The organism is Streptosporangium jomthongense (genome assembly GCF_042650425.1).
In the GTDB taxonomy this organism is placed as follows: Bacteria; Actinomycetota; Actinomycetes; order Streptosporangiales; family Streptosporangiaceae; genus Streptosporangium.
Genome location: NZ_JBHSBC010000056.1, coordinates 416 through 51,209 on the forward strand (window position 1 = coordinate 416; position 50,794 = coordinate 51,209).

At 66.4% G+C, this 50,794-nt stretch carries 81 protein-coding genes (1 of these 81 only partly in view); 9 read left to right on the forward strand and 72 right to left on the reverse strand.

Translation table 11 applies throughout. From position 1 onward, the window contains the following. Window positions 1–229: 229 nt before the first annotated feature. The 6 genes from ACFOYY_RS40205 (at window position 230) to ACFOYY_RS40230 (ending at window position 2,933) form a co-directional block, all read left to right on the forward strand. Window positions 230–376 carry a hypothetical protein gene (locus ACFOYY_RS40205; RefSeq protein ID WP_386196618.1) on the forward strand — a complete coding sequence of 49 codons (147 nt, stop codon included), beginning with the start codon at window positions 230–232 and terminating at the stop codon, window positions 374–376. Then, complete coding sequence (locus tag ACFOYY_RS40210; protein WP_386196620.1) at window positions 373–837, forward strand: macro domain-containing protein; 465 nt, start codon at window positions 373–375, stop codon at window positions 835–837. Before ACFOYY_RS40205 ends, ACFOYY_RS40210 begins: the two co-directional genes overlap by 4 nt. A 239-nt stretch (window positions 838–1,076) precedes the next feature. Continuing rightward, on the forward strand, window positions 1,077–1,352 hold the full coding sequence (locus ACFOYY_RS40215) for an AbrB/MazE/SpoVT family DNA-binding domain-containing protein (protein ID WP_386196622.1): 276 nt from the start codon (window positions 1,077–1,079) through the stop codon (window positions 1,350–1,352). 4 nt (window positions 1,353–1,356) lie between these two features. Then, window positions 1,357–1,662: a hypothetical protein gene (locus ACFOYY_RS40220; protein WP_386196624.1), complete on the forward strand. Its 306-nt coding sequence runs from the start codon at window positions 1,357–1,359 to the stop codon at window positions 1,660–1,662. Window positions 1,663–1,885: 223 nt separating this feature from the next. After that, window positions 1,886–2,068: a hypothetical protein gene (locus ACFOYY_RS40225; protein WP_386196626.1), complete on the forward strand. Its 183-nt coding sequence runs from the start codon at window positions 1,886–1,888 to the stop codon at window positions 2,066–2,068. A gap of 313 nt (window positions 2,069–2,381) precedes the next feature. After that, window positions 2,382–2,933 carry a MucR family transcriptional regulator gene (locus tag ACFOYY_RS40230; protein ID WP_386196628.1) on the forward strand — a complete coding sequence of 184 codons (552 nt, stop codon included), beginning with the start codon at window positions 2,382–2,384 and terminating at the stop codon, window positions 2,931–2,933. Window positions 2,934–3,023: 90 nt separating this feature from the next. Here ACFOYY_RS40230 and ACFOYY_RS40235 read toward each other — a convergent pair whose 3' ends face one another. Beyond that, window positions 3,024–3,215 carry a hypothetical protein gene (locus tag ACFOYY_RS40235; protein ID WP_386196629.1) on the reverse strand — a complete coding sequence of 64 codons (192 nt, stop codon included), beginning with the start codon at window positions 3,213–3,215 and terminating at the stop codon, window positions 3,024–3,026. A gap of 195 nt (window positions 3,216–3,410) precedes the next feature. Here ACFOYY_RS40235 and ACFOYY_RS40240 point away from each other — a divergent pair, with 195 nt between their 5' ends. Continuing rightward, entirely contained in the window at window positions 3,411–4,034 is a 624-nt protein-coding gene (locus tag ACFOYY_RS40240; protein ID WP_386196631.1) for a hypothetical protein, read from the forward strand. Window positions 4,035–4,199: 165 nt separating this feature from the next. Here ACFOYY_RS40240 and ACFOYY_RS40245 read toward each other — a convergent pair whose 3' ends face one another. The 17 genes from ACFOYY_RS40245 to ACFOYY_RS40320 all read right to left on the reverse strand — a co-directional run bounded on the left by ACFOYY_RS40245 (window position 4,200) and on the right by ACFOYY_RS40320 (window position 13,676). After that, window positions 4,200–4,370: a hypothetical protein gene (locus tag ACFOYY_RS40245; protein WP_386196632.1), complete on the reverse strand. Its 171-nt coding sequence runs from the start codon at window positions 4,368–4,370 to the stop codon at window positions 4,200–4,202. 131 nt (window positions 4,371–4,501) lie between these two features. Beyond that, complete coding sequence (locus tag ACFOYY_RS40250) at window positions 4,502–4,708, reverse strand: hypothetical protein (RefSeq protein ID WP_386196635.1); 207 nt, start codon at window positions 4,706–4,708, stop codon at window positions 4,502–4,504. 319 nt (window positions 4,709–5,027) lie between these two features. Next, the gene (locus tag ACFOYY_RS40255) at window positions 5,028–5,390 is read right to left on the reverse strand and encodes a hypothetical protein (protein ID WP_386196636.1); all 363 of its coding nucleotides are present in this window, start codon (window positions 5,388–5,390) and stop codon (window positions 5,028–5,030) included. Continuing rightward, window positions 5,390–5,962: a hypothetical protein gene (locus ACFOYY_RS40260; protein WP_386196637.1), complete on the reverse strand. Its 573-nt coding sequence runs from the start codon at window positions 5,960–5,962 to the stop codon at window positions 5,390–5,392. Before ACFOYY_RS40260 ends, ACFOYY_RS40255 begins: the two co-directional genes overlap by 1 nt. Before the next feature lie 118 nt (window positions 5,963–6,080). Then, window positions 6,081–6,209, reverse strand: a complete 129-nt coding sequence (locus ACFOYY_RS40265) for a hypothetical protein (protein WP_386196640.1) — start codon at window positions 6,207–6,209, stop codon at window positions 6,081–6,083. After that, the gene (locus ACFOYY_RS40270) at window positions 6,206–6,577 is read right to left on the reverse strand and encodes a hypothetical protein (protein ID WP_386196642.1); all 372 of its coding nucleotides are present in this window, start codon (window positions 6,575–6,577) and stop codon (window positions 6,206–6,208) included. Before ACFOYY_RS40270 ends, ACFOYY_RS40265 begins: the two co-directional genes overlap by 4 nt. Continuing rightward, a complete protein-coding gene (locus tag ACFOYY_RS40275) occupies window positions 6,574–7,317 on the reverse strand; it encodes a CHAP domain-containing protein (RefSeq protein WP_386196644.1) in 744 nt (247 codons plus the stop codon). Before ACFOYY_RS40275 ends, ACFOYY_RS40270 begins: the two co-directional genes overlap by 4 nt. Continuing rightward, complete coding sequence (locus tag ACFOYY_RS40280; protein WP_386196647.1) at window positions 7,314–7,466, reverse strand: hypothetical protein; 153 nt, start codon at window positions 7,464–7,466, stop codon at window positions 7,314–7,316. Before ACFOYY_RS40280 ends, ACFOYY_RS40275 begins: the two co-directional genes overlap by 4 nt. Beyond that, window positions 7,447–7,788 (reverse strand): putative phage holin, encoded by a 342-nt coding sequence (locus tag ACFOYY_RS42525; protein WP_449343632.1) that lies wholly within the window; start codon window positions 7,786–7,788, stop codon window positions 7,447–7,449. The genes ACFOYY_RS40280 and ACFOYY_RS42525 overlap by 20 nt, the downstream gene beginning before the upstream one ends. Further along, window positions 7,775–7,981 (reverse strand): DUF7620 family protein, encoded by a 207-nt coding sequence (locus ACFOYY_RS42530; protein ID WP_449343633.1) that lies wholly within the window; start codon window positions 7,979–7,981, stop codon window positions 7,775–7,777. Before ACFOYY_RS42530 ends, ACFOYY_RS42525 begins: the two co-directional genes overlap by 14 nt. A gap of 2 nt (window positions 7,982–7,983) precedes the next feature. Then, window positions 7,984–8,349 carry a hypothetical protein gene (locus ACFOYY_RS40290; protein WP_352016107.1) on the reverse strand — a complete coding sequence of 122 codons (366 nt, stop codon included), beginning with the start codon at window positions 8,347–8,349 and terminating at the stop codon, window positions 7,984–7,986. A gap of 107 nt (window positions 8,350–8,456) precedes the next feature. Further along, a complete protein-coding gene (locus ACFOYY_RS40295; RefSeq protein WP_386196654.1) occupies window positions 8,457–8,594 on the reverse strand; it encodes a hypothetical protein in 138 nt (45 codons plus the stop codon). Window positions 8,595–8,874: 280 nt separating this feature from the next. Next, window positions 8,875–10,680 (reverse strand): hypothetical protein, encoded by a 1,806-nt coding sequence (locus tag ACFOYY_RS40300; protein WP_386196655.1) that lies wholly within the window; start codon window positions 10,678–10,680, stop codon window positions 8,875–8,877. Between the two features lie 15 nt (window positions 10,681–10,695). After that, window positions 10,696–12,519, reverse strand: coding sequence for a phage distal tail protein (locus ACFOYY_RS40305; RefSeq protein WP_386196657.1), 1,824 nt, complete (start codon window positions 12,517–12,519; stop codon window positions 10,696–10,698). A gap of 47 nt (window positions 12,520–12,566) precedes the next feature. Further along, a complete protein-coding gene (locus ACFOYY_RS40310; protein WP_386196659.1) occupies window positions 12,567–12,971 on the reverse strand; it encodes a hypothetical protein in 405 nt (134 codons plus the stop codon). A 28-nt stretch (window positions 12,972–12,999) separates the two neighbouring features. After that, window positions 13,000–13,419 carry a hypothetical protein gene (locus tag ACFOYY_RS40315; RefSeq protein WP_386196661.1) on the reverse strand — a complete coding sequence of 140 codons (420 nt, stop codon included), beginning with the start codon at window positions 13,417–13,419 and terminating at the stop codon, window positions 13,000–13,002. Beyond that, window positions 13,419–13,676 (reverse strand): hypothetical protein, encoded by a 258-nt coding sequence (locus ACFOYY_RS40320; RefSeq protein WP_386196663.1) that lies wholly within the window; start codon window positions 13,674–13,676, stop codon window positions 13,419–13,421. The genes ACFOYY_RS40315 and ACFOYY_RS40320 overlap by 1 nt, the downstream gene beginning before the upstream one ends. Window positions 13,677–13,843: 167 nt before the next feature. Here ACFOYY_RS40320 and ACFOYY_RS40325 point away from each other — a divergent pair, with 167 nt between their 5' ends. Then, window positions 13,844–14,419, forward strand: coding sequence for a DUF4352 domain-containing protein (locus ACFOYY_RS40325; protein WP_386196665.1), 576 nt, complete (start codon window positions 13,844–13,846; stop codon window positions 14,417–14,419). 13 nt (window positions 14,420–14,432) lie between these two features. Here the strand turns inward: ACFOYY_RS40325 and ACFOYY_RS40330 are convergent, their stop codons facing one another. From ACFOYY_RS40330 to ACFOYY_RS40590, 53 genes are all read right to left on the reverse strand, one after another. Further along, window positions 14,433–18,644, reverse strand: coding sequence for an NlpC/P60 family protein (locus tag ACFOYY_RS40330; RefSeq protein WP_386196667.1), 4,212 nt, complete (start codon window positions 18,642–18,644; stop codon window positions 14,433–14,435). Window positions 18,645–18,680: 36 nt separating this feature from the next. Continuing rightward, the gene (locus ACFOYY_RS40335; protein ID WP_386196669.1) at window positions 18,681–19,190 is read right to left on the reverse strand and encodes a hypothetical protein; all 510 of its coding nucleotides are present in this window, start codon (window positions 19,188–19,190) and stop codon (window positions 18,681–18,683) included. A gap of 11 nt (window positions 19,191–19,201) precedes the next feature. Then, window positions 19,202–19,543 carry a hypothetical protein gene (locus tag ACFOYY_RS40340; protein ID WP_386196671.1) on the reverse strand — a complete coding sequence of 114 codons (342 nt, stop codon included), beginning with the start codon at window positions 19,541–19,543 and terminating at the stop codon, window positions 19,202–19,204. Then, complete coding sequence (locus ACFOYY_RS40345; protein WP_386196673.1) at window positions 19,543–20,127, reverse strand: phage tail tube protein; 585 nt, start codon at window positions 20,125–20,127, stop codon at window positions 19,543–19,545. Before ACFOYY_RS40345 ends, ACFOYY_RS40340 begins: the two co-directional genes overlap by 1 nt. 63 nt (window positions 20,128–20,190) lie before the next feature. Beyond that, complete coding sequence (locus tag ACFOYY_RS40350) at window positions 20,191–20,568, reverse strand: hypothetical protein (RefSeq protein ID WP_386196675.1); 378 nt, start codon at window positions 20,566–20,568, stop codon at window positions 20,191–20,193. Then, on the reverse strand, window positions 20,565–20,894 hold the full coding sequence (locus ACFOYY_RS40355) for a hypothetical protein (protein WP_386196677.1): 330 nt from the start codon (window positions 20,892–20,894) through the stop codon (window positions 20,565–20,567). The genes ACFOYY_RS40350 and ACFOYY_RS40355 overlap by 4 nt, the downstream gene beginning before the upstream one ends. A gap of 16 nt (window positions 20,895–20,910) precedes the next feature. Next, window positions 20,911–21,252 (reverse strand): hypothetical protein, encoded by a 342-nt coding sequence (locus ACFOYY_RS40360; RefSeq protein ID WP_386196679.1) that lies wholly within the window; start codon window positions 21,250–21,252, stop codon window positions 20,911–20,913. Next, window positions 21,252–21,653: a hypothetical protein gene (locus tag ACFOYY_RS40365; RefSeq protein ID WP_386196681.1), complete on the reverse strand. Its 402-nt coding sequence runs from the start codon at window positions 21,651–21,653 to the stop codon at window positions 21,252–21,254. Before ACFOYY_RS40365 ends, ACFOYY_RS40360 begins: the two co-directional genes overlap by 1 nt. Before the next feature lie 9 nt (window positions 21,654–21,662). Beyond that, a complete protein-coding gene (locus tag ACFOYY_RS40370) occupies window positions 21,663–22,571 on the reverse strand; it encodes a glycosyltransferase family 4 protein (RefSeq protein ID WP_386196683.1) in 909 nt (302 codons plus the stop codon). Between the two features lie 215 nt (window positions 22,572–22,786). After that, entirely contained in the window at window positions 22,787–23,743 is a 957-nt protein-coding gene (locus ACFOYY_RS40375; protein ID WP_386196685.1) for a phage major capsid protein, read from the reverse strand. A 13-nt stretch (window positions 23,744–23,756) separates the two neighbouring features. Next, entirely contained in the window at window positions 23,757–24,350 is a 594-nt protein-coding gene (locus tag ACFOYY_RS40380; RefSeq protein ID WP_386196687.1) for a hypothetical protein, read from the reverse strand. 79 nt (window positions 24,351–24,429) lie between these two features. Further along, the gene (locus ACFOYY_RS40385) at window positions 24,430–25,194 is read right to left on the reverse strand and encodes a VG15 protein (RefSeq protein WP_386196688.1); all 765 of its coding nucleotides are present in this window, start codon (window positions 25,192–25,194) and stop codon (window positions 24,430–24,432) included. Further along, entirely contained in the window at window positions 25,169–26,611 is a 1,443-nt protein-coding gene (locus ACFOYY_RS40390; protein ID WP_386196690.1) for a phage portal protein, read from the reverse strand. The genes ACFOYY_RS40385 and ACFOYY_RS40390 overlap by 26 nt, the downstream gene beginning before the upstream one ends. Then, the gene (locus ACFOYY_RS40395) at window positions 26,608–28,206 is read right to left on the reverse strand and encodes a hypothetical protein (protein ID WP_386196692.1); all 1,599 of its coding nucleotides are present in this window, start codon (window positions 28,204–28,206) and stop codon (window positions 26,608–26,610) included. The genes ACFOYY_RS40390 and ACFOYY_RS40395 overlap by 4 nt, the downstream gene beginning before the upstream one ends. Before the next feature lie 65 nt (window positions 28,207–28,271). Beyond that, a complete protein-coding gene (locus tag ACFOYY_RS40400; RefSeq protein WP_386196694.1) occupies window positions 28,272–28,721 on the reverse strand; it encodes a phage terminase small subunit in 450 nt (149 codons plus the stop codon). 432 nt (window positions 28,722–29,153) lie between these two features. Next, entirely contained in the window at window positions 29,154–30,098 is a 945-nt protein-coding gene (locus tag ACFOYY_RS40405; protein ID WP_386196696.1) for a hypothetical protein, read from the reverse strand. A 403-nt stretch (window positions 30,099–30,501) separates the two neighbouring features. Continuing rightward, window positions 30,502–31,218, reverse strand: a complete 717-nt coding sequence (locus tag ACFOYY_RS40410) for a GIY-YIG nuclease family protein (protein ID WP_386196698.1) — start codon at window positions 31,216–31,218, stop codon at window positions 30,502–30,504. A gap of 98 nt (window positions 31,219–31,316) precedes the next feature. Next, entirely contained in the window at window positions 31,317–31,685 is a 369-nt protein-coding gene (locus tag ACFOYY_RS40415; RefSeq protein ID WP_386196700.1) for a hypothetical protein, read from the reverse strand. Further along, window positions 31,678–31,899 carry a hypothetical protein gene (locus ACFOYY_RS40420; protein WP_386196702.1) on the reverse strand — a complete coding sequence of 74 codons (222 nt, stop codon included), beginning with the start codon at window positions 31,897–31,899 and terminating at the stop codon, window positions 31,678–31,680. The genes ACFOYY_RS40415 and ACFOYY_RS40420 overlap by 8 nt, the downstream gene beginning before the upstream one ends. Continuing rightward, a complete protein-coding gene (locus ACFOYY_RS40425; RefSeq protein ID WP_386196704.1) occupies window positions 31,892–32,086 on the reverse strand; it encodes a hypothetical protein in 195 nt (64 codons plus the stop codon). Before ACFOYY_RS40425 ends, ACFOYY_RS40420 begins: the two co-directional genes overlap by 8 nt. Next, window positions 32,079–32,399, reverse strand: a complete 321-nt coding sequence (locus ACFOYY_RS40430) for a helix-turn-helix domain-containing protein (protein ID WP_386196705.1) — start codon at window positions 32,397–32,399, stop codon at window positions 32,079–32,081. Before ACFOYY_RS40430 ends, ACFOYY_RS40425 begins: the two co-directional genes overlap by 8 nt. A 95-nt stretch (window positions 32,400–32,494) precedes the next feature. Continuing rightward, window positions 32,495–32,797, reverse strand: a complete 303-nt coding sequence (locus ACFOYY_RS40435) for an HNH endonuclease (RefSeq protein WP_386196707.1) — start codon at window positions 32,795–32,797, stop codon at window positions 32,495–32,497. Beyond that, window positions 32,748–33,482, reverse strand: a complete 735-nt coding sequence (locus ACFOYY_RS40440; protein WP_386196709.1) for a hypothetical protein — start codon at window positions 33,480–33,482, stop codon at window positions 32,748–32,750. The genes ACFOYY_RS40435 and ACFOYY_RS40440 overlap by 50 nt, the downstream gene beginning before the upstream one ends. Continuing rightward, window positions 33,472–34,128 carry a hypothetical protein gene (locus ACFOYY_RS40445; RefSeq protein ID WP_386196711.1) on the reverse strand — a complete coding sequence of 219 codons (657 nt, stop codon included), beginning with the start codon at window positions 34,126–34,128 and terminating at the stop codon, window positions 33,472–33,474. The genes ACFOYY_RS40440 and ACFOYY_RS40445 overlap by 11 nt, the downstream gene beginning before the upstream one ends. After that, window positions 34,100–34,372, reverse strand: coding sequence for a hypothetical protein (locus ACFOYY_RS40450; protein ID WP_386196713.1), 273 nt, complete (start codon window positions 34,370–34,372; stop codon window positions 34,100–34,102). The genes ACFOYY_RS40445 and ACFOYY_RS40450 overlap by 29 nt, the downstream gene beginning before the upstream one ends. Next, window positions 34,360–35,268, reverse strand: a complete 909-nt coding sequence (locus ACFOYY_RS40455) for an NAD-dependent epimerase/dehydratase family protein (RefSeq protein ID WP_386196715.1) — start codon at window positions 35,266–35,268, stop codon at window positions 34,360–34,362. Before ACFOYY_RS40455 ends, ACFOYY_RS40450 begins: the two co-directional genes overlap by 13 nt. A gap of 11 nt (window positions 35,269–35,279) precedes the next feature. Then, the gene (locus tag ACFOYY_RS40460; RefSeq protein ID WP_386196717.1) at window positions 35,280–35,960 is read right to left on the reverse strand and encodes a hypothetical protein; all 681 of its coding nucleotides are present in this window, start codon (window positions 35,958–35,960) and stop codon (window positions 35,280–35,282) included. Then, window positions 35,957–36,637 carry a hypothetical protein gene (locus tag ACFOYY_RS40465; RefSeq protein WP_386196719.1) on the reverse strand — a complete coding sequence of 227 codons (681 nt, stop codon included), beginning with the start codon at window positions 36,635–36,637 and terminating at the stop codon, window positions 35,957–35,959. Before ACFOYY_RS40465 ends, ACFOYY_RS40460 begins: the two co-directional genes overlap by 4 nt. A gap of 10 nt (window positions 36,638–36,647) precedes the next feature. Beyond that, the gene (locus ACFOYY_RS40470; protein WP_386196721.1) at window positions 36,648–36,956 is read right to left on the reverse strand and encodes a hypothetical protein; all 309 of its coding nucleotides are present in this window, start codon (window positions 36,954–36,956) and stop codon (window positions 36,648–36,650) included. Window positions 36,957–36,974: 18 nt separating this feature from the next. Continuing rightward, window positions 36,975–38,015, reverse strand: a complete 1,041-nt coding sequence (locus ACFOYY_RS40475) for a hypothetical protein (protein WP_386196723.1) — start codon at window positions 38,013–38,015, stop codon at window positions 36,975–36,977. A 38-nt stretch (window positions 38,016–38,053) separates the two neighbouring features. Beyond that, complete coding sequence (locus ACFOYY_RS40480; RefSeq protein ID WP_386196724.1) at window positions 38,054–38,704, reverse strand: hypothetical protein; 651 nt, start codon at window positions 38,702–38,704, stop codon at window positions 38,054–38,056. Window positions 38,705–38,762: 58 nt separating this feature from the next. Then, window positions 38,763–39,026: a hypothetical protein gene (locus tag ACFOYY_RS40485; RefSeq protein WP_386196726.1), complete on the reverse strand. Its 264-nt coding sequence runs from the start codon at window positions 39,024–39,026 to the stop codon at window positions 38,763–38,765. A gap of 174 nt (window positions 39,027–39,200) precedes the next feature. Continuing rightward, window positions 39,201–39,380, reverse strand: a complete 180-nt coding sequence (locus tag ACFOYY_RS40490) for a hypothetical protein (RefSeq protein ID WP_386196727.1) — start codon at window positions 39,378–39,380, stop codon at window positions 39,201–39,203. A 106-nt stretch (window positions 39,381–39,486) separates the two neighbouring features. Beyond that, entirely contained in the window at window positions 39,487–39,678 is a 192-nt protein-coding gene (locus tag ACFOYY_RS40495) for a hypothetical protein (protein ID WP_386196728.1), read from the reverse strand. Window positions 39,679–39,813: 135 nt separating this feature from the next. Continuing rightward, window positions 39,814–40,731: a BRO family protein gene (locus tag ACFOYY_RS40500; RefSeq protein WP_386196730.1), complete on the reverse strand. Its 918-nt coding sequence runs from the start codon at window positions 40,729–40,731 to the stop codon at window positions 39,814–39,816. Between the two features lie 106 nt (window positions 40,732–40,837). After that, window positions 40,838–41,161 carry a hypothetical protein gene (locus ACFOYY_RS40505; protein WP_386196732.1) on the reverse strand — a complete coding sequence of 108 codons (324 nt, stop codon included), beginning with the start codon at window positions 41,159–41,161 and terminating at the stop codon, window positions 40,838–40,840. 27 nt (window positions 41,162–41,188) lie between these two features. After that, window positions 41,189–41,638, reverse strand: a complete 450-nt coding sequence (locus tag ACFOYY_RS40510; RefSeq protein ID WP_386196734.1) for a hypothetical protein — start codon at window positions 41,636–41,638, stop codon at window positions 41,189–41,191. A gap of 281 nt (window positions 41,639–41,919) precedes the next feature. Continuing rightward, a complete protein-coding gene (locus tag ACFOYY_RS40515) occupies window positions 41,920–42,141 on the reverse strand; it encodes a helix-turn-helix domain-containing protein (protein ID WP_386196736.1) in 222 nt (73 codons plus the stop codon). Between the two features lie 572 nt (window positions 42,142–42,713). After that, window positions 42,714–43,445: a DUF7873 family protein gene (locus tag ACFOYY_RS40520; RefSeq protein WP_386196738.1), complete on the reverse strand. Its 732-nt coding sequence runs from the start codon at window positions 43,443–43,445 to the stop codon at window positions 42,714–42,716. Between the two features lie 299 nt (window positions 43,446–43,744). Beyond that, window positions 43,745–44,512, reverse strand: coding sequence for a hypothetical protein (locus ACFOYY_RS40525; RefSeq protein WP_386196740.1), 768 nt, complete (start codon window positions 44,510–44,512; stop codon window positions 43,745–43,747). A 333-nt stretch (window positions 44,513–44,845) separates the two neighbouring features. Next, window positions 44,846–45,439, reverse strand: a complete 594-nt coding sequence (locus ACFOYY_RS40530) for a hypothetical protein (RefSeq protein WP_386196741.1) — start codon at window positions 45,437–45,439, stop codon at window positions 44,846–44,848. A gap of 208 nt (window positions 45,440–45,647) precedes the next feature. Next, window positions 45,648–45,917: a hypothetical protein gene (locus ACFOYY_RS40535; protein WP_386196743.1), complete on the reverse strand. Its 270-nt coding sequence runs from the start codon at window positions 45,915–45,917 to the stop codon at window positions 45,648–45,650. Between the two features lie 28 nt (window positions 45,918–45,945). Further along, the gene (locus tag ACFOYY_RS40540; protein ID WP_386196744.1) at window positions 45,946–46,407 is read right to left on the reverse strand and encodes a DUF6221 family protein; all 462 of its coding nucleotides are present in this window, start codon (window positions 46,405–46,407) and stop codon (window positions 45,946–45,948) included. After that, window positions 46,404–46,754, reverse strand: coding sequence for a hypothetical protein (locus ACFOYY_RS40545; RefSeq protein WP_386196746.1), 351 nt, complete (start codon window positions 46,752–46,754; stop codon window positions 46,404–46,406). The genes ACFOYY_RS40540 and ACFOYY_RS40545 overlap by 4 nt, the downstream gene beginning before the upstream one ends. Beyond that, window positions 46,751–47,032, reverse strand: a complete 282-nt coding sequence (locus ACFOYY_RS40550) for a hypothetical protein (protein WP_386196748.1) — start codon at window positions 47,030–47,032, stop codon at window positions 46,751–46,753. Before ACFOYY_RS40550 ends, ACFOYY_RS40545 begins: the two co-directional genes overlap by 4 nt. Beyond that, window positions 47,029–47,397, reverse strand: coding sequence for a hypothetical protein (locus tag ACFOYY_RS40555; protein ID WP_386196750.1), 369 nt, complete (start codon window positions 47,395–47,397; stop codon window positions 47,029–47,031). The genes ACFOYY_RS40550 and ACFOYY_RS40555 overlap by 4 nt, the downstream gene beginning before the upstream one ends. Window positions 47,398–47,483: 86 nt before the next feature. After that, the gene (locus tag ACFOYY_RS40560) at window positions 47,484–48,155 is read right to left on the reverse strand and encodes a hypothetical protein (RefSeq protein WP_386196752.1); all 672 of its coding nucleotides are present in this window, start codon (window positions 48,153–48,155) and stop codon (window positions 47,484–47,486) included. A 190-nt stretch (window positions 48,156–48,345) separates the two neighbouring features. Next, window positions 48,346–48,570: a hypothetical protein gene (locus tag ACFOYY_RS40565; protein WP_386196754.1), complete on the reverse strand. Its 225-nt coding sequence runs from the start codon at window positions 48,568–48,570 to the stop codon at window positions 48,346–48,348. A gap of 30 nt (window positions 48,571–48,600) precedes the next feature. Further along, window positions 48,601–48,900, reverse strand: coding sequence for a hypothetical protein (locus tag ACFOYY_RS40570; RefSeq protein ID WP_386196756.1), 300 nt, complete (start codon window positions 48,898–48,900; stop codon window positions 48,601–48,603). A 107-nt stretch (window positions 48,901–49,007) separates the two neighbouring features. Next, window positions 49,008–49,235 carry a hypothetical protein gene (locus ACFOYY_RS40575; protein WP_386196757.1) on the reverse strand — a complete coding sequence of 76 codons (228 nt, stop codon included), beginning with the start codon at window positions 49,233–49,235 and terminating at the stop codon, window positions 49,008–49,010. 88 nt (window positions 49,236–49,323) lie between these two features. Continuing rightward, window positions 49,324–49,788, reverse strand: a complete 465-nt coding sequence (locus ACFOYY_RS40580) for a hypothetical protein (protein ID WP_386196759.1) — start codon at window positions 49,786–49,788, stop codon at window positions 49,324–49,326. A 72-nt stretch (window positions 49,789–49,860) separates the two neighbouring features. Then, window positions 49,861–50,001, reverse strand: coding sequence for a hypothetical protein (locus tag ACFOYY_RS40585; protein ID WP_386196761.1), 141 nt, complete (start codon window positions 49,999–50,001; stop codon window positions 49,861–49,863). A gap of 60 nt (window positions 50,002–50,061) precedes the next feature. Then, window positions 50,062–50,277, reverse strand: a complete 216-nt coding sequence (locus tag ACFOYY_RS40590; protein WP_386196763.1) for a hypothetical protein — start codon at window positions 50,275–50,277, stop codon at window positions 50,062–50,064. 84 nt (window positions 50,278–50,361) lie between these two features. On the opposite strand from ACFOYY_RS40590, the gene ACFOYY_RS40595 reads away from it, so the two are divergent. Continuing rightward, on the forward strand, window positions 50,362–50,619 hold the full coding sequence (locus ACFOYY_RS40595; RefSeq protein WP_386196765.1) for a hypothetical protein: 258 nt from the start codon (window positions 50,362–50,364) through the stop codon (window positions 50,617–50,619). 3 nt (window positions 50,620–50,622) lie between these two features. Here the strand turns inward: ACFOYY_RS40595 and ACFOYY_RS40600 are convergent, their stop codons facing one another. Then, window positions 50,623–50,794 carry the 3' portion of a DUF6011 domain-containing protein gene (locus ACFOYY_RS40600; protein ID WP_386196767.1) on the reverse strand. Its footprint extends 71 nt past the window's final position, so only the last 172 of its 243 coding nucleotides appear in the window; its start codon lies beyond the right edge, outside the window; its stop codon occupies window positions 50,623–50,625.

Here is a 50,794-nt window from a genome sequence, read left to right on the forward strand (position 1 = left end):
GGGCGGCGGCGGCCGGGGCCGCCGCCAGCGGAACCGCGAGAACCACGGCGGTGGCGGTGACGGCGAGACGCTTGATCAGAGACATGGGGGTGCCCTTCCACGGAGGAGGCTGGCGAGACCGTTCGGGGGAGCGCCTCGAAGGTAACCCGGGAGAGCGGTCCCGCTCCCTGGCCAGAAGCGGACAGCAGGCGCCTGCGCACGATCACCCGGCCGGGCGACCATGGACGGCATGACGCCCCACGACGACCCGATGCCCGACAGCGTCTTGCAGAACGTCCTCGCCGTACTGGAGCCGCACCGCGATCGACTGGAGCCGTTGCTGCGCGCGGCGGCTGAGGCGGAGACCGACCAGGTGGGCCCTACCCTGGCCTCGTGATCTCCTACACGACCGGCGACGCGACCCGCCCTCATGGTCAAGGGCCGAAAATCGTCGCCCACGTGTGCAATGACCTCGGGGCATGGGGGCGCGGCTTCGTCACCGCGGTCTCCCGCCGCTGGCCTGAGCCGGAGGCCGCCTACCGGGCCTGGCACCGCACCGGCGACGGATTCGAACTCGGCGCACTCCGGCTGGTCCCCGTGAAGCCGGACCTGTGGGTGGCGAACATGATCGGCCAGCATGGCATCCGCCGGCCCGGCCACAGTGCCCCCATCCGGTACGACGCCCTAGAGAGCTGCCTGGCCGCCCTGCGCGACGAAGCCCTGCGCCTCCGTGCGAGCGTCCACATGCCGCGGATCGGCGCCGGCCTCGCAGGCGGATCATGGGACCGCATCGAGCCACTCATCCTCACCCAGCTGACCGGGCACGGTGTTGCGGTCACCGTCTACGACCTGTCGTAGGCGGACTGGAGCACCGCCTGCGCCCCGGTCTACCGCGCCGCCGCCGAAGAAGCATCAGAAGAGGCAGAGGCCACCATGCGGACCGCGCAACCCCTAGGTGAAGCGTGCCTAGTTAGCAAACCATGTCCGTTTTGAGTGGTCCCATTGGAACAACTTCCGTAGACAGGAACGTTGGAAAGTGTGACAGTAAGACAAGCAGACGCTCCTTCCCAAGCGTCCGCTAGCGGAGGTGTAACACCGTGAGTCGAACAACGCTACGGAGGAAGGGGCAGCTAACCCTGCCCTCCGAAGTCCGCTCAGCGCTGCACATCGACGATGGCGACGAAGTGGAGTTCGAAATCGTCGAGCCCGGCGTGGTCGTCATGCGGGGACTGAAGATGATCCCCGCTGACCAGGCGTGGTTCTGGTCAGAGTCCTGGCAGGCTGGAGAGCACGAAGCCAGCAACGAAATCTCCATCGGTCGCACCACGGTTCACAAGACCGCCGACGATATGTTCGACCACCTGGGCGGGTGAATTAGTGGCCACGTTCGAAACGACCGCGCGATTCGACAAGGATCACGCACTGCTCGACCCCTTCGACAAGGAGCGCTTCAAGCGCGTCGTGATCGAAGAGTTCGTTCCCGATCTGGACGTGGCGGTGGGCGGCGGCCGGTTTCGCCCTGGCCTGAGGGTCAAGGGAGTTCGGGGGGCTCCTGGCATCCTTGAGATGACGTGGGCCCCTGACGGCCGGGCCACGTTTCAGTTCGGTGAGCAGCTGAAGCTCGATGAGCCGCATGTGATCTGGCGGCGAGTTGGAACGCACGACGTGTTCCGCAGCCCCTGATCGGGCTTCTGGTTGCAGCCCCTGCCCTTCTAGGGCAGGGGCTTGCTGCTGTTCAGGCCCCGTTGATCACCCGACCTCGCCCCGGTACCGCAGGGTCCCCGCCTGGGAGGAAGGTTGGAGTCCCAGATCCATCTCGGGCGTCTTCCTGATTGAACCTCGCCTCATGATGAGGCATAGTTAAAGCATCACCCCGGAACATCAGGGCAACGGAGAAGGAGCCTCCATGAACACCACCGACCTCACTGCCGCCATCACTGCCACCCTTGGCGACGCCCCCACCGACTTCGACATCAACGCCATCGCCGACGAGATCACCGACACCTACGGCGCCGACCTCGCCAGCATCGACGCGATCCCCGGCGAGGAGTACTGGGCCATCGTGGAGCGGCACGACACCACGGCCTGACCCCCACACGCGAAGAGGCCCGCCCCTGAGCCACCAGGGGCGGGCCTCGGCACGGAAGGAGCCCGCACCATGTCCGACCCTACGCCCGACGAACACGGCCGCTGGACCACCACCCAAGTCGCAACGGCCATCGGCGCCGCCGACACTCATTCCGCCCGCCGCACTCTCTCCCGTTGGGGGGTGGCCGCCGTCGCCCGCCAACCGGGCCGGGGCGGCGAAAGCCTCTACGACGCCGACCAGGTCCGCGCTGCGAAAGCCGCCCGCCCGGGTCGTGGCGCCCGCACCGACCTCCATGGCCAAGAGGCGAAGTAGCGTGCCCGCCTACGGAGACCCCGACGGCCACGGCCTCTATGGGCAACTGACCTACACCGACGACGGCGAACACGTGATCTGCCACGAGTGCGGCCAGACCAAACGCGCCCTGGGCACCCATGCCTGGTACGCCCACCAAATCACCGCCGTCGAGTACCGGGAACGGCACGGCTTGTCTGTCGGACGTGGCCTGGCTGCCCCTGCGACCGCAGCGAAGTTCTCCGAGTTGGGCCACCAGGAGTACGCGCTGCAAGCCCTCGCCGAGCACCGCGACCCCGACCGGGCACGAGCCTCCAACCGGCACGGTCGCCAACGCTCCCAGACCCAGGCGGTCAGGCGTGAGACTGGCGCCCGTTCCCGCCTCGGCCGCCCCCTGACCGTCCCTGAGGTGGAGCGCCTGGCGGGGGCGCCATCAGTCGCGGAGTGGGCGGACATCGCCTGGCAGCTGGTCGCGTCCGGCGCCAGCAGTGGAAGTATCGCCCGAGCGACCGGTGTGAAGCGGGCGACCGTGCAGCAGCGGATGAGCCGCTTCCGGCCGAACGGTTCGACCTAGCCCGCTACCTCTGAGCTGCCTCCCGCAACGCCACCCACGCCGCGTGCCGGTTGTCCACCGTCTCCCACCAGGGGTGCCGGTTCTGCACCATCAGGGCCTCCATCCGAGCCGCGCGCACCCGGTCCAGTTCTTCGTGCTGTTCGGGTGAGATCTCCGCTTCCCCGGCGCGATCGCGAGGGAGGACGGCAGCCGGTCCGTGACCTCCCATACACGGGCGTCCGCTTCCCAGAAGGCCTTCTGCGCGGCGATGAGGTCGGGCGGGAAGTCGTAGGTCTCGGCCATAGGTCCCCCAGGTGGTGCGCGTGGTGCGAGGCGATCCTACGCACCGGCCCCAGACATGACGAAAGCGCCCCGCCGCCCTAACTGCATCGTGGGGGTCGCGGGGTGTCCATGCGGGCTTGGCAAGGGACTGGACACTCATTAGCCCTAGGGCTAATGTTCGAGGTGTTAGAGAAACGCCGCCCCAGGGAGCCCACCATGCCGCAGCTCACCACCACCGCCTACAGCGACATCACCGACCACCTCGCCGAGCACGCCCCCACAGCACGCCCCCTGGAAGCCATCGCCGCCGTCCTCGACGCCGATTACCACAGCGTCTGGCTCGACAGACTGACCATCTGGCACGCCTGGACCACCCCCGACGACGACACCTGGCACCTGGAGCACTACACCGCCGCCGAAGCCCTAGACGTGCTACACCAGCAGCTCGACGGCGCGGGCGTGTTCGACCGGACCGCCGCCCCCTCCCGCTACGCCGACCCCGCCGAAGCCCACTACCTGGAGCGCGACGAGGAGGTCATGGAGGAGTACTACGACATCGAGCTCGCCGCCGAGCATGACCGCCTCCCGGCCGACGCCACACCGCAGGAGGTAGACCGCCGCATCCAGGCCCGCATCACCCGAGCCCGCGCCGAAGCCGCACGACTGGCCAGCCTGCGCGCCCACCACGTCCGCGCCACCTATGGGGGAACCGGTGACCGCGGCTGGAAAGCCGCCGCCGCCCGCGGACTCGGCATCACCCCCGTGTCGCTGGGCGCGATCCTCGCTGACGACGAGGCCCGCGCCGTGAAGCGCAGAGAAGCCCGCACCAACGGCGACTGACCACCGCGACACCTCCAGCCCTAGACACGCCAAAAGCGCCCCGCCGTCCCGAAGGACAGCGGGGCGCCGCAGCGAGAGCGTGTCTTTGGCCGCACGCCCATAGCCGCACACAGGAGGCTACAGGGCGGCGGTTTGATTAGTTCGATTCGGTGGCGGCGAGGGTGCTCAAACTCCCTCGCCCAGCCGCCCTGGGTGGCAGGAGTACCCGCACTCATGGGGACCGCTGTAGAGCAGGCATTCGCCGTCGCACCCGTGGATGCAGTCCCGTAGGACGTCGGTCACCACGCCCAGCTCGCCCTCAGGCAGCAGGGACCGGGCGAACTCCCTCTGCTCCACCCGCTTCCTCCACCGGGTAGAGGAATCTCCCCCAGAACAATCAGGGCCCCCACGGCGGCGGGTTCGACGCCATCCTTCACGCGTTCCGGGGCAGCAGCCCGGCGTCTGAAACCGGCCAAGCATCCGAGCCATCACGCCTCCAGATCTCGGCACTCCTGGCACGGCTCCGTACGAAGCGGCCCTGGCCGCCAGAACACGATGAACGCCCCGAACGGGGGGATGATCGCGGCCACTGAAGGGTTGCAGTTCTCGTCGGCGCCGCGGAACACCCGTGGCAGCCACCAGCGGGTGAGGCGGGTCGGCGACCACCACATGAACCGGCCGAACAGGATGACCACGGCGGTGCACCTCCCAGCGTCGATCCCCGTTATGGCGAGTTATGAAGGCCTTGTTCGCCCAAGCAAAAGAGGGGCCGAGCGGCCCGAAGGCGACTCGACCCCGTAACCGTGCGCGTCAGGGACGCTTGTCCCCGCCGGAGCAGGGAGTCAGGCCAGCACGGTGGCCATCCCGCCTGGGTGCGTCACCGCCGGGGCGGAGGGTCTGACAGCAGACCAAGCAGGGTCCCAGCGCGGAAGCATGAACCATACAGAGTCAGGCCCCGTATGATCATGGCTAATAATATTAGTCATGATCATACATTTTTAGCCTTCTCGCTGGTCAGGCCGACAAAGCGTAGGCGCTCTTAGGCTTGCTGGTCTGTCGGATGAACACCGCCACCACCAAACCGATGAAGGTCATCAGGGTCGCGGTCTGCTCATTGCTCACATGCCAGCCGAACGTCACCGCGAGCGAGATGACCGCCTGCACAGCGCCGAGGATCGCAGCCTTGATCGACCCGCCGTTGTCGACGCTCCGGGTCGTGAACGCCACCCACACGCCAGCACCGGCCAGCACCACGGCGTTCATCGCCGCGACCTGAACCGTCGACCAGGGCAGCCAGAACGCCGCAGCAAGCTGGATACCGGACGCAATAAGACCCGCCCACAGGGCAGGCTCGCCAGTGAGTTCCCGCTGCTCCACTACTGCTCCTCACTCGGGGCCGGAGCCTCCGGGGTTTCGTCCTCAACCGGGCCGGCGACGAGCTTGATCGTGGCGGTGCCCGCCGGCACCACGTCGATCGCCTCGGTCACCTCCAGACCCAGCGACGGGATGGACGCCTTCAGGACGGCCGAACCCGGAGCGCCGGACACGACCTCACACGACCGGGTGTCCTCGCTGATGTTCAGGGTGACGACGGTCGGCTCGTTCGTCGACCACTCGACGGTCTCGACCGTGTCGTAGCCAGCCGCGTCCTCAGTGTCGGCCGTGTAGCGAACCTTCTGGCCGGTGTTGAGCTGCATGGTTTCTCCTTCAGTAGGGTCAGCTGGAACGCCTGTGGCCTCGTCAACGACGAGGCCTCGAATCAGGTGGATGCGGGTGGTGCCGAGCAGGTACGCCGCGAACACGTCTGCTGTCCGCCGCACGGCAAGCCGGGAAGCGGCCACCGTCGTCTCCCGGCCGACGCCCGGCAGAAGCCGCACCGGGCCATGAAGAGCCACCGCGGCGGTAAGAGCTGTCTGCCGCGCCTCGAACACGCGGTCGGCTGGGGGCAATGGGCACCTCCACGAAGTAGGCGGGCGCCCGAATGCGGGCATGAAAAAGCCCCGACCGTGCAGGTCAGGGCCATGTAAGAAAGCCGCTGATAATATCAGCGGCTCCACAACACCAAGATCAGTTCGCTTCGTCGACCAATCCCGGGATCCGCCCGTCGCGGTCCTGGGTGGGCTCGTCGAGGTCTTCATCAACGACGGGTGGCCGGTGGCGGCGCCACAGCCGCCACAGCAGGGCGCCCTCGATCACGCGGTCCAACTGAGGCTGAGCCCAAGCGCATGACGGACACCGCCGCCGTAGTGTTCGTTGGCGTCACTCGTACGCTGGATCTGGAAGTCGATCGGCAGGCCCGTACGCGCGCGCCCAAGCTCGGAAATCGCAGCGCAGACCAGCGCCCACCGGTTATCCAGACGACCGGGCCTAGGCGACTTGAACTGCGGAAACAGGGCGTCGAACTCGTCGTCCGGCAGCATCAGCCGCACATCCACATCCCGCCATACCTTGCCCCGCGCAGCCGACCCCACAAGGTACGGCAGGTGACCGAACGCCTGTTCGACCTCGCGAGCGAACGCATCCAGGTGCAGCAGCGCGGGCATGCCGACACCGGCAGCGTTCATGCGACCCTCAGCAAGACAGCCCAGGTATCCGGTCCAACGATTGAATCGACCTCGATTCCCGCCGCAGCCTGAAGCCCCCGAATGCCCTGCGCATGAACTTCGGTGAACACCGTGTCATCCACCTTCGGATCGAGCGCATAGTCCCGGGCGAGCAGCAGGTAGTGCATAGTCTTGACGTGCCACTTCAGCGGATCGCCGTCCTTGCGGCCATCGCCAAGCCGCAGAGTGGGCAGCTTCTTCACCAGGGCCTCCATCCAGTTCGTCTCCGTCGTTCCGTAAGGCGGGTTCCAGAAGCCCGCGACTACGTTCGCCGCTCTCACCCGGCGCTTGCATGAGTCGGCGGTGTTGCCCTCGATGGTCTGCACCCTGCCGTCGCCCAGGTTCCGCTCGACGATGCCGACGTGGTCAATCGGTGGGATACCGTCGCGGCCTGACCAGTCGAAGAACACGATCGCGCCGGGCTTGGCGTACTTCCTGATGTTCGCGGTAGTGCCCGCGTACCAGCGGCCCAGCCGTTCCCCGTCCTCCGCGTGCCAGATCGTGAACGCCCTGTCCCCCGAAGGTAGGACCGCGGCCTCGTTGCCGGACTCTCGCGCCCACCGGGTGATCGACATGTCGCACCACGGCGCCAGCAGGAAGGCGTCACCATGACGGCTGGCGTAGTCCCTCGTGATCCGGTTCGGCCTGCCGCACACCCCAAGGTCCTTACGGGCGGCGGCGAGCATTGCCTTCGCGGTCACTCGTCCTCGCCCTCCCCTTCGTAGATGCCGGTCGCAGAGTTGAGGACGTAGCCCAGGCTGGCAAGTACCTGCTCCTCATCCGACTCGGACGGCCCCCAGTCGAGGCGGTCCACCCCTTCCGCGACGAGCTCAGCCTCTGTCTTCTCCATGCGGCGCCTCCCGCCTCTGCCGGCGCCCGCGGCGCCAGGTGTAGATGATGATCTGCAGCCGCCACGCCAGCACGACGGGCACCAGGGCGAAAGCGGCCAGCCGTACGGCCTGGAACCAATCCCCTTCCGGCACCAGGAGCCGAAGCGCCCATAACCCCAGCGTCAGGGCAAGCACGCTCTGGAAGGCGAACACGTGACGGCCAGCCCCTGTACGCCACCACCGCGCTAATGCCGCCTGGGCTATCACGCACGCCCATGCCACCGCAGCGGACACGACTACCAGCACACTGCCGAGAAGCCTCAATCCCTCACCCACGGCCACCCCCGAAAGCGTCTTCCATCAGCGGGCCGAACCCGTTGTCCTCCCGCAACTTGCGCAGTCGACGAGCCAGCGACAACGCCCACCGGGCCCTCTCTCGCGCCTGCTCGCGTTCGGCCTCAGCTCGACGCCGGGATTCCTCAGCCAAGCGCGCAGCCTCGTCAAGGGTCAGCTTCTGCTCGTCTGGTGTGCTCATGGCTACGCCTCGATCTGCCGGGTGCGGATCTCCGTCAGCAGGGCTGCGGCGATCTGCGCGCCCTCGGTACTTGCCAGCAGAACGGCCCGAGTCTCCTCGGCGTAAGCCTGCCGGGTGGCTTCGTGTGCGGACCGCTCCTGCTCGAACAGGGACCTCCACTGCTCGGCGTCCTTCTCGGCCTCGGCGACCCGCTCATCGCGGTCCTTCTCCGCCTGAGCGATACGGGCGTCCCGGTCTGCGCGAACATCCTCAACGTGGGAGCGCGGGACCAGGTGGCCTTTGAACACCATCCAGAACCCTGAAACGATCACCGCTAGGGCGAGGGTGACAAGAGAACCCTGCACCCAGGGGATCGCTGCGAATTCCACACAGTCGCCTTTCTATGGTGCGGTTCGCACCGCATACGTAGGTGCCGCCCGCGTACCCCTTTGCGCATCCACACGGGCGGCACCGGCCCAAATGACCGGTCTTCTGGTCAAGCTGTGAAGAGCAGCCCGGCGGACTCCAGGCTGGTGATCAGCGTGATCACCGTGGCGCGGACGGCCGCGATGTCGTCCCGCAGGCTCTGTGAGTGAAGCGGGTTGTAGGAGGCAGGGGCGGAGAACGCCGTCATCGCTGGCGGATCTGAAACCGCGCTCCCCTTTGGGAAAGGCGGGATGGGCTCCAGCGGCACAGACGTACCTCCGGACGAGCGGGCCCACAGCTTGCCGCCGGAGGCGTAGATCCACACATCCCCTGACCCGAGGCCGCCGGTGTCAGGTGTGGACATGCCACGCAGAATCCACCCTTGTGACGCCACGGTCAGGGGCGCCCTCTGCCCAGAAGCTGCCTGAAGCTGCTGTACGGCACGTTGAAGGTCGCGGAACTCCTGAAGAAAGTCCGCTGGGAACACGTCAGGCATCAGACTCACGCCCTTCCAGGACGAGTTGGGCTTCCTCTTTGCCGGACTCCCTGGACACGGGAGTGATGCCAAGGCCGATCACACGACGTGTACGCCAATGAGGCAGGTGCCACTCGTTGTCAAAGAAGATCCGCGCGGCGTCGCCTAACAGGTTGGGTGTGAGCGATGGGTTAGCGCCGAACGTCACGCTCACCTGGTCGACGCGGACCGAGCCAGGGGCGGCGGCGGCCCACCAAGCGGCGTACGCCTCCAGCGTGTCCGGGTCAGACTCGTCGCTGTAGGAGACCGTGCGGTCGATCCGGGGCCACCCCGCGGCCAGATGCGCGGCGGCTTCGTGCACGTCCGACACCAGCGTGGTGGATCCGCTGGAGGCGTCGCCTCCAGTGCCGGAACCGCTGGCCCGCCACCGGGTGGCGCCGCGAAGCGCGTCGATCTGCTCTGACCACGACAGCACGTCACCGCCGTGCGGTGAGTCAACGAACAGGTGCGGCGGCGGATCCTGCACTCCAAGCTTGGGGTAGCCCCACACCCAACGTCGTTGCAGCACCCCGTCGACGACTTCGAGGTTGATCATCCATTCGAATCCGCCGTCTTGCTGCGCCAACTCCGCGAGCCGCTGCCCGTAGGTGACCTGCTCGGACGCCAGATACTCGCGGGACCTCAGCACTCCCGCGGTCCCTGTCTGAAGCACCAGGCCGAGGTTGGCGTGGGCCTGAGACTGCAAGTCCGTGAGGAGTGCTCTAGCGATCGCGACTTGATCCAGGTCAGCCCAGGAAAGGTCGTCCTGAATCTCGACCTGGCCCAGGTATGCGTCGAGTGTGCTGCCGCTCAGGCTGATCGACGGCGTCCCTCGCTCTGACCGGGAAGGGGTAGCGGATGTGATCCAGTACTCGCCCCAGCACTCGCCCTCTCGGTAGATCTCGCACGAGATGACGCCTGGCCCCCGGTCCAGGTAGGAGTCATCGCGCGGGATGATCTCGGCGACCTGGTCGCCGTCCTCGCGGGACGGGATCGGGATCGTCGCGCTGAAGCTCCCTGCTTGCCCGATCCGCTTGTCGAAGGAGACGTCCGTCAGATCCAGATGGCCCAGGTAGGACCGGTCGAGCATGCGCCGGAACACGTACTGGTAGGGCGCACTTCCACGAGAGGGCGCCCACGCTGGGTACGTCGGCGTCTCCGGCACCGTCGGCGCCGGAGTCGACGCCACCAGCACCGTCAAGCCGTGCGACACGTGCAAGCTGGTCGACGGCTCAAGCTCAACGGAAGGACGGTCAGCAGACGACGAGTACGTGCGGGTCGCCAAGCACGCGGACGTCCACACGGTGGACTGCCGCTGCGTAACGGTGTACCCGCCAGACGCCGACCAGGTGACGTCCGCACCGACGAAAGGCACACCGGCGCCGTACCGGAGATCTACCCCGCTGGCTGTCGCAGGAGTCGCCTCCGGAGTCGTGGCGTCCCCCGCCACGATCGTGATGTCGTTCAGGGTGGCGCCACGAATCGCAGCGATGATGACCACACCGTCGGCGTTGGCGTTCTGGCTGATGGTGTACTCGGCCGGTTCCGAAGAACCGGCTACCTTCCCCCATACCTTCGTGCCGGCCCAGGCGCCGCCCGGAAGCTGGTACAGCGGCTGCCAGGTGGTGCCGCCCTGTGGCCTGCCCATCCCACTGGAGCTACCGGCGTCGGAGCTGTGGAATGCCAGCAGTACGTCTCCGGCCTGCACCGCCGGTGCGTCCGCCGGGCCGGAGACGCCGTGTACTGACGTGCCTACGACACCACGGATCAGAGCGGGCATGGCACCCCCTCGTCTCTACAGGTGGGCGTCTCGCCACAGGAAGTCAGCGCCTCCGGCGCCGCCAGAGGTGGTGGTGTAGGTGATCGGGTTGGCTCCGACGCCGAGTACGAAGTCCTGCACCGGAACGCTGGATCCGCTCAGCGCGGACATCTTGTTCGTGTCGCCGACCGCGACCGTTCCGGCATCGGTGTCGATGTCCAACCGTTCGTCGGAGCCGAGCGTGATCGTGAACTGGATACTTCTGCCCATCAGCGCATTCGTCAGGATCGGGTTGACAGCGGGTCCTGGAATTCGGATAAGCGGATGGGTGGCGACGTTCCCGCCGTTGAAAAGGGACGTCTCTACCCCGACAGGGACTGTCACGCCGAGCCGTATCAGCCCGTATCGGCGTGGGTCCGAGCACGTCCACCGGACCTGCACCGGCGCCCACCCGGTGGCGTAGTCCTGGGTGGGGATCACGCGCGCATCAACTGCCGCCCAAGCGAGCAGAACCTCGTCTCGCCCCGAGACGACTAGCGGCACTTCCGTTTCGTCGTCCGGCGGCACAAGGACCTGCCGAAGGGCGGACAACGCGGACGTGAAGTCGCCGCTGGCGTCGATGCCTATCGTGGCGGACACCTGCCGGTCTTGGCTGAGGCGGCGGCCCGCCCAGCTTCCATGCCGGGAGGGCCGCAGCACATTACCGGAGTCCAAAGAGGGCAGGTCGTCCCAGCCTTCCACGCTGCCCGCGAGGACCTGGTACCGGTTGCCGTACCCGCCGAACAGCAGGCCTCCGAACTCGATCTGGAAGTCTCCAGTGATCTGGTCGCCCGGGAGGACGGGAACTGTCACGACGGGGTGCGGGATCGAGACAGCGATCGCGACCGGCCCCAGAATGACGTCGGCATCCACCCGGGCGCTCGGCGCCGGGACCACGGCTGAGGTCTCGACGGTGAGGAGGGGGGCCCCTGCTCCTGCGGACGCCGCCGGGGCAGGCACGTCCGCCGCCGCGGTTACCGGGTCCGTGTAGACGAGTTCAGTCGGCTGCGTGGAGACATTCGGCGTCGGCACGGCGGCGGTGACCGTGACCGGGTCCGGGTGGGCGCCCGCACCGGCCGATACGGACGGCGCTGGGACACCCGCAGCCGTGGTGACCGGGTCCGGGTGGGCGCCCGCACCGTACGACACGGTCGGGGCAGGCACGGAGGCGGTTGCGGTGACCGAGGCCGGGGTGACGGACGCGTCTACGGAGCCGGTGAGGACCTCAATGGCTGCCCACTGCCAGTCCGCCGTCCCGGATCCGGCTGCGTCGAGGTTGAACGTGACGCTGGTCCCAGCCGTTGGCGTGTTGGCGGCCTTGGCCGCGACGAGCCCCCAGAAGTGGCTGGAGTCGCCGAATGCCGTGAAATCATCCGTCGAAGTCGGGCTGCCCGTTGTGTATTCGACGGCGACCAGGAAGCCCCGGCTTCCTGCACCTGTTGAGGTGTAGGCGGCGACGTTCGAGTTGTTGACGGCCGTCGAGTTGTTTCCGGTCGCCCCCACCGGGGTGGCCAGGCTCGCCCCGGTGACGACGTAGACCTTGAGCGCGGCCCCGCTCCAGGACCCGGTAACGGACACAGTGATACCGGAGGCCCCGGCCGCGCAGGGAGCTGTCCAGATCTCGTGGTAGGCGCCGGAGTAGATGCGCTGGACTCGCCGCGTCCAGGTCAGCCCGCCACCGGACACGGTGGGGGCGGCGTTGAACGCGGCGACGCACGCCACCAGCAGTGTGCCCGCCGCCGGAGAGAAAGCGGCGGTGGTAAGGGTCCCAGAGGTCCACCGCTGCACCAGTGCGGGACTGGTGGCGATGCCTACTGCCATCCCCCACCTCCTTCACAAGGCCGAGGGATGGTCGAGGGACGGCGGGGTTACGGGGTCCAGTCGATCGTCATCAACCCGTTGCTGTGCGGGGTGATCAACAGGGTTCCGTCGTTGGTGTTGTAGCCAGTACCGAGATCGATGCCGATCATCAGGTTGTCGCCTGCTAGCGCGTCCGCGTACATGTCGACGTACCGGACGCCTGACAGGGTGGAGGACGCCCATTGGACCGCGTCAGTGCTGTACTTGCTGACGCCGGCGCCGGGCCGGGAGAAAGCCGTACCGGTGACGACCTGGCCGCCCGCGGTGTATCCCGTGCCGCTGATCTCGTTCGTCGACGAGTACGCCGTGTTGGCGTTGTAGTCAGGCGCTCTCGAAGAGGTGTAGAGCGCCCACTTGTGCGTCTCGGCATCCCAATTCAGCGCGAGCTGGGTGGTGTCGAGAATGTCCTCCATCGTCGGGAGGTAAACGCCACTCGCCATGTCAGGCCTCCACCCCAGTCAGCACAGCCAACTCCCGACGCACGACGGCTGCCTCTGCCTGCGCACGCTCCAGCTGCGCGCGTGCCTGTTCCAGAGCTGCTCCAAGCTCGGCCCGCCGGGCGTTGCCTCCCCCGCCCTGCTGGCTGAGGAGCCGTTCCAGTTCGGGAATCGTCGTCGCGCTGAGCTTCGCGATCTCCCGCTCCCTGCGCAGCCACTCCCGGGTCTCGTTCAACCGGTTCGAGGCGGCCTGCTTCCGCGCCTTCGCCGCCCTGATGGCCTCCGGGTCTCCGGAGGTGAGGGCGGCCTGGTAAGCCTCCTTCGCGTCGGCGTGCTCCTCGCTGATCGGCTCCAGCGCCTCAAGAAGTTCCAGTTCGCCACGCAGTTGCTGGCTGCTTCGGCTGCGGACAATGCGTTTCACCATCAGTCGCGCTCCTCAGTGATGCCCGTCCAGGGATTGAGCCGCAGGTGAGGGAGGGTGACGTGAGCGTCCTGACCCGCCCACCGCATCCGGACCCGGTTACCGAGCGGATCCTTGATGACCTTGATCCAGTGGCCGGTGACCTCATCCCGGTACTCAGTCACTTTCGGCCGGACCCGGTGCGACCACCCCTGGGGGCGGACCGCCACAGACCGGAGCCGCGCCAGGTCAGATGGGCTATAGCCCTGCAGGGCAGCCATACCTAAATCGCCTCCCGAGAGAAGAGAGAAGAAGCCCGCTGGCAAACCAGTCAGGCCACGTTTTGATTACTGATGGGCCCAAAGCGGCAACAGAAGGCACTTGGACCGTGGCAAACTGCCAAAACGTCGGGGGACGCCATCGTGAACGCCGTTAATTGGAGTGATCCGTGAGGTCTACACGCCTGCTCGCACTCACCCTCGGAACCGCTGCCGCCCTGACGGCCTGCGGGACACCAACCGTAACTACCAGCCCCGACACAGCAGCCCAGGAAGCAGCAATCAGCAAGCCTTCCGCCGCTGAATCCTCCGCGACCCCCGCCAAGAAGAAGGCCGGAGTCGGCGACATCATCACCCTCACTGGCTCCGAGGAAACCCTGAAGGTTTCGGTCAAGGTGGCCAAAGTCATCACCAAAGGCGCGCCCGCGAACGACATGGTCAAAGCCGACGCGGGCAAGCGCCTCTACGGCGTAGAGCTCGTGCTGAAAGTCACCGGCACCGCCACCTACGACGACTCTCCCAGCAACGGCGCCAAGGTGATCGACGACGAAGGCCAGGAATACGACGCTAGCCTCTTCGGAGAAATCGCTGGCACCCACAAACTGAACGCCACGACGATCGCACCAGGCGATGTCCGCAAAGGCACCCTCGTCTTCGAAGTGCCCACAAACGCCAAAATCACCCGATTCCAGTTTGCGCTGAACAGCGGCTTCGCCGACCAGAAGGGAGTGTGGGCGGTCAACTAAACCGCCCACACCCTCACCCTCTGGACCGCACTCCTTGCCCCATGATGAACCGGAGATCCTGGGCAATCGCATACGGCGACTGCTCAGGGGTGACATGCATCTCTCCGATGTTCACCAGTGACCCATCCCCGCCCTGAGTGCTACGGGAAATGTCTTGCCACTGCCGGTCGGTCAGCACTGGCTCCGGTCTGCCCGTCCCGTTGTGGACCAGGGATGTGCCCGGCATGAGGTAGCCGCCGGAGTCGTACTGGGGCCGCCCAATCAGCTGAGCCGATCGGGCGGCGACCTCACGAACGTTGGCGCCGGTGTAGGGCGCCTCAATGATCGAGTTCTTGGATGAGTACATCCACACGTGGCCGGGGTGCGGAAAGCCCAAGTCGCCCGGCGTAGGCGTCTGCACTGGCTTGACCCACTTCATCTGGGCCTGACTGACCCGCGGCACCCCACTCACACCGGCGGCCTGCAACGCGCGCATCACCAGGCCTGAACAGTCAAAGGCGTCGGGCCCCGTGCCGCCCCACAGGTATGGCTTGCCGAGCTGAGCACGGGCGAAAGCAATCGCCTTCGCAGCCTTCGGCCCGCCGGCCTTCTCCTCCTTGGCTCCGATGCTGTCGATGACCATTGAGATCATCTTCTTCGGTACACCGACCAGCATCTTCGCCCACGGACTGCCACCCATGGCTGCCTGCGCCTGGTCGAGCAGCGGGTTCAGGAGTTTCTCGGCACCGATCTTCAACCCGCCGGCCAGGACCTCCTTGATGTTGCCAACAATGCCACCGGACGCGAAAGCGCCGGCGAATCCGGCCCCGCCAGGGTCGCCAGCGATGCCGAGGAACCGCGCGACACCACCGACGCCACCCTTTCTGGCTGCGGCGTTGGCGCTGTGCACGTAGTCCTCGCCCACGGCGCGTGTCCACTCTGGCCGCATGATGGCCTCGCCGCCCGAGACCGCCGCCAGACCGACGTCCTTACCTGGCGTGTACCCCGGATAGATGCCGCCCTTCGCGAGGGCCGGTATTGCCGAAAGCTTCGTGGTGTCCTTGAGGCCAAGCGCGTCGGCGACCGCGTTCCATACCTTGACGATACCGCCGTTATAAACGGTCTCAATTATGAAATTGATTGGCTTCTTGGCGATGTCCTTGAGGTTGTTCCAGAACGTTTCGATCATCGAAACGCCCTTCTTGAACCCGTTCGGAACATCCTCGGTGATGAACTTCCACAGTGCCGTCAAGGCGGGCTTTATGACGGTTTCCCATGCCGCCTTGATGACCTCGCCAGCCTTGGAAAACGTGGGCTTGACGACGTTCTCAAACAGCCACAGGACCTTAGGCGCAAGCGTCTCGGTGATGAACTTCCACAGCGCGGTCAGTGCGGGCTGGATCACTGTGGTCCACGCCGTCTTGATCCACTCACCGATCTTGGTGAATGCAGGTTTGACGATGGTCTCCCACAACCAAGTGACCGCCGGAGCCAACACCGTTTTGACGAAGTTCCACAGCGCCTTCAAGGCGGGCTGAATAACCGTGTTCCAGGCCCATGTCACTGCCGCCGAGATGCCCTGCCAGGCAGGGACGATTACGTTTTGCCACAGCCAGGTGACCGCAGGGGCCACCACGGTCATGACGAATTCCTTGAGTGCCTCGAAGGCGGGCTTGATGGCGTTTTCCCATGCCCAGGAGATCACCTGGACGATTCCCTGGATCGCGGCGTCGACAACCGCCTTGAACTCGGGGAAGGCGTGATAGGCAGCGATCACCGCGGCCACGACGAGCGCGATCGCGGTAATGATCAGCCCGATCGGGTTGTCCTTCAGCGCCAGGTTCAGGATCTGCTGTGTGATCGCCCACACCTTGACCGCTGCGGCGATCGCGAGGATCCCCACCGCTATGCCTCGCACTACATTCGGTGGTAGTGACGCGATGGCCTTGAAAATCCCGGATATGGTGGCCAGCGCAGTCGTGCCGATCGGCGCCAGGGCGGAGACCACGTTTTTGATGGCGGCCGACAGGTTGATGAAAATCGCCTGAATCGACGGCCACGCCTGACGGACGTAAGCGATGAAGGCTTGGAAGGCGTTTGACTTACCGAGCCCCTTGCCCCAGGTTGCGAAAGCGGAAGCGGCCTTCTGGATGCCGCCGACGATCGTCGGGACAAATGGTAGGAACGCCTTGATGACACCGGCCACACCGGTGCCGATGCTGAGCAGGCTCTTGCCGAGCCCGGTAATCGCGGTAGGCGCCTGCTTAGAAAGGTCGGAGAAGAACGACGTCCAGAACTTGCCGCCAAGAGCTTTCGAGGCGGCCTGCTCCAGCCCGGTGAGGGCCTTGGCCGACCCTGAAATCAGCGGAGTCAGAGGCTTGAAAAGGCCCTGAACCACCTTCAGTGCGCCCGTTACGGCAGGGAGAACGGCTGGTTCCAGCCGCTTCTGCCACGCCTCGTAGGTGTTTTTGAACGCCTCGATCTGTCGCCCCGCCGCCGCGGCGGCGGGCGTGAGCTTCACCAGCTCCTTGGTCACACCACCCGTCGAGGCCGCCTGGGTCTTCGCCGCGGCGGCCTGCTGCAACTGCATGACCTTGAGCTGCCGTTCGGCGTCCTCGACGCGCTTGTCCGCTTGGGTGATCTTGTCCTTGGCTGCGACGACCTGCTTCGACCCCTCGATGCCAGCCTTGTCGGCGGCCTTCTGCTCGGCCTGGAGCTGCTTCGTCCGGGCGATGGCGTCCTTGTGGCGTTGCTCGGCCTCCCGAACAGAAAGGTCGGCCCGCTGCAGTTCCAGATCGGTCACTGTGTTGCCGGGCTTGGACGCTTCCATCTGGAGCTTCGCCAGCCGGGCGCGGGCCTCCTCAACGGACAGCGCCGCCGACTCCTCCGACAGGGCCGCGTTTGCGACCGACCGCGCGAGATCATCCGCGGCTTGTTTCGCCGCCCGGCGGGCTTCAGTCAGCCCCTCTTCAGCCTGCTTCGCCGCAGTCTTGGCGTCCGTGATGCGCCGCTCGGCGTCCTCCAACTGCATGCTCTGCAGCGCGGCCTGAGCCGCCGCCGCACCTGCCGATGTCGTAGCACCGGCGGAGGACTTGACCGCCTGTTCCTGCTGCTTAGCCGCCTCCTGGATGCGCTGCAGGCTCGGCACCGCCACAGCCGCCAGCCCAGCGAAACCCACCCCGGCCGACGCAAGGACACCGCCGAGGGCGCCGGCGCCGAGAGCGGCCGTAGCCACCGCCGGAATCGCCGCCAGAGCGGCAGTGACCAGAGCGATCTGGGCAAGCGCCCCCGCCGCGTCAACATCAACCTCGGCCCGCGCGGTCTTGCCGTCGACCCGTTCCAGAGCCGCGTCCAAAGCCGTCAGCTCAGCCAGGGCCGCCGCCACATCGACCTCGGCGTCCGCACTGATCTGCTGCCCGTCCAGTGCCGACAGCTCCGCTTTGAGGGCCGACAGCTCCGCCTGCGCCTGCACCGAATTGATGTCGATGCCGACCGTTTTGGAGGCCAGCGCCTCCATCCGGGCCCGCAGGTCAGCGATCTTCGCCGCCGCCGGGCTTGAGTTGGCGTCGATCACCAGCTCGGGCAGTGACCTGAATGCGGCCTCGACCTGAGACTTGAACTTCTGCGCGTAAGCGCCGCCCTGACGGGCCCCTTCAGCGGCCGGATCCTCTTCGGGCTCCACCCGGACGGGAACCTCGACCGGCTTGCCGCTGATCTTGTCGACGTCCGCCTGGATCTTCGCCAGTTGAGCCAGCGCTGCGGCGGTATCCGCCTTGACGTCGACCTCGGCGTCCTCGTTGAGTGCCGTCAGCTCCGCCTGGAGCTTGGTCAGCTCCTCAAGAGCCGTCTTAGCGTCGATGTCGACGCCGATGGTCTTCTTCGACAAGGTTTCCAGAGAAGTGCGAAGCTCCTGCACCCGCTTCTGGGCCTCAGACGAGTCGGCGTCAATCTCGGCCTTCGGCAACGACTTGAACGCCGCTTCGACCTGACGCTTGAAGCCGCGGGCGAAAGCGCCACCAACCTCATCGCCATCGCGTGGAGCCTGCTGCCTCCGCTTCTTCGTCTCCTCCTGGAGCGGCTCGTAGACCCCCTTGAGGGCATCGCTGATGCCTCTCTGGATGTCCTTGCCGATCGCCTGTCCGAGGTTGTAGGCGCCAGGAAGGATCTGCTTCTTCAGGTCATCGATGAAGCCCTTGGCAGACGGGACAACAGGGACAATGACGTCGCCAGCGGTGAACTCAGCCACGACTCACCTGCCATTCGGGGTCGTGGAAGAGCGGGTCTATGTGCTGGCTGCGCCGGGCTTGCTCTGAACCGTCACGCGTTCAACCGTGACGTCGATGACGGCGCCTTCGATCCGGCCGCCGTTGATACGGCGCCATATCGCTTCACGCTGCTCGGCGGTGAATTGGCGTCGACGAGCCTTCTTCACGCCGGGCCGCGTCATGGGTTGCGGAGGCCTGCCCTTGCCGCCGTTGACGCGGATAACGACGTAGATCAACGTCCGCACCGAGTCGATGAGTGAGGCCAGGAGCATTTCCTCCTGCGACCATGGCGCTTGAGAAGGGTCAGCTTCCTTGCCGGCCTGTTCCAGTTGGGCGTCGGTCATTCGGTTTCTCAGCGCTGTCTTGGTCGCCGACTCCGACGGCAGGTGCCGGATCAGGTTGCGCAGGAGCCGCCAGGTGAGTTTCGTGTCGCCGCCGCCCGGCCTCCACAGGTCGCGCAAGTCGGTGCGGTGGCAATGCATCCACAGGTCGGCCTCGACCGCGTCGTAGTGCTCGGCGAGCAGCACGGCGAGGCCTGCTATTCCCCCCGGCTGAGCCCCTGATAGTGCTCGGTGCACGCCTCGATGAGCGCGTTGACGTCTTCAGCGGATATATCAGGCACCTTGCAGAACCGCGGGTAGTCCTCACCGAGCAGTTCGGCGAGGAACTTCCTCAAGTCCTGGTTGCCGCCGTTCAGGTCAGCGACGACCTGCCAATCAGTCGAGGCGGGCGGCTTCATGGTGAAGAACTCGCCATCGACGTCAAAGACGAACGGTTCAGCGACGGCTTCCCGCTTACGGGCCCGCAGAGAGAACAGGGAGACCGGAGTCCCGTCCTGCGTGATGACCTTCGACTGGGTAGTGCGGCGGGCAGGGGGCATCAGGAGTTGACCTCATCGAGCTCGGGGGCAAGGTAGGACCGGTAGATGGTGTTGTTGGCGGCGTCCGGGTAAGCGGTGATGGTGATCTCGAAGCCGCGCATCTCGTCCTGCTTGGCGGTGTCGTCGCCTCGGTCGGTGACTTCGCCTTCAGGGACGTAGATGCGCTCCCAGAGGGTGCCGTCGTAGATGTCGAAGATCCACGACCGGCGGTCAGGAGTGACGGTCGCGGACTCAGCGAACGTCACGATTCCTTCCACATCCGGGTCCAGCGCCGTCAGGTCCTGCCGGAACATGATCGACCGGACGATCGGCCGGCGAGTCTCCCACAGGGTCAGCTGGAAGGTGCGGACGCTGCTGGTGATGACGGTGCGGAACGGCGCCGACTGCCCCCAGCCGGTGAAGGACTCGCTGTCCTCGTCGAACGCGGTCGTCAGACCGTCATCCGAGATGGTGCCGAGCGCCAACCACGGCGAGGTGGGGGCGTTACGCGGGTCAAGGGGCTGAGCCGTGCCAAGCGGGGCCGCCCAGCCGCCGCCGTTGGCGCCGACCATGGCCAGGTCGTCAGAGCGAGCAATCGTAACCACGACGTCTCCTTGCATGAAGAAAGCCCCGGCCGATGAGGTCCAGGGCTGGAAGAACTGGCCAGGTCAGGCCGGATGAACAGTGATCCGGTACGTCGCTCCGAAGCGGCGCAGACCGGTGTTGTCGTAAGGCAGGGGCCGCGGCCCAGTGAGAGTCTCCACACGGGTCACCACGGCGTTGCCGGTCTTGTTGCGAGCCAGACGGTCGTGTAGCGCCTGCTGCACGTCCAGCGCTGCGGTGGAAGCACCGTCGCGGGTGGTGTCGAACACGTCGACGTCGACAGTTGCCCGGTCGAGCCGGAAGCCGTCGTAAGGGCCGCCGATCCTCCGCACCTTGGCCACCGGGACGAGGTCGTCGAGGTCATTGGGTGTCTCGGACATGGCGTGCACACCGGTGACGTTGGCCTCGATCCACGACGTCAGAAGGGCCTCAACGTCGATCACTCGCGGCTCACCTGGTCAATCGCCTGCCCCAGAATGCGGCGCCCTTCGCCGATTCGTCGGTTGCCGAACTCCAGAGGGGCCGCGGCTGGAGAGTCGTTGCGGACCTTCGCCCAAGCGCGGTCGCCTGTGCCCATTTGGATGGGGCTGTCTGACTGGCCGCTGTCGATCTCGAACGACTCGGCGTACTCTCCAGAGTCGTGCGGGGCGGCGGCTTGTGCGTAGGAGACGAGCAGCCGTGCTCGTTCGACCATCTCCTGCTGCATTTTGCGGGAGCGCAGCATCTCGCCGATGGACTTGGTGTTCGCCTTGAAACGGGCTTTGGCCACGGGGTTCTCCCCTCGTTCAGCCGCGGGTGCGTTCGAGGCGGACTTCGACGCCGGGCGCGGTGCCTGTCAGGGGGGACTTCCAGGGCTGTGGTTCGCCCTGCACGGCGAACACCCGCCCATACAGGCGCACCCGGTCCGTGGCACGGACGTCTGTCCCGTGCGGAGTCAGGACAGTGAACAGTTCCTTGGTCTGGTCCTGGGCCTGCACCTGCTCGGTGCTTCCGGTAGGCCAGGCGGCGCATCCCGGCACGGGGATCTCCCGATCGGCACCCGGCAGGTAGTTGCCGGCGCTGTCTCGGGTGCGTGCGCCGGGCCGGAGGATCACCACGGTTTCGCCTTGCGGCAAAGGGACGGGCATCAGTACCAGCCCTCCTCGTACCAGCCTTCCTCCGGCCAGGTCGGGTCGATCAGGATCGGCCAGGACGCGGACGGGTCAGCGGTAGCCGGAGTGGGGTCGATGGTGAACGCCCCTCCCCTCCCGCCCAGCCGTTTCAGCGTCGCCGTCTCGGCTTTGGTGAGGTACAGGCCCGCTTGGGGGCGTTGCACGCTGTACGGCCCCACGGACTCCGAGGAGACACCCTGGGGGTTGGCGTAGCATCGGCCCGCCGCAGCCAGCACCACCGCGCTCGCCCCTTCCGGGAGGGGCTTGACGATCGACTCGGCCAGCAGAGTGGCCTGGGTGAGGAGTAGGTCCGCGCGAGCTTCGTTGATCTCCGTCAGGTCGAGGTACAACGCGAGATCCACAGCGGTCAGCACCACAGCGACCTCCTACAGCGCCTCGATCGCTTCCACCCAGCGGGCCAGATCCTCAGTCGGGTCAAGTTCCTTGGAGCGTTGCCGGGCGCGCCCAGACGCCGCCTGCCACTCGGCGGGGTTGTCCAGGGTCCGGATGGTCGCTTCCCACGCGTCCACGTCGCTGGCCTCGCAGAAGATCCCGCCATCGGCGAGGGCTTCCGCCAAGCCCGGGGTGGGGTTGGCGATGACGGGGATGCCGGAGGCGAGCGCCTCCACCGCGACACGACCCCATGACTCCACCGCGGACGGCATCAGCAGCACGCGGGTACGGGCGTACACCTCATCCCGCATCCGGCCGCCAGGCACCTGGCTGATCCACTCGACGTTGGGAAGGTCACCCTTGATCTGCTGCCCGTACGCGCCTTCAACAGCCAAGAAATGGTGGCCTGGCAGACGCCGGGCGAGCTCCCAGAACACCCGGGCGCCCTTGGCAGGGTTGCAGTTGACCAGAGTGATCCGGTCACCCGGCACGGTGGCATAGTCCTCGGTGAACACCGGAGGCCGCACCACGATCGACGCCGCCGGCCGCACCCACTGAGGGTGCTCGGCGAACTGGGCGTCAGCCTCAGCCTGCAGGTGCAAGCTGTTGTAGACGACCAGCGCGCACGACGCGGCAGCGAGGTTCTTGAAGATGATCGGCGCCGGATTGTGCGCCACCCCTACGAACGGGATGCCGTAGCCGCGGGCCAGCGCCGCGGCGGCGGGCACGTTCTCGTACTGACTGATGACGACGTCGGCGTGCCGGATCGCCGCCCCGAAGTCCAGACGGGACGCCAGTGGAACCACGCCGATGCCGTCGATGCTGTACGGGTCGCGGGCCTTGCCGTACCGCGACAGCCACACCGTCACCTCATGGCCACGGACCACCAGAGGACGCAGCATGGATAGCAGTGCCCACTCGCCGCCGGCGTTGTGGTCCGGCGGCGCCGAGTGGATCCGGACCACAACGCGCTTCGGCTTCGCGGCCCGGCCGGTAAGGGCCTGGGCAGCAGAAGAGGGCAACGCCGGTGGGGCGCCGCCCTCTGCTGTGGCCTCAGCTTTCGAGGTGCGTGTTCGCCGCGACGGGGCGGCCTCGGTCGCTCGTCGACGGGGCGGCATCAGGAGATGTCGGATCCGGCGGTGTACTTCACGAACGCCTCAGGGTCGCCCAGGACGAACCCGTAGTACGCCTCCGCCAGGAGCAGCACCAGGTTCTCCTGGAACGCGGAGTGCACTCCGCCGTCCTCGTCGACGTAGGTCGCTTCCTTGGAGATGCGCACGGTGATGTCCATGCCGACGCCGTAGGCGGCCTGCGACCAGTCGCCGCCGATCGCCCGCAGGCCGGTGTCGGTCGACGCGGACTGGCGGCGGTGCTTGCCGGACACGCTGCGCGAATAGGCGAGCTTCTCTCCGATCAGCGTGCCGGCCACGGCCGCGTCCGTCCCGGGCGTGGTGGTGTCCACGAAGATGGGGCGACCGTTGGCGTCGGTCTGAAGCAGCAGCTTCGGCCGCAGACGGGGGTCGGCGGCGAAGCCGGTGAAATCCCAGTCGTCGTCGACAACCTCGGCCATGCCGTTCACCAGGTCGGCGTAGATGCCGCCCTCGGCGTCAGCGGCGGTGCCCAGCTGGACCCACTTGCTGGTCTCGATCAGGTGGTCCGGGAACGGACCCGCGGCGCCCTTCATGGTCTTGCCGTGGATCGCCGCCCGGTCGAAGGCGCGGGCGAAAGCAGTCGGCAGGTCGTCCTGCAGCTGCGTCCACAGGCCCGCCGCGTTGGTCATGACGACCTCTTCCGCGACCGGGATGAGGACGGCGAGCTTCTTCGCGGACATCTGCTTGACGTCGATCCCGCCGCTCGACAGGGGCTTACGGGAGCCCTGCCCGACCCAGTCCGCGGTCGGCACGTCCAGCGGGACCGGGATCGAGGTGGTGGCGTCGATCGCCAGCGGGGCTCGGCGAGCGAGCGACATGATGGCGGACTGCTCCACGCTCTTCTCGAAGATCGGCGCGGTGATCGTACGCGGCAGTAGCGCGTCATTGACATCGGAAAGCTTGATCGGGGCGGTCGCCACCATCAGGCACTACCTTTCAGCGGCCCTTGGCGAGCCGCGACTGGATGAATCCCGCGAACTCGTCCGCAGGAGTGGAAGATCGTTGGGCATTGGCGCTGGACGCCTGCGTCCGATCAGGAGCCGGGCGCCGGGCCTCCGGCTCCGGCTGAGGCGCCTTCTTCGCCAGGTGCGGCTTGCGTTCCAGCAGCTCAGCGAGGTCTGCCTGGATACGTTCGGCGTCGATCTCGCCGTCTTCGTCCGCGTAGGACGACAGGTCGAGGAACGCGACCGCGTCCGCCGGATCGGCGAACTGGGAGCTCGCCAGAGCGCGAACCTCCGCACGGACGGCCTTGGTGACCAGGCCCTGAATGCGGCTTTCCGCACCCTCGGCGCGAGCCGTAGCCCTTTCGAGGTCGCTCTTGTCTCGGTCCTGAAACTTCTTGAGCTGGTTTTGCGCCTCACGAAGCGCTCTGCTGGCCTCATAGCGGGCCTTCCGCTCCCGTTCCAGGGCGCGCTTGCCAGCCTCGCCGAGAGAAGCGCTGCTTTCAGAGGTCTCCGTCGCGGGGGCCTCTACAGTCGGCTCCACATCAGAGGTGGAGTCGATCTGCTCGGTCGTGGTGTCGTCAGCCATCGCGGCCTCTCAAAGTGGTGGCGCGTGCCATCGCGGCTACGGCCAGGGGGAATCACCCGCCAAAGGCGGGAGTCAGTGGTCAGTCCTCGCGGCCCTCGAACGCGCGCCGCCAAGCGCGGAGCTTGGCTCGGGTCCCTCGTTCAGCGCCGGTGGAGACGGTGTAGAGCCGATCCCACTCATCGACGTAGGCAGGCGGTTCCCACCGCTGGCCTTGGAAGATGGGGTAGACCGTGCAGTCGCAGTGGTCGTGAAACTTGTACTTGCCGGATCCTTCGAACTGGGCATCCGCAGTTCCGCCGGCGGTCTCTTCGGAGTGGTAGACCGGCCCTCGGGATGCCATGAGCGCACAAAAGTGGCAGGCGTCAGGGCCCGTGGTTCTCCCCCACCCCAAAACCTCGGGGTCCTCGCCCGCCGCCTGGACGATCGTGTCGCGGCCCACGTCCGCCACGATCTTCTGTGCGACCCCGGCGGCCTTCTCTCGTGCTGCGACCAGGCGATCCTCAATCGGCGGCGGATCGTCCGCCTCCGGGATCCACAGGTCCTGGATGGCCCACCTCAGGGAAGCTTCCGCCTTACCGTCCGGAATCTCCGCCAGGGCAGGCTGGAAAATCCCTCGCACGCCAGCGGCGTCACGTTCGTCTGCGTAATGGTCCGCCGCAAGCGCCCCAGACATGCCGGCGAACCGCCGCAGCAAGTCAATGACCGCGTCGATCCACGCCGGGACGGTAGTGGCGAACGCACCCAGACGGACCAGACTCCACAGCGGATCCATCTCCTCAACCAGCTGAGCAGACAAGGCGCGTTGCGCGTCCTGGTACTCAGCCGCCCGTTCCTGCTGCGTCATCGGCGACCGTCACCCCCGGGCGAGCGTTCTCCCGACGGTTGGCGGCCATGGCGTTGCCGACCTCCGCCAGCGCCTGCCTCCCTGTTGAGCGGCGCCGGTCAGCATGGACCCGCTGCCGCTGCCCCTCGGTCAGGCCGACCATCTCCAACGTGACATCGGAATCCGCAGGCAAGATCTGCTGCTGCACCAACTTCACCGCGGCATCCGTCTGAGACGCCATCGTCGGGGTCGCAGGGTTACGCCACACCGTCTCGATACGGCGCGCCCGGTCGGGCAGGTCGCCTGTTTTGATCAGCAGGGCGAGGCGGAGCACCTGCGCCCACGGCGTGTTGAACAGGCTCTGCTTACGCTCGGCCCGCTTGACCAGTTGCGCCTCCGTGGAGCGGATCGCGTCCGCTGAGGCCGGGTTGTCGGTGGTGTAACCCAGATAGTGGGGCGGCAGCCCCAGCTGGGTCGCCATGATGCGGGCGTACAGGTCGACGATGCGGGTCGACACCGACGGGTCGTAGGCGGCGAACTGGCCAACCTGCGGGACCTCACCGTCCTCGTCCCGCTCAAGCGCGAGCACACGGCCCAGGTAAGTCTCCCAGGCACTCAAGGGGTTACCTTCAGCGTCCTGGAACGCCGACTCGCTCGCACCCAAGATGTAGCGCTGGGGGGCGCCGTAGAACTCTCTGGCGACCTCCATCCCCATCAGAGTCCGGCACGCCGCGTCCGTGATGCTCATGACCGCAGAAGTGATCTCGCTGCGCCCCACCCGGTCCGCGGTCCTCTGCCGGTTAGCTATCCGCACCACCGGCACCACACCAAGCTCATGGTCATCCCGATCGATGACCTCCCACCCAGTGGAGGACTGCACCACATGAATCGACGTGTTCGGCAGGTACAGCACCGCGGCATCTTCGCCGTCCAGCCTGTACAGCCGCAGCGCCGCCGTCACCGCGCGAGCACGCGCGTCGTAGAAGACCGTCATGTCGAGCGGCGACTCCACCGAGATCAGCGGCGGACAGTCATCCGACCCGCAATCCCCTGACCCGACCGCCACATACGACCGGCCGTAAATCAGGGAATCCAGGTGGGCGAGCTGGGACTCCGCGACGAGCTCGTTCGGCTCCCAGATGTCGGCCAGCTCGTTGCTTTCGCCCGGGGCGTCCTTGTAGCGCCATGTTTCGATGTCGAGGCGCTGCTCCAGGGCATCCACACCGATCTGCGGCCATCCAATGACCGTGTGCAGGCCCCGGAGTTGAGGCGGGATCGAAATACCCAGGTCGCGGACCCGCTGCTCGCCGTTGTAGTAGCAGTCCCTCAGCTCCAGCCGGAACCGGTCCGCGAGGAGTTCGGCTCGCAACGCCATCAGCAGGTTCTGCTCGTCGTCCGACAGGGCCAGCAGCGGCAGGTCGGGGATCGTCGCGGTCATCGCAGTACCACCGCCCGCCCTTGTCCTCTACGTCCCAGCCCCTTGGAAATGGCATCGACTCGGGCCTGCCACGCGAGAGTGGCGGCGATCGCAGCGTCGATCTTCCTGCGGCTGGTCGGGTGTTCCTTCGCGATCTGCAGGCCGGAACGGGAACTGCGCCGGCGAGCGTTCAACATGTGCCTGGTCAGCGCGAAAGAACCGTCATGGGTGAGTTCGCCGTTGACGATCGCAGCATGCAACTGCTCCAGCGCCCGCACGACCAGGTTGGTGCGGTTCATCCACCACTCAATCGGGTGATGCTGGGTAGCGCGGATCCGGAGCCGACGCCCGTACGCGGCCTCCCAGCCAGCCACGTACGACCGCCAGTCAGCTGCAGGGTCGGCGTAGAACCCCACCACCCGATACTTCGAGAATGCGCTACGCACCGCAGCCTCGACCTCAGCGATCGGCACCCACCAGTCCCGGCCTGCCGGACCGTCAGGCTGCTCCCACACCGCGACCTCGAACAGGTGCCCGTCGCTGACACGGCACCCGATCAGCGCCGTCGCATCGGTGACTCCCCGCTCCCGGTGCCGGCTGCCGTCAAACCCGAGCGTGATCCGCTCGCCATCAGCGACAACCTTCGTCGCGTCTGTGCAGGCAGCCCACTCCGGTTGCGACAGCCAGGAGTCGGTGGCGTGCGTGATCTGGTTGAGGAAGAACCTTCTGGCGTCTGTGGGGTCCGTGTCCGGATCCCAGTAGTCCTCAAGGACCCGGTCGAGGTTGACCCACCCGCCGTTCACGTCCGCCGAGTCGCCGTAGGCGACCGCCAGGCCAGCCATCAGCGAATCCCGGTCCTCCGGGTCGGTGTCAGCCGAAGCTTCCCGGTGGTCGTACAGGATGCCGTCGCTGCCCTTAAGCTTGCCTGCCTGCTGGTTCTGCCAGGCATCCCACGACTTTTCCGCCACCGAGTCTTCGCCGGGGATGAACGCGTTGGGGCTCTCCACCGATGCGGCGTTGACCTTGGTCAGGTTTCGACGGATCGTGCTGGCGAGCTTGCGTCCCCCGTTCGACGGGAGCCACGACTCTGTCTGGTCCATCACGGCGAAGATCGGCCTGAAACCCTCCCGCGAAGTGGCCGCCGAGGTCGTGTACTCGATACGACCTCGCGGGACATTGATGAAGGACTCCATCGGTTCGATGTCGTAGGCGTCGTAGACGGGCCCGTTGCGCGCCATCTCCAGCAGCGGATCCCACGTATTCGCCGTCTGGTCCTCGCTCACGGCGACGATCTGCGCCTTCGCCTTGAACCCCATGGACGTCCACTCGCGCGCCACCGGCTCGCCGTAGGCGTCCCAGCCGTCCAGTACCACCGGCGCGAGCGCCTCTGTGAGACACAATGCGGCCAGCAACGGCGACTTACCCCAGCCCTTCGGGCGGCACAAGACGGCACGCCGCACACGGCGCGCGTTGTCCAGGTGCCGCCCTTTGACCGCCGGGCCGACGAAGTCCAGGTTGACGACGTAGAAGTTCAGGATGAACTGGGCCTGCTCATCAGTGAGCTCCAGCGGTTCCCCGGCGCTCGGCCCGTCAGGGACGACCAGGTGAGTCGTCATCCAGTCCAGAACGATGTAGCCGAGAGTGGGAAGCTCGCCGGGGTAGTTCGGCCCCCGCCACGGCATTACGAACCCTCGCCGACCTGCCGCGACGGCAGAACCCTGAGGTTCGCGTACCGGCTCTGCGACTTCGGCTGTTCAGGCCGCTTAGCGTCCTTTTCGTCCGCGTCGGCGAACACCATACGGAGCCTGGCGCGGTCCTCAGGAGTAGCGCCCAGCTTGGATACCCGCAGGCGAACCTCAGCCGCCAGAGTCCACTGGCCCTTCGACCACATCGCGTGATGCATGAGTGCTGTGTCGAGCAGGAAAGACCAGTCCGTCTCGGACATCACCTCAGCCTGCGGTGAACGCTTCCATACCTCCCACCACTCGCGGGTGCGCGGGTGCCAGTCGATGTCCCCAGGCAGGTCAGGCGCCTCGGCCTTCTCGAACCGCAGGACCGTCTGGGGCTGCGGATCCTTGTTGCGTCGTGCCCTCCGCGAGGGGTCCTTCGGCGCAGGGCCTACTCCGGCCATGGAGGGATCACCTCCAATGACGATGAGTAGCTACAGCAGGGTCATGAGCTGCTGCGGGAAGTCCCAGACCTGTACAGAACCCCGGCTCGTATACCTGCCGATTTCGGTTCTGGCGGTGGTGGGGGTGTCCCCCCACTCTGGGTGGTTCGGGGCGTGTGTTGGTGACGTTGTGTGAGGGTTGGGGTTAGCTGTTTGCGGGTTACCGGTTGCGTCGGTCTCCTGGCCACATGCCGGTGTTGGCTCGGTGGAGGCGTGCGCAGTAGCCCTTGGCTCTGGGGCCCAGGTATTTGCTGAGCTTGGTGGCGCATCGGGTGTAGTCGTTCTTGGTGCCCCATCTGATGGAGCGGCCTCCTGCGCCTGTGCTCCAGTAGCGTCTGAGGGTTTCAGCGTTGCCTCTGGTGGAGGGCATGTAGTCACCTCTCCTCGTAGTGATCAAGGTCGCAAGTAGGAGAAGCGGTTGAAGAAGCCTGCCATCTCTGCTGCGTTGACTGCTTTTTCCCAGGCTGCGTCGAAGGCTTTCTGGTGGGTTCCTTCGACATAGATGCCCCAGTCGTCGCCGTCTAGGGGGGTGATCTTGAATCGATCTTCTGGGCCGTCTCCTCGCCACTCACCCAGTTGTTCGACGCGCACCTTGCCGACGTTGGTATCAACGTCTACATGTGTGACGCCCTCGTCCGGGCCGTTCTCGTCTAGGTCGTCGAAGCCCTCAGCTACAACGTTGGTGGCCCCATCAAGCTTCGCGAAGGACTTCTTGTCGAAGACGACTTCGACGGGGCGGCCGTCGTCTCCGAGGTGGCGTAGGCCGAACTTGTTGTCGTCGGTCATGAAGACGTCGAGGTCGCCGTAGCCGGTGTCTACCCGGCTGGCTGCGTCTCTGCGACGTAGTGCATCGTCGATCTTGTTGATGTCTTTTTCTCTGAGCTTGACCGCAGGGGTGTTGCGTACGTCGTCGTAGGACGCGTTGCTGCTGGGAGTCAGGTGTAGCGAGTAGGCGTCCCAGTCGTCTTTGTGGATCATCCCAACAGGGATGGTGCGTGCGGTGCCGTCAGGTTTGCGCTCGACGCGTTTGAGCCATGCTTCGTGGCCAGGGGTGAAGCTTTCGCTGTCGATGTCCCTGATGATCTGTTTCAGATCCGGGACGCTCTCTTCGGGGATGCGTACTGACCCTTTGGAGGTGGTGATGCTGAGGTCGCCGTTGACGTGGAAGTCGAGGGCAACGTCGCCGTCTTTGCGGGTGTGGATGTCGGATCCGGCGAGGATGTCGGGCATGCCGCGGGCGGTTGCTGTGCGGCCTGTTATGCCGCCTCCGTGGGCGAATTTTCCGTCGGGGTCGCGCGGGTGGGCGGATTCGGTCCAGGTGGTGCTGTGGCGTCCCACGCTCACCTCCCTTGTGTCTTGATTGGGGTTGGTGTCGGTGAGGGGTTACGCCTGTACGCAGATCGTGGAGACGCCGGCCAGAACTGTGAAAGTGACGCCGGGGAAAGAGCGGCGGAGAGTCGTCGTGACATGTTGGGCTTCCTCGTCCGACAGTTCCTGGGTGAAGGTGACGAGGACCTTGTCGCCTGCTCGGAGGGCGATCAGGGCTGGGGTGGTCATCGCTTGGGCCAGGAGTAGAGGCTGGGGTTCAGTGCGCGTTGGGCTGCGTAGCGGCGGCGTGCGCAGAAGGCGGGTAGCCAGTCCAGCCAGCAGGAGATGCCGTCCGCGCAGACCTGGTGCCAGAGGCGGCCCGACCACTGTTCAGCCGCCCACCACAGTTCGTGGCGGACGTGGCGAAAGAGCTTCATGCCACCCCGATCCTGCGCATGAAGTGGTCTTCGTTCTGCTGGTATCGCTTCAGGTCGTCGATGTAGCTCTGAAGCGCTTTAGATGGGCGGAACCACTCTGTTCTGCCGACACGTGTGCTGGCGAAGCGGCTGTGCAGGACGCCTTCGGTCCGGTGATCCCCCGGCTCCGTCGCTAGCAGTTCGACAGGCCCAACAGACATGCCGGAAGGCATGGCGCTTCCCTTGCTCAGCGCTTTGAGGCGCTTCTCAAGGTTGGTCGTCGTGCCGATCTTGATCAATCCCTCACGGCCTACGAAGTACACCAGCGAGGGTCCGCGCTCAGGATTGACTCGCCGTTCTACGGCAGTGTTGCGGAGGTGTGCCCCGTGTCTTTCGTCAGCTATGACAACGGCGGCGTTCTTCAGGGCCTCTGCAAAAATGACGTGGTGGAGGCGCGGAAGGCCATCGTCGCTGGCGTAGTTGCGGAAGTACCGGTAGATCTCTCGGTGTAGAACATCAGCCTTGATGTGGCGCCAGCAACGTCCACCGACTACCGCCGCACCGCTGCAACGGGTGCCTGCGCCATGGCGGCCCCATTCTTGGCAAGGCTCTGTGCATCTGTCCTCGTCGAGGGCTTTGCCCCAGTCGCAGTCAAGGCAAGCGAATTGAGGATCGTCCTGCGAGAAGTCGATGAACGCCCTCGCGCCAAGGCAGTTTCGGCACTTCCACTTCATGTTTCTCTCCCGGAAATGCGAAGGCTCCGAGCCGGGAGACTCGGAGCCTTCTTCCTGCGGGGATCAGCCGCAGGCGTCTATTGGGTTTCGGTGTCGCTCTAGGAGCGATCTGAGAGAGTGGGGTCCTCAGGTTTAGAGGGCGTCTCCCCCGAGAGCAGCGCTGTGTCGACGGCCTGGATGACGGACTCCCAGCCGCGCGTGTAGGCGCGCCCGAGTTCGCCCTCTTGCTCGGAGACTGCGGGTCTGCGGGGGATATCGAGGACTCGGGTAAGGAGTGTCTTCATCCGGGCGTTGTCGGCGCGGAGGTGGGCGATCTCCTCGGCTTGTCCATCGTGGTTGAGGAGGAAGCAGCGGTCAGCGCGCCCGGCGTTGCGGATCGCCGCTTCAGCCATCTGGAGTCGACGTTCGGCGGCGGCTTCGTTCCAGGCGTCGGTCCACTGCTCAGAGGTGATGATGCGATCAGTCACTGATGGGCACCCCTTTCCCGAAGGGGTCGTCGATGAACTCGACTCGTTCCGCCATGAGCGTGAGGTTCAGAGACGCCAGACTGTCCTGAACCATCGTCGCGGTGATCGGTGCGTCAGCGATAAGGGCGTGCGGGAAGTCCTCACCGTTGATCTCCAGCTTGAAGAACGAGCCACCTATGCGCTCCACCCGGATCAGCTTGGGGAGTTCAGGCATGGGCGGCTTCGCTTCCGTACGGCACCACTGGCACGGCTCGGGCCACGAAGTCAGGGTGAAGCCACAGTTCGCACTGATGGCGAGCAGCCTCGATCACGAGCGCCCGCGTCTCCTCAGGTGAGAAACCGGCGCCGATGAGTTCCTCACGGTAGGCGGCGAGACGATGGGCGGTGGTGAGGTCAGGCATGGTCACCCTCTCCGCGTGAGGGCTGGAAGCCTTCACGAAATCGGCCGAGAGGGATCTCCTTGCCAGATGGCATCTCCACGAAGTCATCGCCATTGAGAAGGCGGACTACTGGCACACCGAACACCGCCGTGAGCAAGAAAATCTCCATGAGAGACACAGGGCGTCGAAGCGTCTCCAGTTGTGCGACCCTGTTCGATGTCCAGCGCGCGCCTTGCACGCACATCTGGTATGCAAGGTCGGCCTGTGTCCATCCTTGCTGTTCCCTCAGCTCCGCCATGTTGCGGGCTATGACGTGTTCCAATCGCACAGCCATGCTGCGGCCTCTCCTCGTGTATAACGAGAGCCCTGGCGCACGAGGACGCGCCAGGGCTCTCTGACCTCCAGGAGCGACCTGGAGGGTGCTGGTGGTCAGTCCCGTAGCCCGGGGTGCTTCTCTGCAGGACGGAGGCGACGGCCTTGCTTGGCGGCTTTGGCTCGTCCGCCTTCGGCGCTGGACTTGCTGCGGTGGTCGTCTACACAGATCGCGGCGAGGTTCGCGTAGTCGTCTGACCCGCCTGAAGCTGCGTTCTGGACGTGATCGACGTGGGTGGCGTGGCCGCCGCACAGGTAGCAGGTGTGGCGGTCGCGTTCCAGCACGTGGAGGCGGATCGCAGCCCAGCCTTTAGGGAGTGACGCTTGCCTGTTGTGTCCCTGCCACTGGCTGTTCGGCATTGGCCGCCTCGCCTTCGCGGAGCAGCGCCCATGTTGCGTCGGGGTCGCCTTGGGCTTGGTGGTAGCGGTAGATGCGGGCGAAGTTCGCCGAGTACTGCTCGCCTTCCTTGACGGCGGAGGCGTGGTGTAGCGCGTACACCCGGCCGTTGTGCCGGACGGGTTCGGCGCCGAGAAGTGTCAGGTGGGCGGCGCTCCATGCGGCGTCTTCGCCTCCCCAGCCGAGGAATAGTTCGTCCTGGCCTCCGTGCGCCCACCAGGTGGCGGGGGTGGTGACGTAGACGCCTGAGCAGGCGCCTGGCACCTCGAAGTGGTTGCAGTCCTGCAACGGGACGCCGCGGCGGTACTGGGCGGTGCCGTCACGGCGGAGAGACCGGTAGGAGGTGTACGGCAGGTGCACCAAGCCGCTCGTGGTGGCGCCGTGGATCGCGGCGAGGAGCGGTTCCTGCTCGGGGAGTGTGTCGGCGTCCCCCAGGATGACGACGTCGGCTCTGGCGTCTTGGGCGAGGCGGACGCCCTTGTTGCGGCACCCGGCCAGGCAGAACGGTTCGTGGTCGGTGTCGACGGCGAGGAGCATCGCGTCGGGCAGCAGCGCCTGGTAGTGGGCGACGGTGAGGTCGTAGGCGTACTGCCGGTCGGCCGTGGGGCGCCAGGGGATGACGATCATGACGGTCGGGTCAGTAGTCATAGCCTGCCCTTTCGTGGCCGATGTGGGTCACTGCGGGCGGGTCGCCGCGTCTGCCCCAGTAGGCGCCGCGGACGGCCCGGTCCCGGAACAGCCCGCGGCCGAAGCGGCTCTCTGACCAGGCGCCTTCCGGCCACGGTTTGGCAAGGGTACGGGCCGGGATGAGACTCGGGTTGCCGGTAAAGCAGGCTCGGTGTTCGATCCACCAGAAGTGGCCGTCGGTGCGCTCCTCGAACACCTGGCCTTGGGCTTCGAGGGCTTCGATCAGACCGCCGTGGGCGTGCTCATTGTGGAACCAGGGCTGGCGGATCAGGGCGATCTGGGTGAGGTGGTCGTAAGTGTCCAGGGCTGCGGCGAGTTCGGCGAGGTCGACGGGCCGGTTGAAGGTGAAGTCGTCCTCGACGAAGAACACGTGCGGGGCTCCAGCTGCGAGGCTCCACACGGTTTGCATGGCCCGCCAGTAGCCAGCCGCCTGCTCGGCGACGGGGACGATGGTGCAGCCTGGGAACTCCTCGGCCAGCCATGCCCGGTATTCGGGGTCGCCGGAGTCGTCGACGATCGTCACTGAGCCGATGCCGACAACACTGCCGGTGGCTGACGGCAGAGACTGGATGATGCAGTCAGCCCGACCGTTCGTCAGGACGATCATGGGGATCAACCGGCTCGCCTCCATGCACTGTGCGTTCGTGGCCGTCGGCGGCGGCCAGCAGGCCGAAGAGGGAGGTGACGTTCTCCACTGTGGGGTCGTCTTCGTAGACCGCGTACAGTCCGGCGTAGTAGGCCACGGGGCGGCCGCCCGTTTCGCAGTCGCGGCAGTGCAGGCCGACTCCGCAGTCTTCGTCTCCGCAGAGCCGGAACCGGGCGTCGATCGCGGCGACGTTCACGATGGCCACGGGTTGGCTTTCAGGGAGCGGTCGATGCCCTCTTCGAGGCTGATCTTGGGCGTGTAGAACGTCAGCATCTTGCCTGGGTCGCCGACCCGGTAAGCGACGCCCTTTGGCGCGTCCAGGATGTGCTTCAGGTCCGGGCTGTAGCCGGCGGCGTCGGCGAACATGTGGGCGAGGTCGTTGAAGCTGGTTGGCCTGCCCGTGCACAGGTTGACCGGGCCCGGCACATCCTGGTCGACGGCGGCGAGGGTCGCGGCGACCACGTCGGAGATGTGGATCCAGTCGCGGACCTGGGTGCCGTCGCCCCAGATGGTGAACGGGTCGTCGCGGCGTCGGGCCCGGTCGGCGAACGACGGGAACGGGTAGTCCAGCGCCTGGTCTTCGCCGTACCCGGAGAACGGGCGAAACACGTGGACCCGGATACCCTCGGCTTCGGCGTACCCGGCGAGTTGCTCCCCCACGAGCTTGGCCAGGCCGTAGCTGAGGTCCGGGCCGCCCAGCGGGTAGTCGAACCGGATGTCGGGCTCGGCCAAGGTGTTCGGCGGGTGGCCGTCCTGCAGGGTGACGGGGTAAGCGGCGCTGGAGGAGTAGTAGACGACGCGCTTCGGCCGGGTGCGCAGCGCCCACTGGAACAGGCCAGCGTCGATCTCCAGGTCTACGGCGAGCGACAGAGGTTCGCCTTCGATCTTGGCGCGTCCTCCAACGACCGCGGCGAGGTGCACGACGAGGTCGTACCGTTCGGTGTTGGCGGCGAAGAAGGCTCTCGCGTCCAGCAGGCGCACCCCGGGCAGGCTGCGGGGGTTGATGTCGAAGGCGGTGACGTCGTAGCCCGCCTGTTGCAGAGCGCGGGTGAAGTGGCGGCCGACGAAGCCGGCGGCGCCCGTGACGAGCGCAGTAGGCATGGAGCGCCTCCTCACACGCGTAGGGCGTCAGCGGGGATGCGGAGGGTGTCGTCTCCGTAGAAGCCCTGGCCGACGAACCGGCCGGGGCGGCGAGGGGTGGGGAAGTCGCGTTTGTCGTCGAACCCGTCGGGTTCGAACTGGGGGCTCTCGGGGCTGGTGTGGACCATCAGGGAGTGTTTCGCGACCGGGTAGACCTGGTGGGCCAGCCACAGCTGGTCGGCTTGCCAGCGTTCCGCTCCGTCGTGCCGGGCGGGCAGTAGCGCCGCGGCGGTGCGGGCCCCGTCCTGTTTGGCGCCCCACATGCCGGCCAGGATCGGCATGCCGTGTTCGGGGTGGTCTCGCATGGCGTGGAACTGCTTGTCGGAGGCGAGCCATTCGTGGACGGCGGCCTGCTCGCGTTCGCAGGGGCGGGAGTCGGCGTCGCGGAACATCACAACGTCTGCGGTTTCGTCACGGAGGGCGTGGAACCGCCAGAACGTGGAAAACCAGTTCTCCAGCACGCTGGGCATGGGAACGAGTTCGACGTTGGGGTGGGCTGCCAGTTGGGTGCAGGCTTCCTGCGGGATGGAGTCTCCGACGTAGAAGCGGCACGTCCAGCCCGGGTACAGGTCAGCGCAGAGGCGGGCGTTGGCGAGGGCGCCGAGGGTGTAGAACTCCTGATTGCCGAACAGGCTGTAGGAGATCAGCTTCACAGCAGCGCTTTCAGCTTGGCGACGTCGCTCGGCATGTCGTGCTCCAGCCAGGCGGCGTACGCGAGCCGGTCGGCTTCGGCTGCGGCGGAGTTGTTGACTTCCTGGTAGCGGTCGTCTTCGGCGGCCTTGCCGTTGAGGTAGTGCATGTGCTCAACCACGACGTCCGGCAGGTAGCGGAGGCGGCCGATGGCCTGGCCGAGGTCTTTCCAGACGTTGTCGACCCACAGGTGCTTCAGGCCGGCGGGTGCCATCCAGCCGAGCGCCTGGACGATGTCGGAGGTCATGGCGACCTGGGTGGGGAGCCGGTCGTGCTGGAGAAGATCGTCCCCGTAGACGATTCCGGTGCCGAGGTCGTGGAGTTCGTTGACGTAGCGGCGGTCCCACCCTCGGGTGCGGGGCCGGTGGTCGTCTCCCATGAAGCCGAGCGCGAAGTGGTGGGGCGCCCGCTCTACAGCGATCTTGCTGAGGGTGGGGCACATACGCAGCCGCGGCCCGACGGTGAGCTCGATCTGCCGGGCCTTGCACACCTGCTGGTAGCCCTTCAGGGTGGGGTCGTCCTCGTCGGCGGCGACCAGGAGGTCCGCGACGCCCGCTGCGGTGGATTCCCAGGCGTTGTGCAGGGCGGCGATATTGCTTGGGCGTCCTCTCGACGGCACGATGACCAGCAGGTCGGACACGGCGCCCCTCTCAGGAGATGCGGATGGGTTCGCCATCGAGGACGGGGAGTTCCTCGGAAGCGGTGATCTTCACCCATGGCACTTTTGGCCCGGGTGCTGCGCTGAAGTCAAAGGCGGTCCCGGGGCCGATCTTGATCTTCGCTACGGTGGCGCCGTCATCGTCGACATCCCACTCCGCGGTTTCCCAGTCGTCTTCGGCCGGGCGGACTCCGTAGGCGAGGACAGCCATCTGGACCGGAAGAGTGCTCAGGTTGTCGTCTCCTTCAACGACGACGGCGAGGTACTCCCTTGTTTCCCGGGGCCACGTCTCGATCGCCACCGCCACCTCCCAGCGCAGTTAGTGATGGGAGGAGCGGGCAGCCCACCGTCGGCGAGACGGGCCAAGGCGAATCGTGATGTCGTCAGCGGACGGCGTTCGTGCTGAGACTCGGCCGAGGCCGGCCCGGATGCGGATGGAGGCGGCGCGGCCGACGAGTGTCTGCGCTTGAACGGTGGTGATGGTCGGCTGAGCGGCGCGGAGGCGGATGCTCGCTGCGGGGCCCGCCACGATGACGCCGGCAGCGGCGGTGACTGTTCCTGGTGAAGGGCGTGCGCGGATGGTCGCTGCGGCGCCCGGCAGGGCGACGGCTTGGCCTGCGTAGACTGCGCCAGCACCTGGGCGTAGCCGTATCGTGGCGGCGCGTCCGGTCACCTCGACGTTGCTGACGGCGGTGACGACGCCGGCGGATGCTCTGACCCGGATCGTCCCGGCCGAGCCCGTCGGGGAGGCAGCTTGGACGGTGGAAATGGCGCCAGAGCCTGGGCGTACCCGGATGGTTCCAGCGGTGCCGACGGCGGTGACGACAGCGGCGTCGACCAGGGTGGAGGAGCTGCCGCCTGGGGTGCCGTCCCAGGTCGCGGATGGGGAGTCGCCGTCGAAGTAGTCGCCGAGGGTAGCGGACTCCTCGATCAAGGCGGCAGTGAAGTCACCCGGCGAGATCGGAAAATTTATGCCATCAACGATGACTCGGCACGCCACGGCACCTGCGGGGGCGGCGGCGGTGACGCTGATGCGGGTCACGGTGGCGAAGGGGGCGGTCCACCCGGCGGCCGGGTAGCCGAAGCCGGTGCCCGACCCGTTGACCCATTCGATGTAGATGTTGCCGGAATTGACGTTGAAGGTGTTGCTTCGGGCGTAGATCGACACCGTGTAGGTCGCGCCGACTGTGACCGCTCCGGTGTCGGTCGGGGCGGTCGACATGAAACTGCTGGTCGTGTATTCGGCAGCCCACGCACGAGGGAAGCCCGTCACGGACACCCTGGTGGGGGTTGAGCCGCCTCCCCAGCCTGTGGCGTCGACGGTGAGAGCCGGGTTGATGCACAGGTTGCGGCGGGTCACGGGCGTCTCCCCTCAGCGTGCCGGGCTGGGCGAGGAGGTCAGTTGGTGAAGAGCGTGAGGAGGCCCTCGCCAGAGTCGAGGGTCATGGTGAAGGCCCCGCCGTTGGTGGCAGTGGCGGTGCCGCCCAGGTCCCACAGCGCGATCACCGGCGACGTGCTGGTGGTGCCGGTGTCCTTGTAGAACACGGCGTGCGACGCAGCCAGGGTGCCGCCGGAGGACGTGGTCCAGGACGGGTCGGCGGCGTCTACTACGAGCACGCCGGTGCCCTGGCAGACCCAGGTGACGCCGCCGTCTGTGACGGTCGTGCCGATCACGGTGGGCCAGGTGGGGGCGGAGCCGCCGGAGGTGCCGCCCACGACGGCCTGGTAGACGTACCCGTTCGTGGAGGCAGGGCGGACGACGTCGCCGACCGTGTACGCCGTGCTGTTGGCGCGCTGCGTCGACCAGCTGCCCGCAGCGGTGTACGTGACCGTTTTGGAGGCCAGGGTGGCGCCGCCTGCGGTGTAGCCGGAGCCGGACGCCTCCGTGCCGGCGGCCAGGACTGCGCTGAGGAACTGCGCGGTGTCCAGCGTGGTGCCGACTGTGTAGGCCGACAGCAGCATCACCTTGATGGTGTCGGTGGCGAAGTTGATGCGGCCTTCCAGCAGGGACTGCTGAAGCTTGCCGTAGGTGTAGACCGTGACGGCCATGATGCAGCCCTCCTGGGCAGGTGAGAGTAGGTCACGCCCAGGAGGGCGAGGTCAGGCGTCAGGCAGGGGTTCCGCTGATCGGGGGCAGCGTCGTGACGGTCAGGGATTCGGGGTGGGTTGTTTCGAGGCGGGCGCCTTCCTCGTCGAGGTCCCACACCTCGAACTCCGCGCTCAGGTCAGTCCACACGGTGAGCTTGGGGCCGCGGGTCCGGTCGATGTCCTCGTCGTCCAACCACACCGTGAAGAGATTCTGCGGTGGGGAGCTCAGGGTGCCCGACATAGTGACGGGACCGGCGACGAGGTACACAGTGGGGTCAGGCACGGGACTCCAGAGGTAGAAGGACATGCGAAAGTGCCGCCCAAGTGAACGGCCCTGAAGGTCAGGCGACTCGGGTTCGAGTTCTGCCGCAGATCCTGCAGCGGGTGGTGGTCACCCGGCCGATGGTCTCGACCGTGACCCAGCGGTGGCGGAGGTGCACGGCGCCTCCCGCCCGAGTCAGGTAGCGGGTGGGGAGATAACGCGCGGGACGCGGGTGTAGTTCTCGCCCTTGACTTTGGCAATGTCGTCCTTGGTGACCCACCGCTCGACGACGTAGGGCTTTTCGGCGCCCTCTTCGGCCCAGAAGACGAGGGCCAGCCACATGGTTTCGCCGCGGCGCCAGGCACTCAGCCACACCAGGCGGGAGCCGTACCTCACTAGAGGAGGGCGGGTCGAGGCGGCGGGCGGGGACACGAGGCTGAGGGTACGGGGCGGTACCGACAGATCAGGTGAGGCGTGTGGCCTACTCCCCGACTTCTTCAGCGACAATCCGAAAGGCGACTGTCAGTACGCTGACCGCCTGCTCGGGCTGTAGGCCGTAGCCAATGAGGTCAGCGGCCAACACCACGTAGTCGTCGCGGGCGGCGTAGTTCCACCAGCCCTTCTCCCCGGGGATCGCGACAATCGCGGCTCTGGTCTCATCCGAGAGGGGCACGGGGCCTCCTGGGGGTTGGAGCCGGGCGGGTGACCTGTCTCAGACCGCATGCGTACGGGTTGTCAGCCACCCGCCCGGAGATGATCGGCCCAGCTCTCTGACCCCGTGGACAAGGGAGCCAAGCCGAAGAGTGGGTTACACGTCGATCAGCCCGTGATTGCGAAGCTCTTCGACGATCTCAAGCTGCCCCTCGGGCAGGATCCAGGCCACATCCACGAAGCCACCCGTGGGGATCTTGGTCGGGACCACCTTGAAGCAGTGCCCCCAGTCGGCCGTGGGAAGGTTCCGGGACTTGCGGGTGCGCGGGTTCGTGTCCTTGCGGACGATCCCGCACCGCTGCATCAGCCCGTTCAGTTCCTGGGCCGAGCGGAGACCAAGACGTTTGGCGAAGTCCGTCGTCTCAACCGCGTTATCTGGGTCGAGCCACTCGTCGTAGACCTCGACCTTCTCTGCCGCCGCTTCGAGTGCAAGACGGGCAGCGTTCCGCTCAGCGATGGCGCGCTCGCGCTCTTCCTCTGAGCGGACAACCATGAGGGCCAGTTCCTTGCGGGACGGCTCGGTCGTCATCTGGCGGAACCGAGGGATGACGACCTTCACGACCCATCGGCGGAACACCTTGGGGCCGTCTCCGCGGCCAGCCAAGCCGAGGGTAGCGAAGCCGTCTTCGTTGACAAACCAAGCTTCGGCGTTGCCCTTGTTTGCCGCCGTAAGGAAGTTGACGGCGGGATGACCTGCGGAAACTTCCCGCATGTCGATCTTTCGCTTGTCTTCTTCCTCGACCAGGTTTATCGCCGAGCGCGGATTGCTGTGTCCGGTCCCCTTGCATAGGTCTGCGAAGTGGAGCCACACAACCCCGTCGATCTTGACCCAGCGGAGCGACTGCCCCGTCTGCGGGTAATGGATGACCCCGCTGTCGGCACCCGGTGTGTCACCCACGGCGCCGAACCAGCTAAGTTCTGACAAGTCGATCTCCTTGGGATCGGCAGCCCTGGCGGTCGGTCCTAAGCGACCGTCGGGGCACAGAAAATTCGCGCCCGAAATGGCGTCGAACACGTGTGCATTTTACCAGGCCAATACCGGATATTCGGGATTAATCGGACATCGCCGAGGGCAATTTGACCGCCCATTCCAGGGAAATACGGACAATCCCTCGCCCGTATTAACCCTTCCCCTGAGCATCCAGTTCGTGCCCCGCTTTCTTGGCGCGCTCCTGCCACTGAATCGCCTGGTCACACCAGTGGGCGGCCTCGTCGTGGTAGCCCTGCACCCGTTTCTCCAATGCCGCCCATTCGTCGTCTCGGGCTGCGAGGAGGGCGTCCACCACACGGTTATGTTCTTCGCGTTCCGAGGGGAGCCAGCCGACAGACCGGAGGGCTTCCGTGTAGGCGTACCAAAGGGGCGGGGGAAGGTTCGTCGGCCTTGGCGGGTCTATGCGGTCAGCCAGGCTGTACAACCACCCGGCGACGCGGGCGGAGATGCTCACCTATCCACCTCGACGAAGACCCACTCGTCACACATCGCCCACCCCCGGTTCGTCTTTGGCGACGATTTCCAGTCCGGCTTCGTCGAGGGCGAGCAGGAGCCGGTCGGCGAGCCACCCAACCCTGTGGGCGGGGTCCTGGGCGAAGAAGTCGTCCTGCCGTAGGGAGTTGATGAGGACCTGCCGGGCGGTGGGCTTCCGCCCCATGGCGAAGTTCAGCTGTCGGGCGACCTGCTGGGGGCTCCCCTCGTCGTCGAGGGCATCAGCGAAAGCGATCACCCACATGGGCGAGAACGAGCCCGGCTCGTACCGGGCTGGCGATTCGCCGAGTTCGTAGAAGGCTCCGGTCTGGCCGTGCCAGCCGATCTGCCGCAGGGTGTAGCGGGTCGTCCGGCCGTCGGGGGCGGCGTGGACGACAACCCGCTCTTCTCCAGGCTCGGAGATCCGCCGGTAGGGGCGGCGGCCCTCGGGTTTGGGCATTTGGTCTCCCAGGGGGTTACAGGGGGTTGTGTGGTGCCGGTCCTCCCTCACCCCCCAGGGAGGTTGGACCGGCACCGTGCGTGGCGAGCGGTGTCGTCGGGGGACCCCACTGCTCTGCGTCACGCGGGCACGCCGCCGAGACGGCGTGCGTCTTTGGGGCGGCTGGCCGGGCCGCCGCGCCCGAACCAGCCGCCAAGGGCTCAACACGAAGCGCACGGGGAAGTCGCCTCGCGGAGCAGCGCACCCCCGCCAGGTGGTGCGCGATCAGAAAGTTCGAAGACCTACGCCGCAACGTTCTCGGAGCGGCGGGCATGCTTGCGTGTCTTGTACTCCGCCTTCGCCACGTCAAGCTGCGTGAACAACATCTGCCCGCGCTCGTCACGGTCGACTGGGGCCAGGTGTCCGCGTCTCACCCACTGGCGTACGGCGGCCGGCTTCACCCCGCACAGCTCTGCCGCTTCCTTCGTGGTGACGTAGACCTCTTCGGGGTCGTACTCGGCCACATTCACCTCCGAGCACACGAAAAAGCCCCCGCCTGGAATCTTTTCCTGGAAGGGGGCATACGTCTCCGAGAACCGAGAGTAACGCGTCACGCCATTTCGGACAAGTCGGCGTGCAGGTCGGCGTTCCAGACCTCGGTTGCGGTCGTCTTCCGGCACGTGAATCGGTTCCCTGACGCGAGAAAGGAGCGACCCCCGGGCACCTATCCTTGTCCCCGGGGGTCTGTCGAAGCCGCCATATCGCGGCGCCAGCGGCGTTTAAGAGTGTGGATCAGTCGTAACGATGCTGCGCTCTGCCATTGAGCTACCGATGCACGGGTGTAGAGCATCGGGCCGGACTCGAACCGGCATCTCAACGATCACAGTCCACCTCGGTTGATCTGGCGCTCGACGGCAATGCTGAATCTGGAGCGAGAATCTGAACTTGATCGGCTGCCTCTACCACTTGGGCTACCCAGGCATGGAGTGCCTGGGGAAGGTTTCGAACCTTCGCTGTCACCGTTTGTCAGCTTCAGCCTCAGCCTCAGCTTGCGCTCCTAGCGCACCCTCGCGCTCTGGCGAGGGGGTTCGTGGGCCTACCCGAGGAGGTAGGCGAACACCTTGTCGCCGACCCGCTGGTCGGTGATGTCAGTGCCGTTGGCCTCCTCGCGGGCGTACTTCACCGCGTCCTGGAGCTTCTGCAGGCGGGTGAGCAGCTCGTTGATACGGCGCTGCGGGAGCGCGCCGGAGAAGGCGACCTTCGTCCAGTAGCCGACGACGACGTCCTCGTTGTAGACCTGCACCTGGGCGGGGTGCTTGTCGGTCGCCTCGGCGAGGACGTGATTGCGGGGGACCTTCTTGGTGCGGGTGGTCTTGACCGGCTCGGTGCGCCAGGTGTCGGTGTTCTCGTCCAGCGCCCACGTCTCCGACGGGTCGAGCGTCGGCAGCTTGGCGATGAAGGTGTGCAAGTCGGTGAGCTGCTTCTCAAGAAAGAGCAGGTAGGTCACCGGCACGTCGGCGAGCAGGACGTCGCCGTCGACCTTGACGTCGGCCTTCGCGCCGCAGTTCGCCCAGTCCTTCGTCGCGGTCACGTCGAACAGGCGGGTCAGCGAAGTGCCGACTTCCTTGAGGACGGTCTCCGCCTGGACCTGAACCCTGGTCGACTCGGGCGGAAGCTGCTCACCCTCGTCGTCGATCGGCTGGTAAGACCGAGAGATGCCAGACAGGAGCGGCGTCTTCTGAATCGTGTGATACGCGTCGGTCACCTTGCGCTGGACGTCAGACTTGACGCCCTTTTCGACGGCGAGGATCTGGTTGAGCTTCGTCACGGCATGAACTTAGCGCCATGCCGTGACGTGTCACACCTCAATTTCAAGACATGGCGGGCAATAGAGAGAAATGTGATCGCATCCCTCCGAGCGATGCGATCACGCGGCTATCCGGCGGCGGTAAGCGCGTTGAGCGGCGACCTTCCGGCAGGACCGCGAGCAGTAAGCGGCGTCCTCGCGCGGGTGGTTCCGGCCGCGGCCGTCGTCCTGCCACCGGAACTCGCGTCCGCAATCCGGCAGCGCGCACGTCTTGAGGTCGGGGATGGCGCCGCGGCCGTGGCAGGTGGGGCAGGACTCGCTCATGACGCCCTCCGGGTGACCTTCGCGGCGACGAGCGAGTCAGCGACGTACCCCTCGTACTCGGCGAGCGTCATGACCATCGGGCCGCCCCGGGTTTCTCCGCAGCCGGTGTTGCGGCACTCGACGCGGTCCTCGCCTTCCAGCTGGCTGAGGGTGGCGAGGTGGCATTGGGGGCAGCGCAACGCCTTGGGGACGCGGCGGGGCTCGATCCGGGCGGTGCCGGCCAGCCTGCTGTGCCAGGCCGTAGCCTCGTCGCCGAACGGCTTGGCCACGTCGGCGCGGGTGAGGATGAGTTCAGCGCGGGCGGTCAGCCATGCGCAGCCGTAGGTGAGGGAGTCCACGAGGGGCCCCTGCCGGGCGAAGTGGTCGACCTTGAGGTAGTCGGCCCGCCAGGAGCGCAACCAGTCGTCGAGTTCGTCCAGGACGTCCAGAGCGGGTGACGGGGAGGGCGGTTCCGCGGAGCCGGACACGCGCGGTTCGGATGACGCTCCACGCATCCCGTCGCACTCGCGAAGGTAGACGCACGCCAGCCCGTCCAGTTGGGACAGCTGGGCTTTGATGCCGTAGGCGCAGGTGGAGCAGTAGACGGGTTCCCCGTAGGTGGGGTAGGCCAGCCGCGGTTCGGCCGGCGGCTCGGGCAGGGTGCGCGGGGCGTGCCACCGCTCCCACTCGGCGTTGTGGGTGTCGAGGGCCTGCTGGTAGGTGCGGACTTTGCGCCGGTTGGCGTTCATGCATGGGCCCTGGCACCAGGAGTCGATGTCGTGCATGGCGGTGAAGCCTCCCCGAGGTCGTACGCTTGCGGTGAGGTGAGGCTTCGCGATCAGGCAGGGTCCGGAGCAGTGGTGTGGGCGGCGGCTCTCCGTTGGGGCGGAGGGCCGTTTCGCTTCCTAGCGCCCCGAGGCGCCCGATTCTTCCCGCCCTACCCGAACTAGCCATTCGCCCACCGCGACGAGTTGATCGGCGGTGAGTTGCGGGGCTCCGGCGATGAGGTAGAAGGTGCCGGTCCGGCCATAGTTGAGTTCGACCCCAGGCACGTCAGGGTGCACGCGGGACGCGGGAGGAGAAGCAATCATGAGAAGCCATTCTCCCAGGTTGCGCGGTCACTGGTGGACGGTCGGGACTTCCTTGTACACGGTCCAGGGTTCGTCGCCTTCGTGGACGCAGTGCAGGGCGAGCCGTACTGGGGTGCCGTTGTACCGCTGACGCCACCCCGCGGAGTCGGCCCACCGGGGCGGTGACGTCCGTTCTACGGAGAGCGGGCGGCCGTCGCCGGGCAGCAGGGTGATCGGGGTGACGGTGCGGCTGTCCTCGGAGCCGCCGTCTACTCCGTGGATGAACCGGTAGGGCCCCCAGATTTGAGAAGTGACCTCTTCCTGAGTGGGGCCGCCTTCCAAGATGGATTTGCGGTCGGGCCAGTCGTCTCGGATCGTCGGGGTGACTGTGAGCTTGGTGAGTCCCGGAGGGCCGACGAAGCGGATACGGAGCTCTGCCCGGTCCTCGCTAACTTGGTCCCCCATCGGTAGGGGAACGCAGGTGATTTCGAACTGGGGGGTCATGTCAGCGTGCCAGCGGCGGGCCTCGATCCGGGTGAGGTCCACGGTGGCCTGCTTGGCGAGGTATGCCGTCCGCCAAGCTCCGCCGGTCCCTGCCAGGGCGAGGCCAGCGATGAGCGCGGACCAGGTCTCGGGGGTCATGGCGGACAGTGTTCCGCGCGGCCAGGACGGCGTGGAGCCACGCAAGCAGATCGTTACCGGTCCTCCACGGGCTGGTACCAGGTGCTGTAAAACTCGAACCCGTCTTCCTCGCGGCGCTCCCACGCTCGGCCGAAAGCGGCGCATGTCCATGTGAGTGGGCCGTCGATCGGGTCCGCTGGCGGTTCGCAGGAGTGTCCAGAGCTTCCGGTCACCTCCATGGCTGATCACAGGTGACGGTCAACGTCTTGCCGTCCCAGCTTGTGGCCGTCGTCAGGGTGACCGGCTCCTGGTCGTCGTGCATCCAGAGGTCGTCCTCGTGGATGATGCGACCTTCGAGCGCAGGGGGTGAGTTTTCCGCCTTGAGGAAGGGCGCCGGGTTCACTTCCCGCCATCCTTCGTTCGGGACGTGCACCCAGCGGCGGCCCTGCCCGTCGCGGTAGCCGCCCTCCCAGTTCTCTCCTGCTGGTGGCCAAGTCACCGCACCCACCCCTCCTCATAGTCGTCGGTCATGGCTTCCACTCTGGGCGGTAGTCGGGGTGGTCGGGGAAGCGGGCGACTCTGTCTTTGATGACGGTCAGGAAAGCCCCTTCCCGGAGGAGGGCGGCAGACCAGTCCTTGTAGGCGTCGGCGTACTCCTCAGAGGAGGACTCCCACTCGTCGCGGGCGACCCTGAACGCCGCGAGGGCTTCCTCCTGCTCCTTCACGGCCTCCGCGTATCGGGCGAGGAGCTTGCGGTCGGCCTCCACGTCAGCCAGCACGCGGGCAGGGTCATGACGGACGATGTGGTTCACGGTGGCACGGAGCTGTCGCCCGCTCAACGCGAACCCGTCCGCCACAGTGATGCCATCAGCGGCGAGTACCTCGTCATGCTCCGCGTTCGCGGACCAGGGTGCGGGTGATGCTGTGGAGGCCAGTTCCTCGTCCTCGTCGAGGCGAGCGCGGATGAACGCGATCAGGTCCTGGATCACTGGGCCTCCTGAAGGCGGGCCCTCGACTGAGCGACGGTGTCCATGTCCGGCGGATCGTAGGGCATGCCGAGCAGGTCGTGCATGCGCTGGTAGACGCCGGCCTCCAGCAGTCCGAGCGGCATGTCCTGCCACCGGGCCGGGCGGCCGAGCGTCCGGGTGAGGGCGACGATGCGGTGGGCGATGTCCTCACACCCCATCGACCAGCAGCCGTCGCGGGCCAGTCGGAGTTGGGAGTCGAGGTCGTGCCACAGGCGGTCCAGTTCGTCACTGGCGGCTTCTTCCAGGGTCGCGAAGACTTCCGCGTCGGCAATGGCCTGGCGGAGCTCCGCGGTACGGTCTGCGGTCACTGCTGCTCCTTCTCCGGCAAGTCTCGATAGGCAGCGAGAGCGTTGTGGATGTCGATTTCGCCTTGGCCGTCGCCGTGGTCGTGCCGTTCGACGGCGTGCCATACCTCAGCCAGACGCCGAGCGTGAGCGTTCGCGACCTCCAACTGGGCGATGATGGCTGCGGTCTCAGCTGCTGCTGCACCGGCGTAGGGCAGTTCGGCGAGGCGGTCCGCCATCTCCCTGAGATCGTCACGGATGACGATCAGGTCGCCCCATTCGGCTTCTTGGCCCAAGGTCATCGACGTCCTCTCCTTCGGGTGCGCTGGTGGTAGGTGGCCTTCATGGTGCGGCGTGTGGCCCTCCCGGCCTCCGCCAGCTCCTGCAGGCGCGCTCGCCGAACCAGCTGGTAGGCATCCCCGACGTTGCGGAGCATCTGCTCGCCCATGCGCTGGAAAGCCGTTCGGAGCGCCTCAAACTGCTCGACCACCCGCGCCCCGAACTGCTGGAGAGCCTCGTGGTCAGGCCGGGCCGCCTCGACGATCGCGGCCAGCCCGGACAGGTCAGGCCGCTTCGGCTCCCGGGCAGTCCACGTCATGGAGTCTTCGCTGCCGTACCAGGTGATGACGTCGTCGATAGCGGCGAGGGTGTCATCAGGTGAGGGCATGGGCTTCCTCCCGGGATGTGCGGCCCAGGGAGGGTAGAGGCGGGATGACGCCGGCCAGCCACCCGTCGGGGTCGGCGGAACAGCGATCATTGATCATTCGCTGCCCCCATAGGCCACAGCGCTCGCCACTTGGCGTACTTGCGCTCCAGTCTGATCGCATCAGTGGAGTCCGCGTAGATCCACCGGAGAATCTTGGCCGCATTTCTGCCACTCCATGAAACTTGCCCACAGATCCCATTGGGCTTCGGCATGATAGGGGGAACCCTATTCCTGGGCTTCAGCCTGACATTGCAGTGATCGTAGAAGATCTCTGAGAGGTCATTCAGCAGAGAACATGTGCCTACGATGGCGAGGGTAGGGGCGGCCGAAAGAGTGATTGAGCCATCGCCGTCAATGATGCCTCTCGTGAAATGCGGAAGCACGTCCAACGGCAACTTCGGCAGGGTGTAGGTCAGCGACTTCCGTGGGGTGACGTTGAAGTTGCGACTAAGTGCCGAAACCCAGCGTGGTCCGTTGACATGCAGGTATGCCGCCGAGCCTGAGATTTTGACCTCACCGTTGTAGTGCACTGCCTGTCGGAACTTCTCCACATGATTGAAGTCAACGGCGGCAAGGCGAAGCGAGACGGTGGCGCGGGTGCTGCGTACGCACCCGTCCGCCGCTAGGAAGCCCGCCCAGTAGGTGGACTCAGGAGTGAAGTGATCGAAGAACCCTAAGTCGTAGGTGCGAGTGATCGCGGGCCCGAGCCTGCTAGTCATGCCACAAAGCCCCTGCTGTCTACGCGCACCACGGAGTAGATGCGGCGCGGCAACACCATGCGGGTCGGCTGCTCGTACGCCTTGATGCGGTCACCTAAGGCGGTCTTGTCGGTCATCGTGCTTCTTCCTTGAGGTGGGGTTGGGTCCAGTGTGCCGGTGTCAGTCCGTAGGAACGGGCCGGAAAAGGCGGTCAGGGGGTGGGCTCCCATTTGCTCTCCTTTGCTTTGGAGAGCTCCACCCGGAGCTGATCTATCTGCTGGTAGGCGGCTTCTAGCCTGGCCACGAGAAGCGGGATCATGTCCAGCGCTTCATGGACCCGGTCAGGGTCCGGTATCGGGTGGCGCCCCAGGTGTTCACGCGCCCCCGCGAGTTTCACGCGGGCCACGTCGGGACTTCCGGAAAGGGGCGTGGTCATATCCCTCCATCTGCAGTTACGGGGAGGTGATCATCGGGTCTGGTCTTCTCGGAGGACGCCGAGGCCAGGCTCCTGCCGTTCGCGGACGATCGTGAAGCCTTCGTGCCGCGTCAGCATCTGACGCAAGGTGGCCAACGTGTTCTGGGAGGGGGCGTGGACGTCGTACGTGCCGTCTGCTGCGCGTACGGGCAGGCCGGAGGTGTCCGTGGCGAAGTACGCGAGGACGATGCGGATGGTGTCGGCGGCGTGCTGGAGTCGCCAGGCCGGTTCGTCTGTCTCATGGTCGGCGACAGCGACGGTGAGCACCGCGTGGGAAGGCTGAGCGGTCATGGGCGGCCTTTTCTCGTGGGGCGGTTCGTTCGCGCAGGATGTGGCGCTCTCTCCGCAGGCTGTGGCTGTCCGGCCAGAGCGCCGGAGGAGAGAGCCAGGAGGTGTGGTTACACGTACTCGGCGGTGTAGCCCTCGGCGCGCAGGCGACGCAGTAAGGCCTGCGCCTGGTCGGCGTTCAGGCTGTCGAGGCTCAGGTTGTAAGTGCCACCGCTGGGTGTGGCCTCCTTGATGCAGATCCGGCACATCGAGAGGCCACCACACCGGGCGCGCTGGGCAGGGGCGGGCAAGGTCGGCTTTCCTGGGCCGTACCAGTGCCCGTGGCTGGTGTAAGGCATTTGGGCCTCCATTCGGTAGTTGGCGGTCTGGCCGGTCGTTCTGCATGCCGCTCCTCCGCGGTTAGGAGCGGCAGACACAGTGGGCGGATCAGACAGTGATGACGGGCAGGCGCTCGGCGAGCAGCATCCCGTTGGGGTTCTCCAGGGCCCAGTCGATCAGCCGCTCAGCCTCGGCCCTACCGCGCTGGGCGGCCTCGGTGAGGCTGTGGGGGCGCTGGTCTTCGGGGCCGTGCAGGAGGCTGGCCTCCAGCACCTCCTGAAGCGCGTAAGCCCAGGGGCTGCGCAGGACGTCAGCGCGGCGGTCGGCGACCTCGGCGCCCAGGCCGCCCAGGAGCGTGGTGGACTGAACGGCCTGGTTGGCCAGCGCCAAGCAGGCGATGGTGAACGGGTCGGGGTTGACGTTCGGGACGGTGGCGGCGTCGGCCTGGGCCTTGTGCAGCCAGTCGAACGAGTTCATGACGTGGCGCAGGCCGCCGAAGATGTTGTCGGGAATGGCGTCTTCGCCACACACGGCACAAAGCTGGATCTTCTTCTTGGCGTCCATGAGCGTCATCACTTCTCCTCAGGTCGTGGCGGGAGATTTCAAGATCAGGGAGTGGGGCCCGGGTCCCCCTGGCCGGGAAGTTCAGGCAGAGGTGACGCCGAGGGCGGCGAACAGGCGGGTCGCGGGGCGGCCCTTCAGGGCGGTGGCGAGCGTGTTGGTCGGGGCGGAGACGGAGGTGTCGGCCTCGTCGTTCGCGCGGGGCAGGGTCTCACTGGTGCTCACGGGTCCTCCAAGTGTGTTCAGGGGGTGGGGTGCCCGGGGTCTCCCCCGGGGCCGGGTCGGTCAGTCACCGAGGACGATCGCCCGCAGCACCCACCAACGGGGGTTCGTGTCGTGAAGGAATCCCATCTCCGCACGGGCCCGGGCCTGCTCCTCGGTGCCGTAGCACCGGAGCTGACGGACGTACTCACCCTCCCGGTTGAGGACGTTGACCACCTGGAATCCGACACCGTCCTTGATGCGCTCGGCGGGGATGGTCTGGGTGGTGGGGGTGTCCATGTCGTGCTCCTCACTCGTTTTTCCGTGTGGCCACACAGTATCCGAAACCATGTGGCCACACAACAGATGTGGCAAGATTTCCGTGTGACCACACAGAATCCAGACGCCGCACACACCACCACCAGGAAATTCCGCGTCCCCGACCCCTTCTGGGACGCCTACGGCACCGTCTGCGCCCGCCTCGGATTCGAGCGCTCCGAAGACCTCCTGAACCACATCCGGACCGTCGTCCGTGAGCACGGCACCGCCGAAGAAGTTGCCCTCTTGGAACAGGGAGAGCGGGAGCTCGCTGAGCGCCGGGCCCGCAAAGGAGGCCGACCTCGCAAGCAGACCGCCGAGTAACGCTCACTCCTCCCCCGCGAGGAGGTCCTCCTGTCCGGGAACGTGCCCGCCGACACGGACTCGGGCGAGTCGCACGAGGCGTGGCCCTTTCGTGAGGCCGAGCGCTGCCCGGCAGTCCGGGCCGATGCCGTACGCCTGCGACACAGGGTCTTCGAGCTTGTGTCGGCAGATTCGG

Bases quoted from the DNA above. Each gene is read 5' to 3' on its own strand.
- ACFOYY_RS40410 (WP_386196698.1), bottom strand. From the start codon at position 31,218: ATGAAGTGGAAGTGCCGAAACTGCCTTGGCGCGAGGGCGTTCATCGAC.
- ACFOYY_RS40480 (WP_386196724.1), bottom strand. From the start codon at position 38,704: ATGGCCGTCACGGTCTACACCTACGGCAAGCTTCAGCAGTCCCTGCTG.
- ACFOYY_RS40385 (WP_386196688.1), bottom strand. From the start codon at position 25,194: ATGACGCAGCAGGAACGGGCGGCTGAGTACCAGGACGCGCAACGCGCC.
- ACFOYY_RS40270 (WP_386196642.1), bottom strand. From the start codon at position 6,577: ATGAACGCTGCCGGTGTCGGCATGCCCGCGCTGCTGCACCTGGATGCG.
- ACFOYY_RS40510 (WP_386196734.1), bottom strand. From the start codon at position 41,638: ATGCCCAAACCCGAGGGCCGCCGCCCCTACCGGCGGATCTCCGAGCCT.
- ACFOYY_RS40590 (WP_386196763.1), bottom strand. From the start codon at position 50,277: ATGGACACCCCCACCACCCAGACCATCCCCGCCGAGCGCATCAAGGAC.
- ACFOYY_RS40425 (WP_386196704.1), bottom strand. From the start codon at position 32,086: ATGCCTGACCTCACCACCGCCCATCGTCTCGCCGCCTACCGTGAGGAA.
- ACFOYY_RS40295 (WP_386196654.1), bottom strand. From the start codon at position 8,594: ATGACGGCGTTCTCCGCCCCTGCCTCCTACAACCCGCTTCACTCACAG.
- ACFOYY_RS40300 (WP_386196655.1), bottom strand. From the start codon at position 10,680: ATGCCCGCTCTGATCCGTGGTGTCGTAGGCACGTCAGTACACGGCGTC.
- ACFOYY_RS40240 (WP_386196631.1), top strand. From the start codon at position 3,411: ATGCCGCAGCTCACCACCACCGCCTACAGCGACATCACCGACCACCTC.
- ACFOYY_RS40560 (WP_386196752.1), bottom strand. From the start codon at position 48,155: ATGACTAGCAGGCTCGGGCCCGCGATCACTCGCACCTACGACTTAGGG.
- ACFOYY_RS40430 (WP_386196705.1), bottom strand. From the start codon at position 32,399: ATGGCTGTGCGATTGGAACACGTCATAGCCCGCAACATGGCGGAGCTG.
- ACFOYY_RS40550 (WP_386196748.1), bottom strand. From the start codon at position 47,032: ATGACCTTGGGCCAAGAAGCCGAATGGGGCGACCTGATCGTCATCCGT.
- ACFOYY_RS40575 (WP_386196757.1), bottom strand. From the start codon at position 49,235: ATGCCTTACACCAGCCACGGGCACTGGTACGGCCCAGGAAAGCCGACC.
- ACFOYY_RS40570 (WP_386196756.1), bottom strand. From the start codon at position 48,900: ATGACCGCTCAGCCTTCCCACGCGGTGCTCACCGTCGCTGTCGCCGAC.
- ACFOYY_RS40580 (WP_386196759.1), bottom strand. From the start codon at position 49,788: ATGACGCTCATGGACGCCAAGAAGAAGATCCAGCTTTGTGCCGTGTGT.
- ACFOYY_RS40435 (WP_386196707.1), bottom strand. From the start codon at position 32,797: ATGCCGAACAGCCAGTGGCAGGGACACAACAGGCAAGCGTCACTCCCT.
- ACFOYY_RS40360 (WP_386196679.1), bottom strand. From the start codon at position 21,252: ATGCCCGTCCCTTTGCCGCAAGGCGAAACCGTGGTGATCCTCCGGCCC.
- ACFOYY_RS40565 (WP_386196754.1), bottom strand. From the start codon at position 48,570: ATGACCACGCCCCTTTCCGGAAGTCCCGACGTGGCCCGCGTGAAACTC.
- ACFOYY_RS40375 (WP_386196685.1), bottom strand. From the start codon at position 23,743: ATGGTGGCGACCGCCCCGATCAAGCTTTCCGATGTCAATGACGCGCTA.
- ACFOYY_RS40235 (WP_386196629.1), bottom strand. From the start codon at position 3,215: ATGGCCGAGACCTACGACTTCCCGCCCGACCTCATCGCCGCGCAGAAG.
- ACFOYY_RS40445 (WP_386196711.1), bottom strand. From the start codon at position 34,128: ATGATCGTCCTGACGAACGGTCGGGCTGACTGCATCATCCAGTCTCTG.
- ACFOYY_RS40340 (WP_386196671.1), bottom strand. From the start codon at position 19,543: ATGCCCCCTGCCCGCCGCACTACCCAGTCGAAGGTCATCACGCAGGAC.
- ACFOYY_RS40280 (WP_386196647.1), bottom strand. From the start codon at position 7,466: ATGGAGAAGACAGAGGCTGAGCTCGTCGCGGAAGGGGTGGACCGCCTC.
- ACFOYY_RS40555 (WP_386196750.1), bottom strand. From the start codon at position 47,397: ATGCCCTCACCTGATGACACCCTCGCCGCTATCGACGACGTCATCACC.
- ACFOYY_RS40440 (WP_386196709.1), bottom strand. From the start codon at position 33,482: ATGACTACTGACCCGACCGTCATGATCGTCATCCCCTGGCGCCCCACG.
- ACFOYY_RS42530 (WP_449343633.1), bottom strand. From the start codon at position 7,981: ATGAGCACACCAGACGAGCAGAAGCTGACCCTTGACGAGGCTGCGCGC.
- ACFOYY_RS40225 (WP_386196626.1), top strand. From the start codon at position 1,886: ATGAACACCACCGACCTCACTGCCGCCATCACTGCCACCCTTGGCGAC.
- ACFOYY_RS40395 (WP_386196692.1), bottom strand. From the start codon at position 28,206: ATGACGACTCACCTGGTCGTCCCTGACGGGCCGAGCGCCGGGGAACCG.
- ACFOYY_RS40205 (WP_386196618.1), top strand. From the start codon at position 230: ATGACGCCCCACGACGACCCGATGCCCGACAGCGTCTTGCAGAACGTC.
- ACFOYY_RS40380 (WP_386196687.1), bottom strand. From the start codon at position 24,350: ATGGCTGACGACACCACGACCGAGCAGATCGACTCCACCTCTGATGTG.
- ACFOYY_RS40390 (WP_386196690.1), bottom strand. From the start codon at position 26,611: ATGACCGCGACGATCCCCGACCTGCCGCTGCTGGCCCTGTCGGACGAC.
- ACFOYY_RS40420 (WP_386196702.1), bottom strand. From the start codon at position 31,899: ATGCCTGAACTCCCCAAGCTGATCCGGGTGGAGCGCATAGGTGGCTCG.
- ACFOYY_RS40370 (WP_386196683.1), bottom strand. From the start codon at position 22,571: ATGCTGCGTCCTCTGGTGGTCCGTGGCCATGAGGTGACGGTGTGGCTG.
- ACFOYY_RS40315 (WP_386196661.1), bottom strand. From the start codon at position 13,419: ATGGTGAAACGCATTGTCCGCAGCCGAAGCAGCCAGCAACTGCGTGGC.
- ACFOYY_RS40525 (WP_386196740.1), bottom strand. From the start codon at position 44,512: ATGCACGACATCGACTCCTGGTGCCAGGGCCCATGCATGAACGCCAAC.
- ACFOYY_RS40400 (WP_386196694.1), bottom strand. From the start codon at position 28,721: ATGGCCGGAGTAGGCCCTGCGCCGAAGGACCCCTCGCGGAGGGCACGA.
- ACFOYY_RS40530 (WP_386196741.1), bottom strand. From the start codon at position 45,439: ATGACCCCCGAGACCTGGTCCGCGCTCATCGCTGGCCTCGCCCTGGCA.
- ACFOYY_RS40310 (WP_386196659.1), bottom strand. From the start codon at position 12,971: ATGGAGGACATTCTCGACACCACCCAGCTCGCGCTGAATTGGGATGCC.
- ACFOYY_RS40455 (WP_386196715.1), bottom strand. From the start codon at position 35,268: ATGCCTACTGCGCTCGTCACGGGCGCCGCCGGCTTCGTCGGCCGCCAC.
- ACFOYY_RS40320 (WP_386196663.1), bottom strand. From the start codon at position 13,676: ATGGCTGCCCTGCAGGGCTATAGCCCATCTGACCTGGCGCGGCTCCGG.
- ACFOYY_RS40305 (WP_386196657.1), bottom strand. From the start codon at position 12,519: ATGGCAGTAGGCATCGCCACCAGTCCCGCACTGGTGCAGCGGTGGACC.